The following is a 57,671-nucleotide window of genomic DNA, read 5'->3' as shown; positions in this document are numbered from 1 at the left end:
CATTGTTGGAGAACAGCCCGAAAGATAACAAATTGCAGGTATCTCAATCCCTTCTCTACGGGCTATTTGCAAGATGCTTTCACCCTCAACACAAGAGACATTTTGATGATTGATTGTGATAGTAATTTTGCTCATAATATTACCTCTACTTTTTTGTAAGGATAGCCTATATCTTGAGTTTTTGGCATATATAAAAGTGCGATTGTTCCTTTTAAGGTGCTATCATATTCACAGCTTGTAGGAATGTGTTGAGATTCAAATTTAAGCACAACTTTTTGTTGGTTATTAAGTTTGAGTGCAGGTGCAAAAAGTGGCGGTGTTTTGAGAATGGGCATTGATATATTTGAGGGAAGGATATAAATAAAATGTCCATTTGATTCTGGAAGCTCCTCACATACACTAAGTGTAGTATTTTCTATATGTGTGCTATGAGGCATAATGGGATTTTTAAGTTGAGGCATAATAAACTCTATTTTATTGCTTGTGCCAAGTATGCCTAAAACTAGAGCAATATCTTGCGTGTGTGGGTGCGTGGCTAATTCTTCTCCCAATACTATGCCAACAGAGCTAGAAGAACACAAAATTTCTCTTATTTGCTCTAATTCCTCTTCAGAGAGGTTGGTTTCTGAAGAGAGGAAGCCTACATCAAGATTTTTAAGTTTGTCTTTAAGCTTACTTATGTTGTCGCTTTGTTTTTTTAATAAGGGGGCAAGAATATAGGCTAAAAGCCATACTACACCAAATTCTGTGCCAATTTCATAACGCAATGTGTGAGATTGTGATGATGGATTGCAAGGTGCAAAGAGTGGATGCAAAATAAAAAGCGGTGTATTTGGGTTTTTAAGCGGTTTTTGCCATAGATAGCCAAAACTAATAAGTAATGCACAATTTGATACATCTGTTTGAATAGGTTTTTGAGCAATATTTGCGATAAGTTGAGCAAAAGCTGTCATTGCTTGCTCCTTCTTACCACAATGCTCCAATCTACTTCATTAAAACGCAAACTATTAAGAAGTTCATCGCCGCGATTTAAAATGCAATCAATAGCTTTTTGCACATTGTCAAATTTCCGCACTTCAAAGAGAAAAATTGCCACCTCTCCACAAGGGAGCTCCTCACATAACTCATTCATTCTTTGTTCAAAATTATCAGCAAGATGGCGTAAGTCATATCGTCTCATAACATTCCTTTACCTATCTACTTCACCAAAAACAACATTGGTTGAGCCAAGTATTGTTGGAATATCAGCAAGATAGTGTCCTACTAAAAGCTCTTGTAATGCGCCTGTATGATGAAAACTTGGAGTTCTAATTTTAAGACGATGAGGAGAAGGAGCACCTTGCGAATTAATAAAGAATCCAAGCTCACCTTTGGGAGATTCTGTTGGGACATAAACCTCTCCCACAGGAGGGCGCATACCTTGCGTTACAAGCACGAAGTGTTGCATAAGAGAATAATTTTGTGTCATAATATCTTCTTTGGGAGCAGAGATATAACGCGCATCTCTTGCCATAATATCCGTAGGTGTGTGAGGATACATTGCAATAAGTTGCTTGATGATTTTAATAGATTCATAAATTTCTTCAATATAAAGCTGATAGCGCGCATAACAATCACCCTCTGTTGCAATAGGCACTTCAAAATCAAGCTCTGAATAGAGTTCATAAGAATTGTGTTTGCGTATATCCCATTTAATGCCACTTCCTCTTGCCATAATCCCACTCAAACTCCATTGTTTAACAAAATCTTGTGAAATATAACCAACATTTTCAAGGCGAATACGCCAAATTCTATTTTTATCTAGTAATCCACGCACTAAATCAAGTGTTTTGGGCACACTATGTGTGAATTTTTCTACACTTTCAAGAAAGCTATGTGGTAAATCAAGCGGAACACCTCCAATGCGAATGGCATTATGCGTAAGTCTCGCTCCACAATAATCTTCCATTAAATCTAATCCATATTCGCGTTCAATAAAGCAATATAAAAAGATGGATAATGCACCCACGTCCATACCATGTACACCAAGAAAAAAGATATGGGAAATAATACGATTGATCTCTAAGAGCATAGTGCGTATGACTTGTGCGCGCAAAGGAATCTCAACGCCTATAAGCTTTTCTACTCCAAGCGCAAAAGCATAGTTATTGCTTGTTGCAGCAATATAATCAAGTCTATCAGTTGTTGGCATAAATTCATTATAAATCATATTTTCAGCCATTTTTTCTATACCGCGATGAAGGTAACCAATATCTGGTGTGGCTTTAATGATTTTTTCATTTTCTAATTCAAGAATCAGTCTTAATTGTCCGTGCGCCGAAGGGTGCTGTGGTCCAAAGTTAAGAATCATCTTGTCATTTTCTTGCTCAAAAAATATATTTTCAAAATTAGGTTTGAGTTTTGTGTAATTTTGTTTCATCTGCGTTTCTCAAGCTTTTTGGTAGTTTTAAAAGATTTAATCAGCATAGGAGCATTTTCTTCTTGATAGCGAGATTCAAAATTTACAGGAGAGAAATTTTTATCATCATCTTTGTCAATTCTAGCACTATCTCTTTGCTCCGCTCCGATAATTTCGCGATAAGATTTGCCAAAAATTTTATCTACTTCATACCACGCAGCATATTCATCACCTTGTAAGGGATAGGATTTGAGCAATGGGTGTCCTACCCAATCCTTTGGCATAATCAGTCTTTGGAGATAGGGGTGTCCATTGAAAATGATGCCAAACATATCATAGCATTCTCTCTCGCTCCAATTTGCGCTTTTAAAAAGTGGCGTAAGCGAAGAAATCCGCTGTCCTTTCTTAATTTTAGTCTTAATTTTAAGACGTTTAGAGATTGTATCTTCAAGCTTAAGCAAAAGGTAGAAAAGCTCAAATTCATTAGATTCTTCTAAATTATCAATAGCACTCATTTCAGTAAGAATCTCATAACCTAGAGAATGAAGTTCTTTCACAAGTGCAAAGATATGAGTAGATTCTACCCAAAGTGTAGCTAAATCATTTTGCATATAGCTTTGGACAATCGGAGTGGTAATGGTATTTAATTCAGATTCAAAGCCTACGAGCGTGGATTTTGGAGAAGTGGGTGCAACATCAAAACGATGAGTGTAATAAACACTTTTTTGAGCATTTGTTTTGGGAGGATTCTGTCGTATCATACTTTATCCTTTAAGTTGCTCATACAAGCCGCTTTGGCGTAAGATGAGGTAGGGCTTTTTGCCTACGAATCTTTTGCTGAAGCACCATTATGGCATATTGTAATGTCTCTGGGCGCGGCGCACAGCCGGGTAAATAAATATCCACAGGTATGATTCTATCTACACCTTGCACTGTGGCATAGGTATTAAACATTCCACCTGTATTTGCGCAGCTTCCCATAGAAATAACCCATTTGGGTTCTGGCATTTGGTCATAAAGACGGCGGACAAATTCAGCGTGTTTTTTTGTAACAGTGCCTGAAACAATCATTAAATCAGATTGACGAGGTGAGGCACGAAAAATTGAACCAAATCTATCAAGGTCAAAGCGACTGCCACCTGTTGCCATCATTTCAATGGCACAACACGCCAAACCATAAGTTACTCCCCAAAGCGAATTGCTTCTGCTCCAGTTAAGAAGTTTATCAACACTACTCAAAACAATAGGTAAGCCATTACTTTGAGTATAATTTACTTGATGCTCTGCCATGAAAATGCTCCTTTTTTCCACGCATAAATAAACCCTACAAGCAAAAAACCAATGAAACTGAGCATTTCAAAAAATACAAAATTTCCAAGTCCAATATGTGTAAAGAGTTTAAAATCAATCGCCCAAGGCACCATAAAAATCACTTCAATATCAAAGAGAACAAACAAAAGCGCGAAAATAAAAAAGTGTGTAGAAATTCTATTTTGCTGTTTAGTGGGGGTAGGACCACATTCATAAGTAGAAAGTTTGAGTTTTTCCCTATCTTTTTTAGCAAGTTTCCTTGAAATAATGCGTTGCAAACGAAGAGTGAGAGTAAAAGCAACACAGGTTAGCACAAACAATATAAACACACCAAAGTAAGGGTGCTCAAATGTAGAATGGCTCATTTTATTCCCTTTTTGTTGTAAAGCTTAAAATAACCAAATTATAATGTTAGATTCTAAAAAACACCACTTTTGGTAAAAAAATATTTTACAAATACACAAGTCAAGTTACTTTTTTACCCTTAATTTATTTATTCAATGTTTGTATAAACTGCTTGAACATCGTCATCATCTTCAATTTTATCAAGGAGTTTTTCAATCTCTTGCATTTGTGTTTCATTAAGGCTGATGGGCGAAGTTGGGATTCTCTGCAATGTAGCTTTTGAGATAGGAACATTTAAATGTTCAAATCCCTCATTCAAACGTCCAAAATCTTTATAATCTCCATAGGCAATATAATAGATGCCCTCTTCACTTTTTATACTTTCTAATTCCTCAAGTCCATAATCAATAAGTTCCAATTCTAGCTCTTCTATATTTCTATCTGTGCGAAATTCAAATGCACTCTTGCGTGCAAACATAAAATCAATAGAACCATTGGTAAGAATACTTGCATTGGGGGTTTTGTTGAAATAACTTTTAATATTTGCAATAGTTCGCGTGGGATTGTCTGTTGTGCATTCAATAAAAATCAGCACTCCATAAGCAGCCTTGCCTTCATAGGTGATTTCGCTAAAGATGCCATCTTTGCCACTAGCGCGTTTAATAGCTGCGTCAATATTATCTTTTGGCATATTTTGCGCTTTAGCATTGGCGATGGCTGTGCGCAGTTTAGCATTCATTGCTGGGTCTGCTCCCCCCTCTTTGGCTGCAACGGTGATAGCTTTTGCAAGTTTGGGAAAAACTTTGCTCATTTTGTCCCATCGTTTTTCTTTTGCTGCTCGGCGGTATTCAAATGCTCGTCCCATATTTACAAAATCCTTTGTTTAGAATCTAAAATTTGTATTATAGCCAAAGCGCGGCTTTATATGCAATGTTTTGCTTGGACAGTGCGGCAAGCCTAGATTCTATACGCTAGCCATAGAATCATTTTATTGGAATCTATGCAATATTTGCGCCACTTCTTTGGTATGATAGCTGATAATAATATCTGCACCTGCGCGTTTAAATCCTGTGAGTGTCTCAAATAATACTCTTTCATAATCAATAAGTCCTGCTTTTTGGGCATATTTGAGCATAGCATATTCGCCACTGACATTATATACAGCTAAAGGTAGTAGGGTGCGGTCGCGAATATCACGTACAATATCTAAATATGCGAGCGCAGGCTTTACCATAAGAATATCCGCTCCCTCCGCTTCATCTGTTAGACTTTCTAAAATTGCCTCTCTACGATTTGCAGGGTCTTGTTGATAAGAGTTTCTATCGCCAAAACTTGGGGCAGAATTTGCTGCATCACGAAAAGGTCCATAATAGCCACTTGCAAATTTTGTTGAATAGCTCATAATAGGTATGTGGCTAAAACCGCTTTTATCTAAATATATGCGGATTGTTTCTACCATACCATCCATCATCGCACTTGGTGCTATCATAGCTGCTCCGCAAGTAGCAAGCACTACGGCTTGTTGTCCGAGAATCTCAAGCGTTGCATCATTATTTACACTGCCAAGATTGTGGTCTAAAATACCACAATGTCCGTGGTCTGTATATTCGCAAAAGCATAAATCAAGTGTAACTATCATCTGCGGAAATTGTTTTTTAATGGCTTTTGTCGCTCGTGCAATGATACTTTTATCACTTAAAGCTTCGCTTCCGCAAGAATCTTTGTGTGTAGGCAAACCAAAGAGTATGATATGATAAATGCCTAATTTGAGTAGTTCTTCGCATTCTTTGAGGAGATTATCAATGCTAAACTGATACACTTGGGGCATAGAGGGAATCTCATTTTTAACATCTTTGCCCTCAATGACAAAAAGCGGGTAGATAAAATCTTCTTTATCAAGTCGTGTCTCCCTGACCAATGCTCGCATAGGTGCTTTTAATCGTGTGCGTTTTAATCGTCTAAACATAGATTCTCCTCTACTTTGGTTTTTTATCAACAAGGCAATAGTTTTCCACTACGCAATGATGAATAATAAAAATATTATAGCCATTTTCGTGTTTATAACTTAGATTAAAACCTTGATTATCAAGAGTATTTTTAATGATATACATACCAAGCCCGAAGCCTTGTGAAGAAGGGTTTTTGTGATTTTTGAAATAAGGTTTAAAATAGGTTTTAAGCTCGTATTGGAGTGGCTCACCTTGAGAGCTTGTATAAAGCCTATCGTTTTTTGTATATACTGATACTTTACCATCACTGCTGTATTTAATGGCATTATCAAGAAGATTTTTAAGCGCAATGACAAAGAGGTCAAAATCCGCCTTAATAAGCGCGTGAGGAGAATTGAGTGTGATAGGGCTAGATTCATCAATAAGGAGCATATCTTCTGTATGACTAATGAGGTCTTGGAGCAAAAATTCTTGTTTATTGGGTTGATAGTTTTTAGAAGTAATTTGTTCAAGCTTTGCGAATTCATTAATAAGCTCATTGAGACGCGTAAATGCCGAGCAAAGCTGTTGTTTTTGTGTAGAATCTTGCACCATTTCTGCAACAATGCGTCCTTTAGTAATAGGAGTTTTAAGCTCGTGCATAATTGAGCGTAAAAGGAGGCTGCGAGATTCATTCAGGGATTTAATCTTATTTGAAGCTTTATAAAATTCGTGATAAAGTTCCCCGATTTCATCTTTGGTATTTTGTTCATATTGAGTATTGAAATTACCTTCTGCAAATTGTTTGACTTGTCCTTTAAGAATCTTAAGAGGCATAAGGCTTTTAAGCACGATGAAAAATACAAAGGTAAGCAATATAATACCAATGAGGGTAATAATATAAAAATCTTCATAAAGCTTACGCGAATCATCTTTATAAAGGATAGTTTCATTCTGACTTTCAAGAAGAATATAGATACCATTTTGTGTATTGATTGCTTTTGCAAATACCCCGCTAAAGTCTTCTGGAAGTTTGCCTACTTCTTGGAGAACCTCTTTTATTTTTTCTTCTTCTGCTGGCACAAATTGCATACTTTGAAGATATTGTTTAATAATATTGATGTTTCCACCATATTGCATAATTTCATTAATTGTAGCTGTAAATTGTTTGTAGCGAAATTCAGAGAGGAGATTCTCATTTTCAATATGGTCTTGAATAAAATAATAAGAAATTGCAAAAAAACCAAATAAGGCACATAGAAATAAAATGACAATTTTAAAAAAAATTGAATGCCGAAATTGAAACATAGAATCTCACTATTTTATGTTTCAAGTTTATAGCCCACACCCCGCACAGAGATAATATATTGTGGGTTTTTTGGATTTTCTTCAATTTTGGAACGTAAGCGCCCAATGATGACATCAATACTTTTATTTGAGCTTTCTGGATTAATTGATTCAGATTCTATTGCAATGGCTTCGCGCGAGAATACGTGCCCCTTTTTGCTAATAAGTAATGTAAGAATCTCATATTCTGCACGCGTAAGTTCAAGTTTTTTCTCTTTGAAAAAAACTTGGCGACTGTATTTGTCAATTCTAAATACGCTATCTTTTTCCTTATCCTGTTCTTTAACGCTTTTTTTATTACAACGTCTAAGCAGAGTTTGGATTCTCACAACAAGTTCTTTTGGGTCATAAGGCTTTGAAATATAATCATCTGCTCCAGATTTGAGTGCTTCAACTTTATCATCAACATCACTTCGCGCAGAAGATACAATAATAGGAATACTATTTTGCTTTGCTACACGCTTACATACTTCTAAGCCATCAAGATTGGGCAAAGTCAAATCAAGAAGGAGAATGTCAAAATGTTTGGCATTAACTGCGCTCATACCTGTATAAGGTTCATCATAATTGGTAACATTCATATCATATTGCCCAAGATAACTTGTTATAATTTCTGCTAATTCCACATCATCTTCAATCATTAAAACTTCTAACATAGTCCAAACCTTTGTGTAATGTAGTCTATTAAGGTATTAAAAATGGGGATTGTATAATAAGAAACTTGTTAGATAGCTTAAGAGCTTTTATTGAGGCGAGATTCTATACATAAAGTAATATTCTTAAGAGGAAATATTGTAACTTATTTCAAAAACAAATGCGGAGGAGACGCCGCTAAAGTGGGGGACTTTAGCGGTATCAATAAAGGTTTGGTTATCGGTAAATGCCTTGAGGAAACAAGGAGGAAGTTGGAGGGGGATAACCTCCTTTTGAGACGGCATTTACATATGGGTTAATCCATCACCTCGCCCTATCTCATTCGGGTCAAAGGCTAAGAAGCATTGTAAAGGGCGATATTAAACAAAAAATTAACAATAGGGTAAAAATTTTACAGATTTTGTATAATTTTTACCTTTTAAGGTCATTTAATCGCTCTTGTATAACACTAAGTTGATATTCAAGGAAATTTATTGTGATATTGAGACGAGATTGTATATCTTTATTTTGCGGGGCATTCAAGCCTTCAAAAAGCACTAAAAGTCGTTCTTGGAGTAATTCTAAAAATTCATATTCTTCGTGTAGAGATTCGTTACTTTGATGAAGTCTTTGAATTGTAGAGAGCTGTGAGGGCATAATGGGCGTAATTTTACTTTCATTTGGATTTGTAATTTGAATCTGTGTGAGATTATGCTCTTGTGGTGCGTCATTTGTTGAAAATTCATTGAGTGTTTCAAGTATTAAATCTTTGAGTTCCATTGGAGTAGCCACCTTTGAAATTGGATTAAATCCTCCTCGGATTGAGGATTGATAAAAAGCTCTTTTTGAATCTGATTTGTCGGAGGAAAATGTTTTTGGACAAGCATTAAACGTTTGATTGCCATTTGGGCTTCTTTGTTTTCAGGGTGCTCTAAGAGGATTTCACGATAAATTTTAAGCGCATCTTCTTTAAGTCCTTGTATCTCATAGATTCTTGCAAGGGCGATTGATTTAATGCTTTCCATACATTTAACTCCTTAAGTTGAGTTTGGATTCTATAATGAATTTGTTTGTAAATACTTTAAAAAGTGTGTCATTTTGTAGTATCAAGATAGCGTTTGTCGCAAAAGCTTCCTGTGTGGATATTGCTAAAAGCATTTTTAAGAGATTTGAAAAACTCTGGATTTTGGGATTCTATATTTTTGAGAAATTGTTTTGTAGATTCCCTACTATGTGGTTTTTTATCAGAATCTAGCCAATGAATGGGGCAATTACAATCAGGTGCGATATAAATATGATTACTTGCAATAAAATCAATTATTTGTCGCTCTCGCACAAAAATGAGTGGGCGGATAACTTCTAAACCATTTTGCGCACGATATATCGGTGGCATAGAGCGCATTGCTCCATTATAAGTAAGATTCATAAAAAAACTCTCTGCTGCATCATCAAGATGATGTGCAAGAGCAAGTTTATTAAATCCTCCCTCTAGTGCTTTGCTATACAAAGCGCCGCGTCTCATACGAGAGCAAAAGCTACAATAAATTGTGCCCTCTCTTTTGTTTTCTTCTAATATTTTATAAATATCTGTGCGGTAGAGTTCATAGGTAATTCCTAATTTTTCACAATATTCAAAAATATATTCATACTCGCCACCTCTGCCATAATCAATCGTCATAGCTTTAAACTCAAATTGAAAGGGAGCGTGTTTTTGCATATGGGCTAATAATGTAGCAAGTAGGATAGAATCTTTACCTCCGCTTAGCCCTAAGAGCACCCTATCACCTTCTTTGATGAGTTGATATTGGGCGTTTGTTTTTCCAACGATACTCAGAATCTTTTTGCTTATCGTAGGCATTTGGCAGAGATTCTCTTTTTGAGTTTGGAGAGGATTATTTGTCATTTTGATTTTTGTCTTCTTTTGGGAATCTAATTTCTATATAATCTTTGCTTCCATCTTGTGTCTCTATTCTTCTTATTGTTTCATACTTGTCATTGTCTTCTTGTGTGTTATTTGCTTTATCGGTATGTGTATTCCCTCTGTTTATAATCGTCTCTCCATCGTCTAAAACCCAACTTCCACTCCTTAAATAATTGTCCTTTCGCGAACGCGTGAAGTAATCTCTATTTTGATAGATTAAAAACAATAAATACCCTCCCATTACAGAAGCAACAATGATTTTTTCGTATAGCTCCATTTTATTATCCTTTATGCAAGAGAGATAGAATCTGCTCTTTTTGTATCAGTGTATCATCGTATTTGATAATAGCAATATGCTCATTTTGATTGATATACCATTCAATCACACCTTCAAGTGTATCAAGATTTGTAAGTTGGTTGAGAGCATCTCCTTTTTCATCAAGAGGGAGATAAATATTTTTATGATTGCGTGGATTGCTCAAAAAAACTATGAGTAATACTACCCATATGATACATACCGCCGCAATAATAAGTGAAAGTTTAAAAAGCCCTATTTCTTCATAGAGCCAACCTCCACACATACCGCCAAGAGCCGAGCCAACATAACCAAGTGTGGTAAAGATACCAAGTGCTGCACCTTTTTGATGAGCCTTTGGATAACGACTTGCTAGAGATTGCATAATAGGTTCGTGAATAGCAAAACCTATAAAAAATATTAATACTCCCGATGCAAAGAGTATAAGGCTATTTTGTGGGATAGAAAAAGCCATTAAAAAATATGAAAACATAAAAGCACAAATGCCAAAAAGCATTACGGCTTTGAATTGTCCTTTTTTTTGCGCAAATACTGATGAGGGACCCATAGCAAAAACACCTATAAGTGCTGCGGGAGCGTAAATATACCATAGTTTTTCTTCAGGCATATCAAATTGATGAGTAAGTGCAAGACTGATACACACAAAAGCAAAAATCATTAAAAACTTTTGTAAAAATGCACTCAGATTCATAATAAGGAGATTTTTATCTTTGAGCAGGGCATTGAATGTATTGTCTTGAAAGTGGTATTTTACACTTGGTGTATTAGGCACTTTCCAATAAAGGATAATAAGAGAAATCACACAAAGTGCACTTGTGATAAAAAAGAGAGTATTGAGCCCATAATGGCTTGCGACAATAGGGCTTAAGAGCATAGCAAGGATAAAGCTAATAAAAATACCTGCACCCATAACTGCCATAGCTTTATTGCGCTCTTCTTCTTTGACTAAATCAGCAATTTGTGCGCTTACTACGCCTCCAATCGCTCCAACACCTTGTAAGAATCGCCCAATGATAAGCATAGTAATGTCGGTAGAAAATGCACATACAAGCGAGCCAAGCAAAAAGATAATTAAACCAATGCCGACAATATGTTTGCGATTGTATTTATCGCTCCATATACCAAAGGGTGTTTGAAAGATGATTTGTGTAAGCGCATATCCTCCAGCTGCTAATCCAGCAAGAAATGCACTCGTATGAAACTCATCAGTATAAAGCCCAATAATAGGCAGCACAATAAAAAGTCCAAAAAATCGCAAACTTGAAATAAGTGCAAGAGGAAAAATTTGTTTTATCATTGCTATTCTTTTTTTTAGTTTAATCTGTAATATCTTGAAGAGATTCATAAATTGTAATAGATTCTATAAGACAGCCTTCCTTAATTTTATCAAGCACTTCAAAGCTTTGAGAATCTTGTCTGTCAATGCCACCAAAAATTGTGTGTTCCCCATCAAGATGAGGTTGTGGTGTAAAGCAGATAAAAAACTGACTGCCACCTGTATCTCGCCCAGCGTGAGCCATAGAGAGCGCACCTCTAACGTGTCTATGTTTATTGTTGCTTAACTCACATTGAATGCGCCACCCCGGTCCTCCTGTTCCATTGCCCACAGGACAGCCACCTTGAGCAACAAAATTTGGAATAACGCGATGAAAGGTGAGTCCATTATAGAATCCACCTTGAGCCAAAGTGGCAAAATTAGTAACACTTTGCGGCGCAGCTTCGCTAAAAAGCTTTAGTTTTATTGCACCAATAGATTCACCATTTGGTGTAGCAACCTTGATAAGGGCATAACTGAGCTTTGCCAACTCTTCTTTTTTAATCTCGTATATTTTGAACTCTTCACGAAACATATATTCTCCTTAGGTTTAAAATGGTAGTTGCCATATAATTTATTTTGAAGCCAAGCAACAAAGAAAGCATTTGGCATAAATAAAAAAGTCTAGCTATTTTACCGATATTAATTTAATAATTTTCCAATAAAAAGGTAGGATAAGTGTTAAGACAGAGTGTGATTTTTATCGCTCTATGGGGCATTGTATGTGTAGGGTATGTAAGCGCACTGAATGCTTCAGAAGATTCTGTAAAAGAGGTAATGGAGGGTTATGAAAGCCCTCAAAAATTGTTTATGAATCTGGATAAAACTCAAAATGATGATAATAAAAAAAAATCCAAGAGTGTTCAAAAAATACGCCCACAAGATATGAAGTTGCCATTGCTTCCTCAATGGATTTATAGTACAGGGATTGTAGAAACTTCTTTTACCGATGGTTCTTTTAAGCGTGGATTGGGGACATTGCTAAAAAATGGTTTATACCTTACTTCATCAGAGATTATTTATAATGGCAAAATTATGCCTAAAAAAATATATGTCAAAATGCAAGATGATATAAGCACGAATATGATGTGTGTTTCGCAGCTAAGTATTAAAGCACTTGATTTAGATTTGGGACTTGCTCTTTTGAAGGTTTCTCAACCAGTAGATGGTTATTGTCAAGTGCGCACCAAAAGTTATTATCACGATAGAATCTATAAGCGATTTGGTGTAGATATATTTGCTTCATATCGTGCGATTACGCCACATACCAAAGCGTATTATCCTTATCTTGATAATATGTATGTTTTTACTCCTCAAAGTTTGATGCTTGAAAAACTTGCAACATATTATGATTTTGATAAAAGAAAAAAACGAATATATGGTTTTGAAATAGAGCGCGATGCTTATGAGGAATTTACTTATGGAAGAGCATTTTATGATGAAAAAGGCATATTTTTAGGCATTATGAGCAGAGTAGGGATAGGATATTTGCCTGTATTTGTGAATCGCAATGTAATACAGAATTTCATCTGTGATGTGCAAGATAAAGAAATGATTGATGATAGTTTTGTAAATCGCTCGTGCCAAAAGCTCAATAGACAACATTTTTTCGCAGATAGGGCGGATAGTATAAGTTTTTAAACAAAATCCATAATATTGCATACTAGATTCCATAAATGGAGTAGATTTTGCTTATTTTTGTTTTGTTGGAGATATATATATTTTTTATAGGTAGAATATATACTTTGTAATTACAACCTAAAAAAATATATCTACAGGAATTTTATATCACAAAGGCAGGGCAATGATGAATAAATCGCGTGTGGTTGTAGCAGGTATTATTGTTTCTTTGCTTGCGAGTTCGGCTTTATTTGTGGGATTATGGGCTGATGAATCTCACAAAGCCAAGCCGAAAGTGCAAGAAGTCAATAAGCTAGAATCTTTCAAGAAACTTCGCCGTATTATGGCGATAGTAGAAGAGTCTTATGTTGATGAATTGAGCCTTGATGAGATTGTCAATAAGGCAATAGATGGATTATTAAGCAATCTTGATGCACATTCAAATTACCTGAATAAAAAGAAATTTGATGATTTGCGCGCCAATATTGATGGTGAGTTTGGTGGCATTGGTATCACGGTGGGTTTAAAAGATGGTGCTTTAACAATCATTGCTCCTGTTGATGGTACACCCGGAGATAAAGCAGGGTTAAAAAGTGGCGATGTCATCGTGAAAGTGAATGATAAAAGCACTATTGATATGAGTATTGATGATGCAGTGAATCTTATGCGTGGCGCGCCACGTACCAAAGTGGAGCTCACTATTGTGCGTAAGGGCGAAGCAAAGCCTCTAAGTTTTAACATTGTCCGAGATATTATTAAAATGGATTTTGTAAAAGTGCGTAAGATTCAAGATACTGATTTTGCGTATGTACGTGTAGCATCATTTGATAAAAATGTAACGCGGAATGTATTAAACTCGCTCAAACAAATGGGTAAAGTAAAGGGTATTGTGCTTGATTTGCGTAATAATCCCGGTGGAGCACTTGATCAAGCAGTTGATTTGAGTAGATTATTTATTAAAAATGGTGTGATTGTTACTCAAAAAGGGCGCAATAAAAATGACAATATTGAATATAAAGCAACAAGCGCTCCTTATGCTTCTGTGCCCATTGTTGTGCTTATTAATGGTGGAAGTGCAAGTGCAAGTGAAATTGTCGCTGGTGCATTGCAAGACCATAAACGCGCAGTTCTTATTGGAGAGCAAACATTTGGTAAGGGAAGCGTGCAGACATTTATGCAGCTTGATCAAAATGAGGGCTTAAAACTCACGACTGCCAAATATTATTTGCCAAGTGGAAGGACGATTCAAGCAATAGGTGTAACGCCTGATATTATAGTGTATCCGGGTGCAGCACCAGAGAATGAAAATAGTTTTAGCATTAAAGAATCTGATTTAAAAAGACATCTTCAAGGTGAGCTTGAGAAAGTTAATGAACAAAATACAAAGACAGAAACCCCAAGTGATGATAAAAAAAATATTACTCAAGCAATGATTTATCAAGATATTCAGCTTAAAAGTGCGATTGATGTGCTTAAAGCGTGGGGTGTGATTGGTGCTTTGAAACTAAGTAAATGATAAGGAGTTGAGTAAATGGAAAAACAAGAAATGTTATATGAAGGCAAAGGTAAAAAACTCTTTGCCACCGATGATGAACATATTGTAATTGCAGAATTTAAAGATGATTTAACAGCTTTTAATGCAGAGAAAAAGGGTAAAGAATCAGGCAAAGGTGAGCTAAATTGCCAAATTAGTTCAGCTCTTTTTGAGCTTTTGGCACAGCATAATATCGCAACACATTATATCAAGCGCCTAAATATGCGTGATATGTTGTGTAAAAAAGTAACTATTATTCCTATTGAAGTGGTTGTGCGCAATATTGCTACTGGTTCTCTTACAAAACGTTTGGGAATAAGCGAAGGAAGCATTCTTCCACATACGCTTGTTGAATTTTATTATAAAGATGATGCGCTTGGCGACCCATTAATTAATGATGAGCATTGTAAGATTCTAGGCATTATTCAAGAGCAATCTCAACTAGAGCTACTCAAAGCTCAAGCCCGTCAAATCAATGAAGTATTAAAAGCATTTTTTGATAAAAAAGGTTTGCGGCTTGTTGATTTTAAGCTTGAATTTGGACACGATAATGCTGGGAATATTATACTTGCTGATGAAATCAGCCCCGATAGTTGCCGTCTATGGGATAAACAAACAAATCAGAAGCTTGATAAAGACAGATTCAGAGAGAATCTAGGTAGCGTAAAAGTTGCCTATGAAGAAGTGTTGCGGCGGATTTTAGCATAGAGGGTAAAAATGAAAGTAAAAGTTCTTGTCTCACTTAAAGAGGGAGTGCTTGACCCTCAAGCAAAGGCTATTGCTCACGCGTTATCTGCTCACGGATTTGAAAGTTTGCAGAGTGTGAAACTTGCTAAAGAAATTATTTTAGATTTACAAGAGGATAATGCGGATAAAGTATATCAGTTAGCACAAAGTATGTGTGAGGATTTGCTTGCTAATGTGGTTATTGAAGATTATTCCATTGAGATTCTTAAATGAGTGTAGCCATTATCAGGTTTCCGGGTACAAATTGTGAGTTTGATACACAATATGCTTTTTCTTCATTTGGGGGAACTACTCATATTGTATGGCATCAAGATAAGAGTTTGCCACAAGATTGTCATCTTGTTGTGATTCCCGGAGGATTTAGTTATGGAGATTATTTGCGTTGTGGAGCTATTGCGCAGTTTTCGCCCATTATGAGAGCAATAAAAGATTTTGCATTGCAAGGTGGATATGTGCTTGGTATTTGCAATGGTTTTCAGATTCTATGTGAGGCAGGATTATTGCCCGGTGCTTTAAAGCGCAATGTGAATTTGCATTTTATTTCAAAGATGCAATCTCTTAGAGTCGTAAGCAAAAACAATGTTTTTTTGCACTCTTATGCTCCAAATCAAAAAATTAAATTGCCTATTGCTCACGCTGACGGAAATTATTTTATTGAACACAGCGAATTATTAGAGCTTAGGGCAAATGAGCAAATTTTGCTTGAATATGTAGATAATCCCAATGGTTCGGTAGATGCTATTGCCGGAATATGTAATGAGAAAAAAAATGTTTTTGGCTTAATGCCCCACCCAGAAAGAGCTATTGAAGATATACTTGGCAGTTGCGATGGTAAAGCAATGCTTGATAATCTTTTATATATTCAGAGATAAAATAAGAGGTAAAAATAATGAAAATGTGCAAAATGATTTGTTCTATTTTGTTAATGGGTTTATGTGTGAATGCGTTGGCAGATACAACCAAACCCAAGATTGCTTATATAAATGTGAGTTTTCCAAGCACGGATACAGGTTTGTATGTTGGGCAGGATATAGAGGTAAAATACAGCCTCACTTTGCTCTCTAATGCAAAGCTTGCTTCTGCTGATTTTATAGATTTTTCTACAAAAAATAATGTAGAGCTAAAAAATAAAGGTGCAAGTTGGCAACAGGGCATAGATGGCGTATTAACTAATACATACATATATAAAATTACAGGTAAAGATGTTACAATTCCGCCTTTGCGTATTAAGGCGATTTCAAATGATAGGAGTTATGAAGAGGAAATAATTGCTAATGGGGCAAAGTTGCAAGCTATTGAACTTTCCCATAATGCCTCTTATGTTAATGTTATTGCCGATGCAATGGAGGTAGTTGATTATCGTGTAAAAGAATATGATGAAGCTAATAATATCATTATCTTTCAGATTGAAAGTAAGGGCGCAAATCTAAGCACAATGAAATTTGCGCAATATCAAAAACAAGGCTTGGAGAGTAGCAAAGTTGTTGATGGCATCACCTATGGGATTTACTATATAGTGCTTGACAAATCTATTCGTGCTCTTTCATTTGATTATTTTAATCTCACACAAAAGCAGTTTGTTAATATCACATTGCCTATTAATCTTACACGCAATAGTATTGATGAGAGTGGGGATATAAAACCACGCAATACTTTTTTGATATTTAAGAATCTTCTAGTAGGTGGATTGATTATTTTTGTTGGGATTGTTTGGATTGTGTTTAAAAAAGGGCGCAAAATAACACTGGGTATGCTTATCTTGCTGATACTCATTCTTTGCTATAATATGTTTTTTAGTGCAACTTCAGGCATAGCGCAGGCTGGAGCAAATATTAGCATTATTCCTACGCATAATTCTACAATTACTGAAGTGGTCAAAACACCTATGGAAGTAGCAATTATTGGTGAATATGGAGATTATTATAAAGTAATGATAGAAAATCGTGTAGGTTGGATAAGGAAAGAATATGTTAGCAAAAATTAGGGCACTCTTTGCTACTCTTTCCATCGCTGTTTATCTTCCTATTATTATTGTGCAAATCTATCTTACACGTGGTTGGCAAAATGGCAGATGGGCGAGAAAGCAATGTCGTTGGTTTTTTGGATTCAATAGATTGAATGTAGAGCGCATAGGCGAATACGATAAAGATGCGCAACTTTTGCTCATCAATCATCAAAGCGTAACAGATATTATTTACTTTGAAGCGTTTCACCCTGCAAATTTATGTTGGGTGGCTAAAAAGCAACTCGGAGAAATACCTTTGTATGGACACGCACTTAAAGCCCCAGATATGATACTTATTGATAGGGAGGATAAAAAAAGTATCGTTTTTTTACTCAAAGAAGCAAAAAGACAACTTGCCCAAAATCGCATTATTGCTATTTTTCCTGAAGGCACGCGGAGCAATGGTGGAGAAGAGTTTTTGCCTTTTAAATCAGGAGCAAAGATTCTCGCTTCAAAACTCAAACTTAGAATCCAGCCTGCGGTTCTCATCAATACGCGCAAACTTTATAATAGCTCATCTATGTCAATAGAGACAGATAAAGCACGAGTAGTGCTTATGGAAGCTTTTATGCCCAATTTTGATGATGAACAATGGTATGAAAAGCTCCAAAAGAGTATGCACGAGGTGTATTTGAAACATTATTATGAACTCAATCAGAAGCCTTTAAGCAACAACAAGGCAGAATCTCAACTTTGATTTGGGGTGTTAGCTCAGTTGGGAGAGCGCAACGCTGGCAGCGTTGAGGTCAGGGGTTCGAACCCCCTACGCTCCACCATTGCTTTACATAATTGGTTTCTTCAACCTGTATTTATCAATAATTTTTTGCTTTGAAAACTATAAATCTCTAATTGGGTGCTAAAATATTGTTATGCGTGAGTTTATTTTTTTTGCTACAATAGCACCTTAAGTTTGTTTAACTTGTAACTTGTTGAGGTGTCTTATGTCGTTGTATAAAATGCTTTCTCCTTATCTTTTTAAGCTTGATGCTGAAAAGGCTCATTATGTGGCAGAATTAGCACTGAAGCATATTGTGCCTTTACCTTTGGTGCAAGATTATGTAGCTGGAAAATATTGTGTTGTTGATGAGCGTTTAAATATGGAAGTTGCTGGTTTAAGATTCTATAATCCCGTAGGTTTAGCTGCTGGATTTGATAAAAACGCAACAATGGTGAGAGGGCTTTGTGCATTGGGATTTGGTTTTTTAGAGCTTGGCACGATTACTCAATCTCCTCAAGAAGGAAATCCAAAGCCTCGCCTTTTTCGTTATATAGAGGAAAAAAGTTTGCAAAATGAAATGGGTTTCAATAATCAGGGTTCGCTTAAAATAGCGCAACATCTTAAAAATGTTTATCCTTATAGTATCCCGCTTGGAATCAATGTGGGTAAAAATAAAATTATAGCACAGAGTGATTCTCTTAAAAATTACGAGAATGTTTTGCTTGATTGCTTGGCTGTGGGAGATTATTTTGTTTTTAATCTTTCCTCTCCAAATACACCACATTTGCGCGATTTACAAAATGTGCATTTTGTGCAGGAGCTTTTTGCTATGGCGCGTTCATATACTCAAAAACCGCTTTTTATAAAAATATCTCCCGATATGGATAAAGATGAAATGCTCAAAGTAGTTGAAATGAGTATCAAATCTGGTGCAAATGGTGTGATTGCAACAAATACTACTATTGATTATGCTGTACTTGCAAATGCAAGAGAGACAGGAGGCATTAGTGGTGAGGCATTAAAAGAAAAGTCAAAAGAGGTATTAAGAATCTTAAGTGAGGCATTTTTTGGCAAAACTGCACTTATTTCTGTGGGTGGTATCGATAGTGCCCTTGAAGCGTATGAGCGTATCAAGCTTGGTGCATCACTTGTGCAGGTGCTAAGTGGATTAATTTTTGAGGGTCCAAGATTATGCCAACAAATCAATGAGGGACTACTTCAATATTTAAAAGAAGATGGTTTTACATATTTGTATGAAGCAGTAGGGCAGGACAGAGTTTATAAAAAACAAGGAAGAAAGCTCAAAACCTTACAAGGTGTAGATTCTCATATAAATACAACAAAGATAGAATCTCAAAGCAAATCTACAACAAAAAAATCTAAAAGCACACAAAAGAGTGAAACAACTCAAAATGCTACAAAAACGGCTATCAAAAAATCAGTAGCCAAAACTGATACCAATACGCGAAAAGCAGATTCTCAAAGCACTGCCAAACCAAAGCGTAGATATACAAAAAGGGCTACAAAGGCAAATAATGAATCTTTGGTGCAAAAAGATAAGAAAGGTGCTTCATTGCCTACCAATGTAGCAGAACAAAATACAGCAGAGATTCCCAAAGAGTAAGCTGTGAAGTTTTTGATTTTAGGAGTATTGATGAGTATTTCTAATATGATGACGACATCATCATTTGCCCCAAGTTCCCTGCCAAAACATTATACAAAACATCTTGATAATGGGCTGCAAATTGTAGTTGTGCCGCTGAATAATGAGAGTGGCGTGATTGAGACAAATGTTTTTTATAAGGTTGGAAGTCGCAATGAAGTAATGGGTAAAAGTGGCATTGCCCATATGCTTGAGCATTTAAGCTTTAAATCCACACAAAAGCTCAAATCGGGTGAATTTGATGAGATTGTCAAAGGCTTTGGAGGTGTGAATAATGCTTCAACAAGCTTTGATTACACGCGTTATTTTATTAAATCAAGTGTTGAGAATCTAGATAAATCTTTAGAACTTTTTTCTGAGCTGATGAGCAATCTTTTGTTAAAAGAAGATGAGTTTGAGCCAGAACGCAATGTAGTAGCAGAGGAGCGATTGTGGCGAACAGATAATTCACCTATGGGATATTTATATTTTCGCTTCTTTAATACAGCTTTTGTCTATCACCCTTATCATTGGACACCTATTGGATTTATGGAGGATATTCAAAGTTGGAATATTGAGGATATTCGCTCATTTTATCACACTTATTATCAACCGCAAAATGCTATTGTATTGGTGAGTGGTGATATTGACCCCAATGTTGTTTTTCAAAGTGCCACCCAATATTTTGGCAAGCTTAAAAATACTTCTTCAAGTATTCCACAAGTTGCAGCAAAAGAGCCAAAACAAGATGGTATGAGGCGCAATATAGTCAAAAAAGATTCTCAAGTGGAGTTTCTTGCTATGGGATACAAGATTCCTAATTATTTGAGCGAAGACCAAGTGGCTTTAAGTGCGATAGGCGAGATTCTAAGTGCAGGTAAATCAAGTATTTTTCAGCGAGAACTGATTGATAAGCAACAAATTGCTACGAGTGCATACGCATATAATATGGATATGAGAGATGAGAGCGTATTTTTACTTATTGTCGCAGCAAAACAAGGTATCCGTGCTGAAAAGATTGAAGAAGAAGTGTATAAGATATTAGACAATATTAAAAAAGGTCATATCTCCCAAGAAGAGCTTGACAAGGTGAAAATCAATACGCGTGCAAGTTTTATTTATAGTCTTGAAAGTGCTTCAGAAGTTGCAGGACTTTTTGGGAGCTATCTTGTGCGGGGTGATATTAAACCATTGCTTTCTTATGAGAGAGATATAAATGCTCTTAGCTTAGAGAAGATTCAGCAAGTGGCAAATAAATATTTTGTAGAAGATACGCTAAGTGTTGTGATTTTAAAGGATAAGGATAAGGAGAAGTAGGATATGGTTTTTGGGGCAATGAGTGCATTAATCACGCCATTTGTAAATCATAAAGTAGATTTTCAAACATATGAAACACTCATCAAGCGGCAAATTGCCTATGGTATGGACGCTTGTGTGCCAGTAGGCACAACAGGGGAATCTGCTACACTCTCACATCAAGAGCATATGGAATGTATAGAGGCTGCTGTGGCGGTATGTAAAGGCAGTAAAGTAAAAGTACTCGCAGGTGCAGGGAGTAACTCCACAAGCGAGGCAAAAGAACTTGCACTTTTTGCTCAAAAATGTGGTGCAGATGCCCTATTGTGTGTTACGCCTTATTATAATAAACCTACACAAGAGGGTTTATTTGAGCATTATAAGGCTGTGGCTAATGCAGTGGAGATTCCTGTAATGCTCTATAATGTTCCCTCACGCACAGGGGTAAGTATAGAGATAGAGACTGCCAAACGTTTGCACGAAACTTGTAAGAATATTTATGCAATTAAGGAAGCAGCTGGGCTTATGGAAAGAGTCGTAGCTTTTGGTGCAGAAGTTCCTTCCCTTGCCCTTTTGAGTGGAGAAGACGCAATTAATTATCCCATACTTGCAAATAATGGTAAAGGTGTTATATCTGTAACCGGCAATCTTTTTCCGCAAGAGATTGCCGATTTAACACATTATGCCTTACAAGGTGATATGAAAAAAAGCTATGAGATGAATACAAGGCTTTATGAGATAAATAAGATACTCTTTTGCGAAAGTAATCCCGTGCCTATTAAAGCAGCAATGTTTTTGGCAGGATTATTAAAAAGCTTGGAATATCGTTTGCCATTAGTGCCACCTTCTAAGGAAAATATGGCTAAAATACAACAAATCTTAGAAAAATACGAGGTGAAAGAATGAAAAATGCTCAAGATTCTACAACACATTTTATGAAAGGCAAAACACTTGTTATTAGCGGTGCTACACGTGGTATTGGCAAGGCAATCTTATATAAATTTGCCCAAAATGGCGTGAATGTCGCTTTTACTTATAACAAAAATGAAGAGGAAGCGCAAAAGATTGCCAAAGATGTTGAGAGTAAATATGGCGTTAAGGCAAGATTCTATCCGCTCAATGTCCTTGAACCAGAACAATACATAGAATTATTTAAAAAGATTGATGAAGACTTTTCGCGTGTAGATTTTTTTGTGTCTAATGCGATTATTTATGGCAAAAGTGTAGCTGGAGGATTTGCACCATTTATGCGCCTTAAACCGCGTGGGCTTAATAATATTTATACAGCAACCGTGCTTGCCTTTGTCGTAGGAGCGCAAGAAGCGGCTAAACGTATGAAGGAAGTTGGTGGCGGTGCTATTGTTTCTTTAAGCTCAACAGGGAATCTTGTGTATATGCCAAATTATGCAGGACACGGAAACTCTAAAAATGCCGTAGAGACTATGGTAAAATATGCAGCAACAGAGCTTGGTGAGTGGGGCATACGCGTAAATGCAGTGAGTGGGGGACCTATTGATACTGATGCACTCAAAGCATTTCCTGATTATGCGCAAGTTAAAGCTAAAGTAGAGGAAGAATCCCCTCTTAATCGTATGGGAACACCTGAAGATTTGGCAGGGGCAGCATTTTTCCTTTGCGATGAGACACAAAGTGCGTGGCTCACAGGGCAAACAATCGTTATTGATGGTGGCACAACATTTAAATAATGCTTTCTTTATTTTTTTTGCACCTGAAGCGAATGATGGGGCGTATTCGCCATATGTTTTTTCACACCTCTTATATTCGTTTCTCGTGGCGTAATCCGCAGACTTACAAGCCAACACTTCTATGGCTTTTTATCTCCCTTATCTTTGCCTTTTTGTTTGTGTTGCCTTTTTATGTGCAATGGATTTTAGAAATTTATGAAAAGACAATACCACCATTATTGGCTTCATTACTTGGACTCTTAAGCATTGCAAGTATGCTGTTTGCCCCCAAAAATCGCCGCTTTAGTATTGGATTCTTTCTTGGGGTGCTATGGTTTTATTGGGTAAGTTTGGGACTTAGATATTTTGATATGAGCTTTCTTATTCCTTTGGTTGTGATAGCTTGTGGCATTTTTATGGGTTTTGTATTTTATATTGGTTTATGGTGTGAATGTTTGATGTTGCGATTCGCGTTTTTATTGCTTTTAAGCTATCTCACGCCTTTTGGCTTTGATTGGATTGTGCCAGAGAGTGTGTTTGCATATAGTTATATAGGTGTGGATAAATTAAGTTTTGCGCTTGTCATTCTCGCCTTATGGCTTTTATTTAAATACAAATCTTGGTGGAAGCTAGGAGGCGTGATTTGCCTTATTTTAGCACTTGATTTTGGATTGGTAGATTCACAAAGAGAGAATCTGCCGCAGTTTAAAATCAAACTTGCCCAAAGTGCTGTGAGTCAGGATTTTGATTATCGTATGAGAGAAGCAAAAAGCATATTTGACACACATATAAGCGATATACAAAAGGCAATTAATGAAAAGTATGATGTGATCATTTTACCTGAAAGTGCATTTTATGTGCCTTTAGATTCCCCATATTTTGTATATTTTGACACACTTTTGGAGATGAGTCATAAAATTATTATTATCGCGGGTGCATTACGCGAAGAAATACATACAGATGGAAGTGCCTCTTATTTTAATAGCACTTATAAATTTGATAAGGGCGAAGTTTCTTTTTACGATAAAGTTTTGCTCGTGCCTTTTGGAGAGACTTTACCTTCTTTTTTGCTACCACTTGCTCATACTTTTTTTCAAGGCATTGGCGGATTCAGTGCGGGGAGAGATTTTGGATATTTTGATATTAAGGGAATACAATTTAAAAATGCTATTTGCTATGAGGGGAGCAATCGTGGATTCTATTCAGATTATCCACAATATGTAATTGTAACAAGCAATAATGCGTGGTTTGTGCCAAGCATTGAGCCTATATTGCAAAAAAATTTGATGAAGTATTATGCTCGGCTTTATGGGAGTGTCATTTTCCACGCCACAAATCTATCTCCCGCTGCCATAATCACACCTTTTGTGAATGATAGATTATTAAGAGCAAATATAAAAAACTGATTTTAAGCCGATATTAGTTTATTATGGTATTATAGCCAATTTAAACCATACAATAAAGGAGTTCAAAATGGTTAAGAAATTGCTTTTAATGTCTGCATTGGCTGCGAGTGTGGTATTTGGTGCGCCATCAAATACAAATAGCAAACAACAATCGCTTGGCAATGCAAAAAAACAGCTTTTGGGGAATTTTGCAAGTGGTTCAATTCTGAATGGCTCTAATAAAGCCGGGAATGTAGCGCGTTGGTATCTTTTTAACGAGGGACATTTGGGATATTCATACTCAACTATTGGTGATATGAATTTACATTCTGCGGATATTGGCTATTCAATGTATATTACTGCGATTAAGTCTGCAAGTGGCTTGCGTCCTTATGTTGGGACAGAAATCACTTTACCTATTTATCTTAAATTTACAGGTAATTCAAACGCATTTAAAGATGGCAGTCCTAATGCTAATAATTTGCCAGGTGGTTCAAAAGTAATGCAAGATATAGGTTTTAATGGTTGGGGTGTGCAAGTGCCTGTAATTGTAGGTGTGCAAGCACGCTATTTTTATATTCAAGGTATGGTAGGCTATGCTTATCATAGTTTGACAGAACCTTATTTTGTAAGCGATACGCAAAATGATACTTCTTTAAAGCATACTTATCACGGGCTTACCTATGGTATTGGGGCAGGAGTTAAGGTGTCAAATGTCTTTAGTGTAGGTTTGCGCTATGTAATGGGGCAAATGACAAGTTCTTCACGTGAAGCAGGTGCTAGTATATCTACAGATTCAGTAAAAACAAAAGATTTTAAAGAGGATTATCAACGCATTTCTTTAATTTTTGGCGTAGTCTTTTAATTGCTTTTGTTTTTCTAAATGTTGCCACCTTTTGGGAAAATCTTAATATAATCCTAGAGGGTGGCATTTTTTTTGCTTAAAACCTTTGGAGGAAACTTCAAAAGGTAATATATGTCTCAACAAAGTTTTAATATTGATACAGCTATACAAATGGCATATCAGCTTTATGAATCAAAGTCTTATCATCAATGTGTGGATATATGTATTGAGATTCTAAGTATAGATTGCACAAGAGCAGATATATGGAATCTCGCTGGTATTGTTGCACTTGAACTTAAAATGTATGAAAGGGCGATAGAGTATTTTACTCAAGCTGGTAAATATGAGCCTACACAGGTTAATCACAAACTTAATCTTGCTGAAGCTTATCGCCGCAGTGGGAATCCTAAACATTGTATTGAGATGTTAGAAGCAAGTTTGTTGCAAGAGGACACTTTAGAGCATAATTCCACTTTTCATTTTAATCTCGCTAAAGCTTATTCAGATTTAGAAGATTCTCAAAATTCAATCAAACATTATGCCATTGCTATTAAACTTGACCCTAATGATTTGGGTGCTATGTTTAATCTTGCAAATGCACAAGTGAGCATTAAGCAATTTGGTGAGGCTATAGAATTATATTTAAGCGCGCTCAATAAGGGCTATCTTGATGCGGGTGTAAATCTTGCGAATACTTATGTGCAAATCGGGCTTTTTAGCAAGGCTCTTGAGGTGTATGCAGCGATTTATCAATATTATAAAGATGATGGAGATTTTTTGTTTAATTATGCTAATGCCCTTAATTACGCTAATACAGATATGCAGCTTGCCCAAACATTTTATCAACAAGCCATAGCACTTAATCCCACAAAGGTGGAATATTGTATTAATTATGCACACTTTTTGTTGCGTCATTTGCATTTTGAGCAAGGTTTTAGAATCTATGAAGAGCGTAAAAAATTACCACAAATGTTGCCACAAGGTATAAAGAATATATGGCAATACAGCTTAGAATCCAAAGGAGCACAGCAGTTTGAAGGCAAAAAGGTGCTTGTCTATCACGAGCAAGGACTTGGAGATTCTCTAATGTTTGCACGATTTTTGCCTTTGCTGCAAAAATATGTTCAAAGTGTATGCGTGCTTATCCAAGAACCGCTTTTGAGGTTTTTTCAAACAATGGGTATTTCAAGTATATCGCACATCAACGAAATGGAGGATTTTGATGTGGCGATTTCGCTTTTATCCTTGCCACTTGCACTTGGAGTGAGTAATGTGCAAGATTTACATTTTACACCTTTTATCTCTCAAAGCCAAGATAAACATCGGCTTGAGAGCAAGAGTGAAAAGGTAAGAAAAATTGGGATTTGTTTTAGCACAGATTCAGAGTTTCCTGAAGCAGCAAATAAAAACATACCGCTTGAGACACTTATGAGTGCTTTGGAAGGATATAAGAAAAATCATAATATAGAGATTTATTCGCTTAATAAAGCACAGCACGATATAGATAGATTGGGTGATTATGGCATTATGCAGCTACCTATGGAGGATTTTGTTGATACATTTCATATTATTAAAGATATGGATATGGTGATTAGCATTGATACGGCAGTAGCACATTTGAGTGCAAGTGTGGGTAAGCATACCATAGTGCTTTTAAATAAACGTTATGATTGGCGTTGGGGTAATGGTATCTTTACCCCGTGGTATGAAGATGTGGTGTGTATGACACAAAGCAAAATGAATGATTGGAGCGATGTTGCACACACTTTAAGAGCATATCTCAAAGCGTGGATTTAATACATAGAGATTCTAAGTTTATATAGAATCTACTTCCAACATTCAGTGTTATAAATACCTACATCAGCAGCTTTAAATGTTGGGTTCTTTCCCTCTTTGCGTTGTTTTTTATAATCTTTGAGTACGCTAATGGCTATATTGCTTAAAAGTAAAATGGCAATGATATTAACACTTGCCATAAATCCCATAAAAACATCAGCCAAATCCCACGCAAGTTGTAAATTGAGCTGTGCGCCAATAAAAACCATTGCCACAGCAGAGAAGCGAAAAATTTGCAATGCAAGTTTGTTTTCTGTAATAAATTTGAAGTTTGCTTCTGCATAGAAATAGTTTCCAATAAGTGAAGTAAAGGCAAATAGCACGACAGCAATACTTACAAAGATTAAGCCAAAAGTGCCAAAATAGCCTTGCATAACACTTTGCATTAATATCATACCTTTTAATTCGCTTGTATTGCTTAAATCAGAGCATAACACCATAAACGCACTTGCTGAACAAATAATAAGTGTATCAATAAAAACAGAGAGTGTTTGCACCATACCTTGTTTAGCAGGGTGGCTTGTATGCGCAGCCGCTGCTGCATTGGGTGCAGAGCCCATACCGGCTTCGTTAGAAAACAATCCACGTTTTATGCCAATAACAATCGCACTCCCTGCAAAACCGCTAAAAATGGCTTGAAAATTAAAGGCTTCTTGCAAGATATTGCTAAAAATTGTAGGGAGTTTTTCTAGATTCATACCAATAACAATGAGTGCTACCACAAGATAGCCAAAAGCCATAGTAGGAACAAGAATTGATGAGATTGTTGCAGAGCTTTTGCCTCCGCTAAAGAAAAAGAATGATACAAGAGCAGCAAGGATAAGTCCAACAAAAGTGGTAAATCCCCACTTTTCATTAAACACTTCATTGCCTACAAAAATCTCAAAGGCTGATGTGAGCGTATAGGATTGCAAACCATTGAATCCATAAGTAAAGCACAAGATAAGTGATATGGCAAAGATAATGCCAAGTGTGCGAGAATGTAGAGCTGTTTCAATATAATAAGCAGGTCCGCCTTTGTAGCGATGTTGCCCATCTTTGCGTTTATATACTTGAGCAAGAGTGGATTCTACAAATGCACTTGCTCCACCTACAAGAGCAGTTACCCACATCCAAAACAATGCACCTACACCACCGCTAACAATAGCGATTGACACTCCTACGATATTACCAATGCCCACACGAGAAGCAGTAGAAATCATTAATGCACCAAAAGGCGAAATATGTTTTTGATGACTGCGTTCATTAAGCACCATAAAAGCGTCTTTAAGAAAGCGCAACTGAATAAAACCTGTGCGGATAGTGAGATATAAGCCACAACCAATTAAAGCAAATACGAGCCAATAAGTATATAAAAACCCATTTGTGCTATTAACTATGCTGCGTAAAGTATCCAAAATATACATATACATTACAATCCTTTGAAAATACATCATATAAGGGCATTCTAGCAGATAATAAAATAAATTTTACCTATAAAAGTGAAAGGCAAGAGTAAGTTAAGAGCGGGGTTGTTACTATTTTATACTTTATGGCTGTGTATGTGTAATGATATGATGTGAAATATGGAATCTAAGTATATATTTTTACAGATAAAAGACCACATTCAAAACATAAAAGCCACCCAAAGCATACAAAAAGAACACCACAAAGTGTATCAATAATGCTAAAAATTTTTGCATTCATATACTTTTTGATGATACTTGCACAAATAATCACAAGCATAAAGGCGCTAAAAAGTGAGCACCAAAGTGCAATTAAACCTATTTTCATACCCTCCTCAATAAAAGGGGTTACTAAAAATATAAAAAACAAAATGGCTTTAGGGTTGGAAAGATTAAGAATTAATCCCTGTATAAAGCCATCTTTGCGGATATTATTGATTTCTTCTGTGTTTAAATTATAGGTATAAGAAGATGCGCTTAATGTAAGATAAGCCAAATAGAGGAGATAGAATCCTCCCACAAAGCTAAGAATAAGCTGCAAGATTGGCGTATTGAGCCAATGACTAAACCCTGCATAGATAAGAGCTAGATATAAACACCAACCACTTGCAATGCCAAGAAGCACTTTTAATCCTTGAAACATACCAAAACGCAAAGTTGTTTTAAGGACAAGGAGTATATCGGGTCCGGGTGTTATCGCACCAAAAAATCCCATAAGACATAAAAGGATAATTTTTTCTGTTGTTTCCATATTTAATGAACTTCTCACTTGTTGTATTAAGATAATATCTTTAAAGATTATATAATGCTTTTACTTAAGAAGTAAGCCTATTTTTAGTCAATTTTGGCTAAAATAAGCGGTTTTGAAAACTATATTGGGAGAGACAATGGAGAGCATAATAGATGAGAAGAGTATAGATGTAAAGATTGATGATTCTATTAAAGAGAGTTATCTTGATTATTCAATGAGTGTCATCGTAGGGAGAGCATTGCCCGATGCAAAAGATGGATTAAAGCCTGTGCATAGGAGAATTTTATATGCAATGAATGAGCTTAACCTCTCGCCTCGCCGCCCATACAAAAAAAGCGCAAGAATCGTAGGTGATGTAATTGGTAAATATCACCCACACGGCGATACAGCAGTATATGATGCACTTGTGCGTATGGCACAGGATTTTTCTATGAGACTTGAACTTGTTGATGGGCAAGGTAATTTTGGCTCTATTGATGGTGATGGTGCAGCAGCTATGCGTTATACAGAGGCGCGTATGACAAGCGCAAGTGAGGAGATGCTACGCGATATTGACAAAGACACAGTTGAATTTGTGCCAAATTATGATAATACGCTTTATGAACCAGATGTTTTGCCTACAAGATTCCCAAATTTACTTGTAAATGGCTCAAGTGGTATTGCAGTAGGTATGGCGACTTCTATCCCACCACATCGTATTGATGAGATTATAGATGCACTTATTGTAGTCATTGATAAAAATACACAAGATGTAGAGGATTTGCTTGATATTGTGCAGGGACCAGATTTTCCAACGGGTGGAATCATCTATGGCAAAGCAGGGATTTTAGAGGCTTATCGCACAGGACGAGGACGCATTCGTGTGCGTGCAAAAGTACATATTGAAAAGACAAAAACTAAAGATGTGATTGTCATTGATGAAGTGCCTTATCAAGTCAATAAGGCGAAGCTTGTTGAGCAAATTTCAGAGTTAGCAAAAGAGAAGGTTATTGATGGTATTTCCGAAGTGCGTGATGAAAGTGATAGAGAAGGGATTCGCGTTGTTATAGAGCTTAAACGCGATGCGATGAGCGAAATTGTGCTTAATCATCTTTTTAAATCTACAACAATGGAAAGCACATTTGGTATTATCCTGCTTGCCATTAATAATAAAGAACCAAAAATTTTTAATCTCCTTGAGCTTTTGCAAATTTTTATTGCTCATCGTAAGACAATTATCATTCGCAGGAGTATTTTTGAACTTGAGAAAGCAAAGGCACGAGCGCATATTTTAGAGGGTTTAATCATTGCATTAGATAATATTGATGAGGTTATTAGCACCATTCGTGCCTCAAAAGATACTGATGAGGCAAAAAATGCGCTTGTAGCTAAGTTCAAATTAAGCGAATTGCAAGCTAAAGCTATACTTGAAATGCGTTTGCAAAGACTTACAGGCTTAGAGAGAGATAAGATTAATGAAGAATATGCCCAACTCCAAGCGCAAATTGCATATTTAGAATCTATCCTTAAAAGCGAAGAGAAGCTTAAAAGCATTGTGAAAGAGGAACTTTTGGAGATTAAAGAGAAATTTAGCACCAAAAGACGCACACAAATTGAAGAAGATTATGATGCTATTGATGTAGAAGATTTAATCCCCAATGAGAAAGTAGTTGTTACAATGAGTCATAGAGGCTATGTCAAACGCGTGTTGCTTAAAACTTATGAAAAGCAAAATCGTGGTGGCAAGGGCAAAATCAGTGGCAATACACACGATGATGATTTTATAGAATCTTTTTTTGTGGCAAATACACACGATACAATTATGTTTGTTACTAATAGAGGGCAACTCTATTGGCTTAAGGTGTATAAGATTCCAGAAGCAGGACGCACAGCTATTGGCAAGGCAGTAGTAAATCTTATCAATCTCCAACCCGATGAGAAAATTATGGCAACGATTACCACCACAGATTTTAATGAAGATAAATCGCTTGTGTTTTTTACCAAAAATGGCATTGTCAAGCGCACAAATTTGAAAGAATATGGCAATATTCGTAGCATAGGCGTTAGGGCGATTAATCTTGATGAGAATGATGAGCTTGTAACAGCACATATTGTTGATTCTCATATTAAAGAACTATTCATTGCTACTTATCAAGGTATGTGTATCCGCTTTGGTGTTGAAGAATTGCGTGAAATTGGACGCGTAAGTCGCGGGGTAACAGGTATTAAATTTAAGGCAAGTGAAGATCGTGTTATCGCAGCTACGACTATTGCAAATGATACAGATAAGCTTTTAACGGTGAGCGAGCGTGGTATTGGCAAACAAACTTTGGCTGGAGAATATCGTTTGCAAAGCCGTGCAGGCAAAGGTGTCATTGTAATGAAGCTTACGCCCAAAACAGGTAAGCTCGTGAGTGTTGTAAATATCAATGATGAAAATATGGACCTTATGGTGCTTACAAGCTCGGGAAAAATGATTCGCGTAGATACAGAGGCGATACGTTCGGCTGGACGTAATACAAGTGGGGTAAAAATTGTCAATGTTAGCAATGATAAAGTGGCTTATGCTAATGTTTGTCCAAAAGAGCCAAAAGAAGAGGATATGAATGATGAAGAGGGAAGCGAGGGCTAATTAAGTAAGGATTGCAAGAATGGAGTGAGGAGATTCTTATGCGTGGGCGATTCTTGATATTCCTTTTGTGCATAGGCATACTTAATGGAGCAAATGAGCTTGATAATATTCCTTACGATGAATCTTTTGATGGTGTTGAAGTAGAGCTGCTTATCTCTTACAAAATGATAAGCAAAGATAATGTTGCATTAGGAGAACGTTATCGTGTATCTCACGCAATGAATTATCAGGGTGAAAAAGGCTATAAAGTCGCTGCACAATGTGAGATTGATGCAAGTAGGTATCCTATTATGGACGATATGCCTTATTTTATCACTTCTATTCTCAAACAAGAAAAAGAGCAAGTATTAGAGTGTTTTTACACCTATCAAGTATATGTTAGAGAATCTACAAAGGGTAGAAATAATGCTCTAAGTTCGCGTGTGAGCTTTGAAATTGCACCTACAAGAATTAAAGCAAAGCTAGTTGATAAAAGTATTATATTGCAAATCTTAGCAAAGGGGAGAGTATGAAAATCGCAATTATAGAAGATGATATTAATTATCGCAAGTCATTAGAAACTGCATTTGAAGATTATCCGCAATATGAGATTGTGAGTTTCAAGAATCCAAAAGACGCTCTAAAAAAGCTTGATGAGAGTTTTGAGCTTGTGATTACTGATATTAATATGCCTCAAATGGACGGATTAGCTTTCTTGCAAGAACTTAATGGGCGATATGAGGCGATTGTCATTACTGGCAATGCTTCTGTGCAAAATGCTATTAAATCTATTCGTTTGGGCGTGAAAGATTTTCTTGTTAAGGGATTTGAGATAGAAACATTGATTGAAGCTATAGAGCGAAGCTTTAAGGCTCATAAAATCACTCAAAATCCCTCAAAATCTCAAGATTCTCAAACCACACACAAATTGCAGAATCTTGTTAATGATTTTATTGCTACCTCTCCGAAGCTAGAAGAGGTAAAACATATTGCACTCAAAGTTGCCAAAACTGACGCAAGTGTGTTGCTTTTGGGGCAGAGTGGGGTAGGAAAAGATGTGTTTGCAAACTTTATCCATAAAAACTCTAATCGTGCCAATGCACCATTTATAGCCATCAATATGGCGGCAATTCCCGAGCATTTATTGGAATCTGAACTCTTTGGGTATGAAAAAGGTGCTTTTACAGATGCCACAAGTGCAAAACCGGGTATTTTAGAAGATGCTAATGGAGGCAGTGTATTTTTAGATGAGATTGGAGAAATGCCCCTAGCTCTTCAAGCAAAGCTTTTGCGTGTTTTGCAAGAAAAAAGTGTAACACGACTTGGTAGCTCAAAGCCTATTAAAATTGATGTGCGCTTTATCTCTGCGACAAATGCTAATATACAAGCTAAGATTGCAAAAAACGAGTTTAGAGAGGATTTGTTTTTTAGACTTCAAACGATACCTTTGTCCATTCCACCGCTTAAAGAGCGCAAGGAGGAGATTTTGCCATTAAGTGAATGGAAACTAGAATCTGTGTGTATGCAATATGGCTTAGGACAGAAGAGATTTTCTAAGGAGGCAAAAGAAGCGTTGCTTGCATATGAATGGTATGGGAATGTGCGAGAGCTGCTTTCGGTGATAGAAAGGGCTGGAATCTTAAGTGAGGGAGAGGAGATAAGTCCAAAAGATTTATTTTTAGAATCTCGCAATCAAGCTTTTGGTGCAAATACATCACACAAACAAGGCATTGGCGAGCTAGAAAAGGAGCTGATTATCCAAACACTTAAAGAAACTCATAATGATTTGCAAAAAGCAAGTGATATACTAGGTATGAATGTAGAGGTGCTACGACATAAAATTGCGCGTTATGAGATTTAGTTGTTTTTGAATTAATCCGTTGCTTTATGTATGGCGATAGCTTGGATTTGGGCGTGTGTTTTAGAATATAAAAAGTATGAAATCAATGAAACCAAAACGATATAAAATGATAGATTCTAAAACTCATCGTCTTTTTGGTGAGTGGAGAAATGATAAGGCTTTGCAAGGCACAAATGTGAATCTTGTAGATATATACCTCATAGCATATCCAAATGCGAGTATGGCGGATATGATGGAATTAATGGAATTTAGTCTTTACAATCAGTTATTGTATGAATGGCACGAGATTGATGAAGTATTGATGAGTGAATTTCTAGTATGTTATGAAAAAGAATATCTTAATGTTATAGAGAGTGCGTTTATAGCGGGGTATATAGAGTTTGGCTCAAGCTATGAAGAAAGTATAAATTCTATCTATAATCTTTCTACTTATAAGCAATCTTGCAATGAATCTTGGGAGCATTTTAAAACACATTTTATTGATAATGAGCAATATTTTGAATGGAATGCAAAATGTGATAAAAATCTCACAAAAGAAACTTTTTGGGATAATCCTAAGTGTTGGAGTAGATATAATGTGTGGATTGATATTACCCCCAAAGGCACACAATACTTCAATGAAATCCTAGCTCCTAGATTTTATAACAAATACAAAGACTTAGAAGTAGAAATAGATGAGAAAGGAAATATTCTAAGGTGGATAGGAGAGATAAATAGATGAATTCTCTCATAAGAACACAACAGAAAGAATGCTGCTACCATTACTCTCCTTTTCTTAGGGTAAGCTCTCCCCTTGCAAGTATAAGTTCAGGCTTGTATCATACTCCTAGAATTGGAGATGAAGTCATTGTGAGTTTCTTTGATGATGATATAGATAAACCTTATATTAGTGGCAGTCTGTATAACCAAAGCAATAAAGCCCTGCCCTCTTTACCTTTGAATGCTCATCAAATCAGTTTGAGTGCAAGAACTCTTAATATTCCACAAAGCAATACAGAGTATACACACTCTCATACAATAGAATCTGGATTGAATGAATTTACTCTTTCTAATATAAAAGAACAAGAACAGATTTATCTTCAGGCACAAAAAGATTATGAAGAACTCATTAAACATAATTTTACTCAAAGCATACAGAATAATAAAGATTCTCTAGTAGAGGGAACTTATACTGAAAGGATTAAAAAGATTCATACTCAAACCATAGACTTAGCAAAGATAGTCAGTGTAGGAGGAGAATACAATACCAATGTAGCTTTATCAAAAGATACCATAGTAGGATTAAGTCATACTTTAAATGTAGGAGTAGATAATAAAGTAAGGATTGCAAAGAAGAGTAATGAGTATGTAGGAGAGGATAAAGAAGTAGAGATAGAGGGAAGTCTTTATACAAGTATAAGACAAGATGAGAGGAGGAAGGTAGAAGGGAATAAGAGGGATGTGGTAGAGGGGACATTAGATATACAGAGTGTGAAAGAATGTAATCTCTCTACCCAATCTCAAATGAATTTTAATGCTAAAGACAATATCTTATTCTTTGGTAAAGAATCTGCTTCGTTTGAAACACAAAAAGAACTTTCTTTTATTGCAGATAATACCGATATGGAATCTAAGAGTAATCTTACTGCCACAGCAGGTAATCAAATCCTTCACCAAGTAGGAGACACTTCTATTACTGCTAAAGGAGAGAGTGTTATTATTAAAGCTGGTGGAGTAGAAGTAGTGATAGATTCTAAAGGACTTATAGTTAAAGGTGGGGAGATTAAGGCGGAGTGATGGGAGAGAATAAAGGATTTGATATAAAAGCTGGAGCGATAGATTCTAGTCCTAATGCTTCTTATAATGTAAATAATAATATTGATTCAAAAGATAAGATAGTCTTTGAGGTGAAACATAATCCTAGTTGGTGGGATTATCTCATACTTTGTTCTACCTTTATTTTTGCTCTTATTGGAAGTATTGGGCTTACACAAATCTTTTTCGACAACGAAATGAATTTAGTAATATTTATTTTTTTAGGCTTATTTTGGGGAGGTGTTGCTTTCAGCTCTTATTATTTATTTTATACAAGAAAAAATAAAATCTACATCACAAATCAAGGCATAGGCTTTGAGCGTAGAAATTGGTTTAGAATGCAAAAGGGATTCTTTAAGTTTGGGGAAGTGGGCATTGTAACACATTTTAAAAGCCTAGGATTATACCCTACCACACCACCTAGATTAATTACAATTTTCCCTCTAGGAGCTATCAAAAGTAAATATTTTTATTTTCTCTGGCGACTAAAACCTTATTGCATTATTCGCCTTATTGCTTGGGATTATTATCTCTCTCCCAAACTCTATGATGAAGTTTATATGATGTGTCTTATTTACACGAGTTTCTCATCAAAAAAACCAAAGAAGCCTTAGAGTTGCAAGGTGTAGATATAAATTCTTTGCCTTATGATTTACAAAAGCAATTTAGTCTTTATTAATTTAAGGAATAAACAATGAATAACGATGAAAGACAATCAAATTTAGGTTTCACTCTAAAATTTGGAAATCAACAAGGAACAAGTGCAGAGTTTGGTATGATTAATTCTAACCCTAATGCTCCTTATAGTCCAAATAATAGTGTTGTATTCTATAATCCTGAAACCAAACAAAAAGTTATGGCGATTGCTTGTATTGTAGATTGTCCTTTTGATATGATAAATAAAGAACAGCAAAATGAAAATGATATACTTAACTTTGGTAAGCAAACTGCAGAATCTACAAAGGATTCTATAAACATTACGGAATCTACTAAGCAATTAGAATCTACAAACCCAAACAATCCTACTCAACCTTTCACTTACCAAGATTCTAACATTACAGCTAAAGAAATTATTAATGATGATGATACTTCAACTTTAGTCATAGAATCTCATACAAACTTACTAGAATATCAAGGTAATCTTGCAGATACTTTAATGGCTGGAGTAAGTGGGGTGTTTGGATACATCACACTAGAATGAGCCTTTTAGGTTTAAAAAGGAAAAGAGTATGAAAGATTTTGACCCTTTGTTACTTAATAGCTTTGGCACTCAAAAAGAACGGATAACTCATCGCTATATATTTATTATTTTAAATTATGCTCCTCTTGTTTTAGGTATTGTAGGATTAATTCATAGCTTTAAATACCCATTTCCCCCTACTTTTTTGACACTTTTAAATATTTGCTTTGGATTATATTGTGTGATTTTTTTGTATGCTAATATACTTTTGTATCAAAATGGACACACTCAAAGAAAAAGAGATTCAACAAAGGCTTTACTTATCTGCAAAAAACGCATAAAATTTTATGATTATAGTGGGCTTGTATTTTTGACTTTATTTTATCTTGTTGGATTATTAATTAGCTTAAGCTTGTTTCTTGTTATTTTTAGTCTGTGGCTTTGGTATTTATATTTTGCTAAACCATTTTTACTTAAAGAGGTTTTATTATATGAGGATTGCCTCATAGTAAGATATAGAATCTATGGTGATATTACGCTTAATTTGCAAAATCTTGCTTTAGTTGGAGAGGGACTTGGGATAGGAGTTAATCAAACACTTGCGAGAGTAAAGTTTAATAAAAAAAAGAAAGCGATTGAAACTTATCAGATTTTAGGTAATATTGATAATGATATGCTGGGCAGATTGGAGAACAAAACACAGCTCAAAGAAGCACTTTATCAAAAACTTGGCTTTAATGTGGATAACATCTCTTATGCAAGTCAATTTGGATTAAATAGAACAATGAGAGAGGAATAATGAACACCAACGCTCCTTATACCACATTTCTTTTTAATGGATTAGGCACAACCAGTTTGAATGCAAAATGTGCAAGAATATACAATCGTTCTTTTATTGTGGTGCAATTCTTGGCGGTTGCGATATGTTTTATAGCGGCAGAATCTACTCTTAATGCTTTTGGAATTGGTTTATTTTTTAAACTCTATTGTGTGGATTTTGCAAATTTTATGTTTATGATAATATGTATATATCTTTTAGTCTATATGTTTATATTTTATAAAGCTGGACAAGAATATATCATACAAGATAAGTCATTATTTGTCTGTGAATGTGCATACCAACAAAAATGGTATCAGAGGATATTATTTCTCTATGGGGCAGTAGTTTCTTTTCTTTTTTGTGTATCTTTAATTCTTTTTGCCTATTTTTCACAAAATATAGGCATATTGGCTTTGCCACTTTATTGTTTTATAATGAGTAAGCCATATTTATTAAGAAAAATCCTTGTGTATAAGGACAAACTTGTTTTACAATATAGATTCTATGGCAATATATGTATTGATATGCAAAACATTGGCATTGCTTCAGGTTTGGGAATAGGACATAATATTTTTGCAGGGCTTTTTTATGTTATAAAACATACAGATTTTATATTATGTTATCATCTTGTTGGGCTTAATCTAGTTGGATTAACTCATAAAAAACTCCTTACAGAAACAATCAACGAGCAGAGCGGATTTGATATGGCACATCACACTAAAATGAGCCTTTTGGGTTTAAAAAGGAAAAGAGTATGAAAGAAAATGCAATAGAGTTTGATATTTCAATAACTTGTTTTATTGACAAACATACAGACGAAGCAGTTTGTTTGCAAGATACAGATATGGGCAAACAGCACAAAGGAGAAGAAGTTACTCTGCCCAGTATAGATACAACTACTATACTTGATAAAGAAAAATTAACAAATTACTTATTTCAAGCGTTAAATGCTATGGACATTATTATAACAAGTATCGCAACAAGAGGTATGGGAAACTCGGTTAAAATGTTGTTAAATATAAAAGATGGAACTAAAGGTATGGTTCTTAATATTAGCAATGACGACTTAAATGCAACAGAAAATATTATATTGGGGGGAGTTGCAATCACAATAAGTGTTATTGTAGGAGTAATTGCTGGAGAATGGATTTTAGCAGTATTTATATCTATATTAATAGGGGTTTACTCAATGCTATTCTTGCAAAAATTTATCAACATCATTATGATATTTTTTAGTTTTGGTATATTGTATGGTTTATATATGACGACTTCTCTAATGGAGTTGATTGAAGCTATCAAGAAAGAGTGGGCTACCATACTTTTTTTCATTTACAGCATTAATGATATGGGGATTTATTTTTTGTCTGAATGAGGTTATTTTCAACAATCAGCGTAAAATAGTTCTCTATAATGATTATTTTATTGTGCAAACCTATCAGTTTTTCTTCAAAAAGACAATGTATCTCTATTATGGAGAATATGGATTGGTGGTAAGATTTAGACCTCCTCTTTTTTTATGTGTTTATATTTTATGATATGAAAAAACAAAAATTACCTTTTGGTTGGTTTGACGCAAAGACAAGGAGCAATATGTATTATTCCTTCTTTCGTAAAAAAAGGCAGAAATAGATAAATTTCTTGAAATCTTTAAACAAAAAACTAGAGAAGCTTTAGAATCTCAAGGTATCAATCACTATAATTTAGATGAAAAAATTTTACTTACCCTTTGGAGATGACCCTATGAATCTCAACAATCCTAACAAGCCCAGCACAGCGGGTATTACAATAATAAAAGAACTATTTAAGTTTCCTAATATATTTTAAGCGATAGCCTTTTATCTTTTCTCTTGCAAGTTTTTGCATATCAGGGGTTTTGTCAAATTCATCAATGATTTCCTCACCTAAAAGTGTTTCAATCACATCTTCTAGTGTAACAATGCCAATAAGCTGTTCATAAGCATCTTGCACAGCAAAAAAACGCTCTTTTTTGTTCATAAAGAGATTGAGTAGGTTTAAAACAGAAATATCAAACGAGATGGTATGTACAGGACACATAAGCTCGTAAATTTTCTTATCTTTTTCTTTCTTAATACCTTCTTCTAAAATATCTACTGCGGAGACAATGCCGATGATATTATCTACGCTTTCTCCATAAACAGGAATATGAGAGTGCTGATAAATGCCCTCAAGTTCTAAAACCTCCTTGATTGTGATATTATGATGCAATGCAAATACAACACTTCTAGGTGTGAGTATGTTAAGGGTTTGGTAATTTTTTAACTCTAACAGATTTTCTATAATATTTTGCTCACGCGTGGTAATTGAACCACCTTTTTGCCCAATTTGGCTTGCAGCGAGAATCTCCTCGCGACTTATGGGGTTACTGCTTTTTTTGGGTTTAACAAAACGCGTGATGAGCTTAGCTACCCACACAAAAGGAAAGGTAATCTTAAGGAGATAGTGAATGCTTAGTGTTACGACAGGCACAAAACTTTTCCAATGAGTTGCCCCTAAAGTTTTGGGGAAGATTTCACAGGCATAAATAAGCACAATCGTAAGTAGCACCGCACTAAAACCTTGCCACTCTGCGCCAAAAATATGTGCCACTTCAATCCCCACACCTGTGGAAGTAGCTGTAACACCAAAGGTATTAAGCACTAAAATTGCCCCTTCAGCATCATCTACATTATTTTTGAGATGTCTTAAATACGCGCCGATTTTAGGATTACTCTTTTCATAGCTTGCAACAAATGAGGGTGTGATAGAGAGAAAGACAGATTCCATAATTGAACATACAAAACACACAACAATGGCTATTATGCAATATAAAATCAGTAATTCCATATTCTAGTCCTTTTGAATGTTGCCGACACTTAAGGTAGCACTGATTACATCATCAAGACTTACGATTCCTACAAGGTTACCTCTTTTATCTACAACCATAAATAAGTGTTCCTTTTTATTGATAAATTGTTCCAATAAATCAAGCAAACTCACATTTTCTTCTATTCGAGTAATGTCCTTGGCGAAATCTTTTAAACATTTTTTCTTTTTGCCATTGAGCATTGCGCGTAAAATATTTTTGCGATATACGACTGAACAAATATTGCTCGGTATCGCCACATAAAGCGGGATACGCGAATATTTATGTTCTTTTGTTGCTTTGATAGCTTCTTTAATGCTTGTTTGTTCATCAAGGGCGAATATGTGCTCCTTTGGCGTCATAATATCTTTAACTTTGAGTGATTTTTGTTCTATGAGATGCTCTAAAATATCGCCCTCTAGTTCGTTGATTGAACCGCTTTTCTCTCCTAGTTCCATAACTGCTAATATTTCATCGCGGCTCATTTGGTGAGTTTGATTATTCTTAAGTAATCGTGTGATAATGCGGGAAATATATACGAGTGGAAAAGTAATCCAATAAAGCACTAAAATGACATAACAAGCAGGCAAAATAAGAGATTTCCAATAAGTTGCCCCAATAGTTTTAGGCACAATCTCTGAAATATATAAAATACTCATAGTCATTACAAATGCTACTACGCCTTGCCAAGATTCGCCAAAAACTTCTACTGCTTGCGCACCTACGCCCGCTGCTCCCACGGTATTGGCAAAGAGATTCACAATGAGTATTGCCCCAATAGCATTATCAATATTTGTTTTAAGGTATTGCAAAATCTTGCCACTTTTTGGACGAACTTTAGGATAGCTTTCCATAAAAGGTGGCGTAACGCAAAATAATACAGCTTCCAATATTGAACACACAAAAGAAATACTAACTGCAAGTAAAAAATAAGTGATAAGTAAGCTCATAAAAACTTTATATCCTCTTTTAAGCTTTTATTTATAAGTTGAGATGCAATTACCGCAAACATTTTACTAAGGATTATAACATAATGTAAGAAAAAAATCTTTTAAATATAAAAATAAGCTAAAGTGGCATTAACTCTTGTTTTTTGGTTGCATCAAGAAAGGTGTATCCAAATGAAAGAGAGAATCCAACAAAAAGGTTATTTCCAGTTTGTGAGATATGACGCCCTTGCAGCGCATAATATTTTATAAAAGGCGCAATGGCAAGTTTTTTATAGAGTTTGGTATCTACTCGTGCTTCTATTTCAAGTTGATAGAGGGGATTATAGCTTTCTGGAGCAGAGCTATAAAGATAATGGCGAAAGTTAGTAAAATAATAAAATTTTGTGTCTTCGTTAAATTTATATTCAAGGCGAATACCACTTTCCCAGCCATAATTTTCAGATTCTACTTTAAGAGTAAAATTTTTTTCGCTAAAGGCATTTAAATGTAAATCCTTAATATATACCCCATCAAAGAGTTTCATTCCCATATTAAATCGTATGATTTGATGTCTATTTTCAAATCCACTTTGATAATTAAGCTTAAAAAATGGACCTACTTCAAAGCCTCCAACGAATGTAGGGACATACCAGATTCTATGTGTATAGTCAGTAGAGAGGAGAATTCTATCAAGTGTAGTGTTACTTATCCGTTGTTTGTTATCAACTACAAGAATTGTGCGTCCATACTCGGCAAGAACAGAATTAAATACAACATAACGTGGCGCATAAAAATCAAGCCCTAAGTCAAAGAAGCCTTGCGCGATAAGTTGAGAATCACCCTTTATACGACTATCTGAAAATTCAGCATATTCCTCTTGTCCTCGTATTGAAGTTGAACTTAGATTTGCTGCTATACGTTTGAGTTCAATATGCCAACCTCGTTTGTCAGGATTGACATCAATTTCTGCACTAAAGATTTGCATAGCCCCTAGACAAAGAAATATAATATAGATTTTTATTTGTATATGTTTAATCATTTCTCTCTCTTTTGTTTTTTATTTTATTCAGCCATTCATTAAGCGTTTTTTCAAAGCCTTTTGTTGTGGATTCTACAAATTCTAAAGGCTCTTTGACATCTTCTAAGTAACTTTGCTCTACCCAACCGCCAAAATCGTGTGGATAGAGATATTTTTGAGCCTCTGGCATAATGTGTTTTGGCACGGGAAGCACACAACCTTTTTTAATAGAATCTAAAGCTTTATTAATAGCATTATAAGCGGTATTGCTTTTGGGTGAGCAGGCAAGATAAATCACGCATTGAGAAAGAATAATACGAGATTCGGGATAACCAATCTTGCTCACTGCTGTCATTGTGCTTGTAGCGAGATTGAGTGCATTTGGATTAGCATTTCCAATATCTTCACTTGCTAAAATGACAAGTCGCCGCGCAATAAATTCTGGATTCTCACCTCCTGCAATAAGACGCGCAAGATAATAAATACTTGCATTGACATCACTTCCACGTATGGATTTAATCATCGCACTAATAAGGCTATAATGTGTTTGGGCTTCACTTGAGCCATCGTGGAGAGTGTAGGGGCGCAGAGATTGTAAAGTGTGATAAGTAATAAGAGATTCTTTTTCACTTAGACTATCACACGCAGCATCAAGGAGATTAAGCATAGCGCGCGCATCTCCTGCACTTGAAGTGATAAGATAGGTTTTTGTTTCCTCATCAAGTTCTATTTTTAAATGATGTTGTTCCCACAAATAAGCAATGGCATTTTTGAGAATCTGCTCTAAATGTGCAACGGAAAGAGCTTTGAGCTCAAAGATAAAGCTGCGTGAGCGAATAGCATTGGTAAGTGAATGAAATGGATTATAAGTGCTTGCGCCAAAGATAATGGCACTATGAGATTCCATAATTGGCAATAACACTTCTTGTTGTGATGTATTGAGGCGATGCACTTCGTCAATAAAAATCAGCGGTTGATACAAACTTCCTTCATAATTTTTGATATATTTGCGCAATTCTTCAATTTTAAAAGTCGTAGCATTAAAGTTTGCAAATGGTTTTTTAAGCTCTTTGGCAATGAGTTGAGCAAGTGTAGTTTTGCCACTGCCGGGTGGTCCATAAAAAAAGCAATGCGCAATTGAATTGTGTTGTAGCATTTTAAAAAGTGGTGTATGAGGAGCAATGATATGCTCTTGCCCAATAAAATCCTGCAAAGAAACAGGGCGGAGTAAATGCGCGAGATTTAGCAAGGAGACACTTTGTTTTTTTGAAATAAAATAATTTCATAAGAACTTTCATTTGTTTTAAGCACTCTGCTACTTCCTTTATGTTTAGCAAGGTCTTCTCGTAAGTCTTCAGCCATTTTATCAAGCTCATCAAGTCTTTCTTTAAGGCGGAGGATAATATCTACTCCAGCGAGATTTACACCCATATCACGCGTAAGCTTAAGAATCGTCTTAATTTTGTCAATATCGCGTTGAGAATATAAGCGCATTTTGCCATCAGTGCGCCCGGGCTGAATGAGTCCTTCTTTTTCGTATTGGCGCAAAGTTTGAGGGTGAATCTCTAAGATTCTCGCTACTACGCTGATAAGATAAACAGGTTCGTCATAACTATACATAATTCCTCCTTGATGATGTTATATATTTATGGAAGTTGCTCTTGGAGCATATTTTTAAGCTCATCACTTAAATGCTCTGTGTGAGGCAAAATAATATTTGCTTTGAGATATAAATCTCCCATAATGCTTGTTTTGCGATTTTTGATACCTTTACCTTTAATGCGGAATTTTTGGTTATTTTTGGTATTGGGTGGGATTGTTAGGGTAATGTCTTGATAAAGCGTTGGCAATGTGATTTTGCCACCAAAGAGTGCAGTTTTAAGAGGCACATCAAAGCTTTTACTCAAATCATCACCATCAAGTTCATATTCATTTGATTGTAAAACTTGCACTTTGAGGAGCAAATCACCGCTGCGTCCATTATGTGTGCTACCTTTGCCTTTGAGGCGGATAGTTTCACCATTTTTAATGCCCACAGGAATTTTAATATCAAAGCTCCCACTACGCCCACTATAATGATAGCTTCCACCAAGAGCTGCACTTTCAAATGGAATCTGAATATTCTCTTGTATATCAAGATTCGGAGCATTAAACCCACCAAAACCAAAGTCTCCGCCACTTCCAAAGCCAGCGCCTCTGTTAAAATTAAATCCACTTCCACTTCCTGCACTGAATCCACCGCCTTGTCCAAAAATGGAAGCAAGTATATCATCAAGATTGACATTACCCCCTTGTGCGCGAGAGAAATCGTGGAAGTTTTGCCCACCAAACATTGCATCGCCAAAGCGGTCGTATTGAGCTTTTTTGTTTTCATCACTTAGCACTTCATAGGCAGCGTTGATTTCTTTAAATTTTTCCTCTGCTCCTGTGTCTTTATTGATGTCAGGGTGATATTTGCGCGCAAGCCTACGATAAGCTTTTTTAATTTCATCATTTGAAGCATTTTCATTTACTTCAAGCGTATCATAAAGACTTTTTGACATTATAACTCCTTGGATTCTAAAAATAATATTTTGTGATAGATTTAAGTGCTATTGTATCATAAAAGTTTAGTAAAGTGTAATCAAGGTTAAAAATTTATAAAAAATTCATATCTTCTAGCTTATAATACGCATATAAATTAATGCAAAAGGATATTGGTGCGAAACATTAAAAAGGATTTTTTTGCCCTTAAGGCTTCAGCTGGTAGCGGGAAAACTTTTAATCTCTCTTTGCGTTTTATTTATCTTCTTTTTCAAGGAGCGAATCCTCATCAGATTCTCACCTTGACTTTCACTAAAAAAGCTTCTAAAGAAATGCACCAGAGAATTCACGATTACCTCAAATCTCTGTATGTTTTTATACAGGGCAAAGATACAAAAGGTATTGATATTTATAATGCGCTTCTCAAAGAGGGTTTAAGCGATGAGGTTTTGCGCGATAAAATTGAAAGTATTTATTATGAATTTATGCAAGCTAACCCACGCATTACGACTATTGATGCGTTTTTTCACGCTGTGTTAAAGAAATTTTGTTGGTATGTTGGCATTTCTTCGCATTTTGGAGTAGGTAATGTGAGTAAAGATAATATCAATGAACGTTTTTTGAGTGCGCTTTCTTTGGAGGATATGCGTGAGATTGTTATATTTTGTTTTCATCATCAGATAAAGATTACAAAGTTTTTGTCTATGCTTTATGATTTTTATATGTTTGCAAATGAGATTGTTCAAACCCTTTCTTCTACATCTACAACTGCACATTTGGAAGTAGAAGATATAGAAAAATTAATAGTAGAAAAAATGCACATTATTTATCAATTTCTTCTTACACAACCTCAAGTAAGCCAAAGTGCTAAAAATCTTTTTAACAAAAAAGATATTCAAAGCATATGTAAGAATCCTAAAATGCTTTTAGATTGGAATGAACATCACTATCTTAAAAAAATAGATTTAAGCCAATTTAATGATGTGCGTGAGGAAATACTCAAACTTTTGCAGCTTTATTTTATTCAAAGAGAGCACAAAATATTTGCGTGGATTAAATATTTTATTGATATATTTAAACAAGCAAAAGAGCAAGAAATAAGAACAAAAAACCTTTTGGGCTTTGATGATGTGATGCTTAAAAATTATGAATTGCTTTGCCAAAATATAGAACGTGATTTTTTCTATTTTCGCCTTGATGAAAAGATCACGCATATTTTACTTGATGAATTTCAAGATACAAGCCTTATGCAATATCAGATTCTGCAACCTATCATAAATGAAATAAAATCAGGAGAGGGGCGTATTAGCGATAGAAGTATTTTTATAGTGGGCGATGAGAAGCAAAGTATTTATATGTTTCGCGGAAGTTTTGCAGGGTTATTTGAGGAAGCGATAAAAGATTTTCATCAGGAAAACCTTGATTATAATTTTCGTTCAAGCCCGCGTGTAATTGCTTTTAATAATGATGTATTCCAATCGTGTTTTTCACATTATCTGCCGCAACGCTATCCACACACACAATCTCATACAAAGCCCAATGGTTATGTGAGGGTATTGCCTCAATGTATAGATGATGAGGAATTGGGACTGCATAAACAAATATGTGCTGAACTTGAAACCTTATTGCAAAATGGGGCAAACGAAGATGATATAGCTATTTTGACTTTTAAAAATGATGATGTTTTATCGCTCAAAGAATATATAAATACGCACATTCCTCATCTAGATATTATTACTGAAACAAACTCCTCACTTTTTCAACAAAAAGAGGTAAAAATTCTTATTTGTGCCCTTAAGTTTATTTTGCTGCATTCACAGATTCAAAATGGAGATGATAATGTGGATTTTTATAAGCAATTAATGAATGCAAAAAAACTCTATGAAAAAAAGATGATTAAACTTCTTGGCAAGCCCTATATGGGCTCTGATAGATTTATTGATGAGATTAAAGCACTTATGCTTCCTTCCACTACGTCACCTTCGGAGGCAATATTTTTACTTATTGAAGAGCTAGATATTGCTCAAGTAGCATCTATGAAATTTTTAGAACTTAGCTTTGATTATATGTGCATTGAAGAATTTTTAGATGCGTTGCCCCAAATGGTATGCGATGCACCAATACAGAATAATAAAGGTATAAAAATTATGACGATTCATAAATCAAAAGGTTTAGAGTTTGAATATGTCATTTTGTGTGATAGGCTAAGCGAGCCTAAACGTGGTGGAGAAGTATTTATATATGAGTATGAGAATACACAAATAAAGCAGGTGTATTATAAAATGCGCGAGCGAGAGAGCTTTGATAAAGATTATCAAAAAGCACTCCAAGCACACAATGTCCGCAAAAAACAAGAGGAGTATAATGTGCTTTATGTGGCTTTTACTCGTGCAAAGTATGGTTTAAGTGTGGTGCAAAAATATAAAAAAAGTGCTTTTGAGATTCTCAATCTTACTCCTTGTTATGATGAGATAACACATATTTCTACACAACAAAGCAAACAAGATATGTCTTCACTTCACAGCCCACGAGTGCTTATGCACAATATGCCATCTTTTGGGCGACAAAGTGCTTTTATTAAGCACGAAAAAGATGAGCATAAAGGTATTTTTGATGTGCAGCAGTGGCGCAATATTATGTTTGGATATGCTTTACATAGTGTGTTTGAATTATATTTAGGCTATAAGAATCCACAAGAAGACATACAAAGTATTTTGTATAATCGCTATGGGTTTGCACTTCCTCTCTCAAGCATTACTCAAGCGATACAATATGCGATAAATTGTATTCAAAGCAAAAAATTCATAGAGATACAAAAAGGCAAACATATCGCGTGTGAAGTAAGCTATATTGCCAAAGAACATTTATATCGTATAGATACACTTTTGTATGATGAAAAAGAGTGGATTGTTCTTGATTATAAAAGTAGCGCAACTAATATAGGTGCGCAAGAAGAACAAATCCGAGAGTATATGAGATTTTTATTTTCGCTTAATAAAAAAGAGAAACAGCACGCAAAAAGTGTCAGAGGTTTTATTGTATATCCACTTAAAAATGGTGATGAACAATTTTATGAAGTAAGCTTATAAAATTTTAAGAAAAAATATTTTACTTATTGACTAGCCTAGCACAAATAAAGTATAATGGCATTTTCATTATAGCGTGGCTATAACTCTAAACACATACATTTTATCTTATTCATTATTTTGTAGAGGGATTTTTATGTCAGAAGCAAAGATTACGCCGAGCAGACATTCATATGTAAAAGACAGACTTCAAGACAATCTCAATCGTTTTATCAAGCACGAATCTTTTGGGGGAGTTTTGCTTGCATTTTGTGTTGGAGCAGCTATGCTTGTGGCAAATTCATCATATGCAGATATGTATTTCACTTTTTTTCATAGTGAATTTGGTGCATTTTTTAGCGATTCACAATTTGAAGTAAGCTTGCAGGATTTTATCAATGATGTATTAATGTCATTTTTCTTTCTGCTTGTGGGTTTAGAAATGAAACGCGAAATGCTCTATGGCGAGCTTGCTGGGTTTAAAAAAGTAAGCTTCTCATTTCTTGCAGCATTTGGGGGTATCATATGTCCTGTAATGATATACTCATATTTTAATGTTGGCACAGCATATGAGAGTGGCTTTGGTGTGGCAATGAGCACAGATACAGCTTTTGCGCTTGGACTTATAATGCTTCTTGGGGATAGAGTGCCCAAGATTCTAAAGATTTTTCTTGTAACGCTTGCAGTAGCCGATGATTTGGGGGCAATTTCTGTAATTGCAATTTTTTACTCTGATAATATCAATATGCAATGGATTTATGCTTCTTTAATCCTTGTCGGAGTGCTTATCTATCTTAATTATCGTGATACAAAACATCTTTCACTTTATTTTTTGGTAGGTATTTTATTATGGATTTGTGTGCATCATAGCGGGATTCACGTAACAATCGCAGCAGTTATTTTGGCAATGGCAATTCCCGGGCGCACACGTGTTAATAAAAAATATTTTATTAATATGCTCAAAGAGTTTGAGAGAATGAAAGTAGCCACAAATGATTGGAATGATGTAGTCTATGCGCGCGAATCGGAGAAAGTGGGTTTTTGGAGAGGAAGTTTTAAAAATATTAGAAATTTTATATTTGGCAATCAAGATGTGGAAAAAAAGATTGATATGGCAAAAACTTCTCAACTTGTTCATATGCTAGATACCATAGGCACATATTCCCGCTATGCGCAAAATCCACTTATACGTCTTGAAATTGCTCTGCAACCTCTGTGCGCTTATTTTTTTGTGCCTCTTTTTGCTTTTGCTAATGCGGGTGTAACTCTTGATGGCAATATTGATGTGAGTTTAAATAGCGTTATGCTTGGGACAATTTTGGGTTTAGTGGTAGGCAAACCTGTTGGAGTATTGCTTTTTTGCTTTTTGGGGGAGAAATTAAATCTTGCTACGCGTCCAAAAGACTTGAATTATTTGCATATTTTATCTGTAGGTATGATTTCAGGTATTGGCTTTACAATGTCTATGTTTGTAGCAAATCTTGCCTATAAAGACGATATAATGAGTGTTGATATGTCTAAAATCTCCATTCTTGTAGCATCATCAATAGCAGCGGTTCTTGGGCTTTTAGTAGTTTATCTTAGCACAACTCAACAAGAGAATCGGGTTGAGAGTATGAATGAAGAAGATGAGATTCAAAAACTTAAGGAAACACAAAGTATCATTTGATTGAGCATTAAGGAGTAAAAGTGGCAGCAAAGCAAAATAGAATTTCAGAAGCATTGAGTAGTTTTATTCGCGCAGAATCTTTTAGTGGTATTTTTTTATTTTTCTGCGCAGTGAGTGCAATGGTTGTAGCAAATTCGCCTTTATCGGATATATATAAGGAGTTTTGGGAGCAACCTTTCGGTTTTAGCTTTGCGGGGGGGTTTTATGGATTTAGCATTCACGATTGGATTAATGATGTTCTAATGTCTATTTTTTTTCTTATGGTTGGGCTTGAAATTAAACGCGAATTGCTCTTTGGAGATTTATCAGGATTCCAAAAAGCAGCCTTTCCTGTTATAGGTGCGATAGGTGGTATGATTGTGCCGGGTGTTATTTATTATGCCTTTAATATGAATACTCCATCATATCACGGCTTTGGAATCCCTATGGCTACGGATATTGCCTTTGCGCTCGGGGTGATTTTGCTACTTGGCAAACGCGTGCCTTTAGCTCTTAAAGTGTTTCTTGTAACTCTTGCAGTAGCTGATGATTTAGGCGCGATTGTCGTTATTGCGGTATTTTATCCATCACCCGAAGGCTTACATTTTGTATATTTGGGTGCAGCGGTGGGGATTTTGCTATTCCTTACCTATATCAATCATTTAGGAGTGCGTCATTTGGGCGTGTATATAGGAATTGGTATTTTGCTGTGGTTTTGTGTGCATCATAGTGGGATTCACGCAACCATTGCGGCTGTGGCATTAGCATTTTGTATCCCTGTAAAGCCAAAAATTGAAAGCAAAGAGTTCATTCAGGTTGTTCAGCAGATGATAGAAATTTTTGAGAGTAAAGACAAAGAGCGCAAAAATATTTTGCTTGATACGCAGCAAATGAGCGCGATTGATGAAGCAGGGAGAGATTTTGTAAAAGTGCAAAATCCACTCTTGCGCTTAGAGCACGCTTTGCAACCTTTGTGTGCGTTTATTATTATGCCTCTTTTTGCTTTTGCTAATGCGGGCGTGGATATTCGTGCGGAAGTAAATTTTCATATTGACCATATTATGCTTGGGGTTATATTTGGACTTGTAGTGGGTAAGCCCTTGGGTATTTTAAGTTTAACTTTTTTATGTGAGAAATGCAAAATTGCTTCGCGTCCAGCAGGAGTATCTTGGAGTCATATTCTTGGTGCAGGAATGCTTGCAGGCATTGGTTTTACAATGTCTATGTTTGTTTCAAATCTTGCATTTGACGCACCTCAAGCAAGTGATGTATCAAAAATAGCAATTTTGCTTGCTTCAAGTATTGCAGGTATCTTGGGTTCATTGTATTTGATAATCAATCATAAAATCAACTCTCACACAAAAGTTAAATCTTAACTATTTTAAGATAGAATCCACGCTTTAAGTTTATTAAGAAAAGGATTGCTTATGCAAGGTGGAGCACAAGAGACATTAATGTCATTACTTCCTATCGTATTTTTTATTGCGATTTTTTATCTACTGCTTATTCGTCCAGCAAATGTAAAGCGCAAAAAGCATCAAGAAATGATTGATGCACTTGCAAAGGGTGATAAAATTATCACTACCGGTGGTCTTATATGTGAAATTGTGAAGCCTGAAAAAACATTTTTTAGTATCCGTTTAAATGATGATACAATCGTCAAGCTTTCTCGGGAATTTATCGCATATAAGCTTGATGAAAATGATGAGGCTAAAGATTAATATTTAATGGCAAAACAACACATTCATTCTGCACAAGGAACTCATAAAGGCTTAAATTATAGGTTATGGTCTTTTATTTTTGCGGCATTAGTTGGCATTGCTCTTTGTTTGCCTACATTTACAGATATAAATGGTCGTAAAATTGCGCTTGGACTTGATTTGCAAGGAGGATTAAATCTTCTTTTAGGCATCAAAACGCAAGAGGCGATTAAGGCACGATTTTCTTCTTTAGCTTCCCAGATTGTCTTTGATACAAAAAAAGAGAATATTCTTATTGACAATTTAAAAGTATTTGAAGATAAGATAAATTTTGAGCTTGTAGATACTGATGAAAAGCCAATGTTGGACAAGATTCTCTCCCAAATCAATGGCTTAGAAATAAATGAAAATAAAGGCACATATTCTATTGTTTTTAGTGCAGAATATGAAGAAGAGATTCAAAATAGTGCGCTCAAGCAGGCTATTGGCACAATTCGCAATCGCCTTGATGAATTTGGTTTGAGAGAGCCAAGTGTAACCCAGCAAGGCAAAGATAATATTCTTGTTCAACTGCCGGGCATTAAAACGATTGAAGAAGAGCAAAGAGCACGAGATTTGATAGCCAAGCCTGCTCATTTACAAATGATGGCTGTTGATGAGGAAAGAAATGCACGAGTAAGCACAATGAGTGAGCTTGAAGCGCAAAAGTATAATGATGTTATTTTGCCTTTTGTGCATTCATCTGAAGTTCAAGCCCTTGAAAATACTCTTGCTCATCTTCAAGAAAAACTCTCTATGCTTAAAGAGTCCTCACAAAATGCTGTATCCTCACAAGAGAAAACTAACGCTTTATTTGCAGAACGTATGAAAATTGAGGGAGAAATTGCAAAGATTCAACAAGAACTTGAGACAAAAAAAACAAAACCTAATCAAGTCATATTGCTTAAAGCTGTGCCAATCCTTGATGGTTCTATGCTTACAGATGCAAGGGCAGCTTTTGACCAAAATAATCAGCCTATTGTGAGCTTTAGTTTAGATTCTAAAGGAGCAAAGATTTTTGGAGATTTCTCTGGAGCAAATGTGGGCAAACGTATGGCAATCGTTCTTGATGGGAAAGTGTATTCTGCGCCTGTTATTCGTGAGCGTATAGGTGGTGGAAGTGGGCAAATTAGTGGCGGTTTTAGTGTGGCTGAAGCAAGTGATTTAGCAATCGCACTTAAAAGCGGAGCGTTACCAGCACCTATGGAAGTGCTTGAAAAACGTAGCGTGGGTCCAAGTTTGGGCGAAGATTCTATACGAGCTTCATTAATTGCACTTGTAAGCGGCTTTGCTTTAGTTGTTATTTTTATGATGTTTTATTATTCTCTTGCAGGAGTAATTGCTGTTGGGGCATTATTTGTTAATATTGTGCTTATTATTGCTGTTATGGCGTGTTTTGGTGCTTCATTGACATTGCCGGGTATGGCAGGGATAGTGCTCACCGTGGGTATGGCAGTAGATGCAAATATTATCATTAACGAAAGAATCCGAGAATCTTTGCGCGCAGGATTTAGCATAGCTAAATCTATTGAAATGGGCTATGCAAATGCTTCAAGGGCAATTTTTGATTCTAATCTCACAACACTTATTGCCGCTGTTTTGCTCTATGCCTTTGGCACAGGAGCTATTAAAGGTTTTGCAATTACAATGGGGATTGGCATTAGTGCTTCTATCCTTACTGCTATTGTTGGCACACACGGCATTTATCAGGCAATTATGCAGTGGATTATTAAAAGTGGTAATGTAAATTTATGGTTTGGTATTAAGCTGCCTGTAAATACCATAGAAACCGCAAAACAGCAAAATATCAAGCTTAACAAAGGATAATATTAATGGAAGTTTTTAAGAAAGTAAAAGTATATGATTTTGTTCAATATAGTTCTTATGGGCTTGTCATTTCTATGCTTTTGATTATTGCTTCATTTGTGCTTTTGGGTATAAAAGGCTTTAATTTGGGTATTGATTTTGCAGGTGGGAGTATAGTGCAGATTCAATACACTCAACCTGCACCGCTTGGAAAAATACGCGAACTTCTTTCACAAGATGAGAGGTTTAAAAATTCGCAAGTAAGTGAATTTGGTTCTAAAGAAGAAGTGTTGCTTAAGATTCCATATATTCCTACGGGTGTCAATGAAGATATATCACACGATATTGTTGCCCTTTTAGAATCAAGTGGGCATTTTGAGTTGCGCAGGGTGGATTCTGTAGGACCAAAGGTAGGTGATGAGCTCAAACAAAATGGTATTATTGCACTCATATTCGCACTTATAGCAATGATGATTTATATCTCTTTTCGTTATGAGTGGAGATTCTCTCTTGCTGGTGTGCTTGCACTTGTGCATGATGTTATTATTGTTTCTGGTGTGGTGATACTTGCAGGTGTAGATTTTAATCTTGATGTATTGGCAGCATTGCTTACAATTATTGGTTATTCAATCAATGATACGATTATTATTTTTGATAGAATCCGCGAACAAATGATGATAAAGCGTCAAAAAGATATGAAATATGTTATTAATGAGGCGGTTTCTTGCACACTTTCAAGGACTATTCTCACTTCTTTAACTGTATTTTTTGTCGTGCTGACACTTTATCTTTTTGGCGGGGAAATTATTGTTGGATTCTCACTTCCTATGCTTGCGGGGGTGATTATTGCTACTTGTAGTTCAATGTTTGTTGCACCGCGTTTGGCATTAATGTTTGGGTTTAATCTTGATGAGTATTATCAACGAGAGACAAATAAGCTCAAAAAAGAAGAGGAAAAAAAGAGATTGCGCGCAATGTATGAGCAAGGTCGTTTATAAGGAGTAAAGAATGGATTGGGGTAAGGTATTTTTTGTTTTTTTTAGTTTGATGAGCTTAACTTTTACGCTTGGATTTTTGTATGAGAGTAATATCGTGATACTTTTTATTGCCACGGCAATTAATTTTATTGCTACAACTTTTCGCATTGGCGTAAAAAATAGTCTTTCTGCTGAACTTTTTGCAAGTTCTTTGGTTGCAGATTTTCATCTTATACCTGCTTTTGTATTTTTGCAAGTTTATGGTGATATTGAAATTGCTACTGCACTTGTGGTGGGTGCAGTTGTGGCAAATTTATTTTCTGTCGTATTGCTCTGTATTGAAGGAGCAAAAGCAAGAGAAAGTGATTATTAGATTATTGAGCAAAGGCTTATGATTCTAGGCAAGGAGAGCTATGAAGTCAATCGCATATATAGTGTGTATTGCTTGTTGTTTTTGCTTATGGAAAGGTTGTGCTACCTATAAACTTGAGGTAGAGAATGTGAGCTTATATCACGAGGGTGTGCAAATTATAGATTCTATTAAACCTAAAAGCAAAGTGCGCCTTGAGGTAGGGCAAAGCCTTGTAGGAGGCTCAAGTGCGATACCTTTAGCACTTTTTATTTCTGTGCAAAATCTTGATTCTCAAAATGTGATTTTTGATAAGGATTGTGTGCAAATGTATCAAAATGACAAAGTAATTAATCCATTGAGTGATAATGAACTCAAAAGCACTTCCTTTAATTATGGCTTTATTATAGAATCTTATCATCTTTATATGCCGCCAAAGCCCATATCAGAGAATCAACTTGTGGGAATGCCCTTTATTTATCGGGGTTATATGGGTGGATTTTATGTGTATGATTATGCGATTGTTTCTGCCAGAGAGCGGCTTTGGCAGCAAATGCATCTTGATGATGAGAGGGCAAAAAAAGCACTTATCATATCAAGTATGATGCAAAAAAATACTCTTTTGCCACACAAAGCGCCACAAGGTGGTTTTATAATATATGCACCCGAGAAATTACAAAAGGGAGTGCTTGATATATATGTAAGAGTGGGTGAAGAGAAGCATCGCTTTGCATTGCAGCTTAGTAAAACAAAATAAAAAGGAGTATAGAATGAAAAAATACTGCATTTATATATTATTGGGAATGCTTATGGGCACATTTGTAGCTTGTAGTGATGAGCCTACAGATGCTATTTCCGAGCAAGCACCTCCGAAGAAACCAGCCCTTATGCTTGAGGGTAATGAGAGTCTTGAGAGAATAATGGATAAGATTTTTGAAAACAATGTTTATAACTCTACAACAGATGAGATAGTGCATTCTCTTTTACCCAAAGAAGTGCAAAAGAGCGTAGATAGGGATAAATTTATTCCCGTAGAATATAAACGTTATGAAATAGTCCAACTTTTTAGACAAGCATATTTTCAAAACAAAACACATCAGATTCAAAGCAAAACACTTGAAGAAGTATTTGCTTTAAAAAAAGAATGGAGTGTGTTATGCACTAGAGCACAACCTTATGAGAAGTTACCTATTCTTCAGCGACTTAATACGGAAATTGAGATTTCTTTAAGTCTTTTATTGCTTAATAATAAAGATGAGATAGATACTTTAGAGAATCTCCTTTTGCAGCAGTATCAAAAAGCCAAAGGCACAGGAGAGCTTAATACTATTATAGAATCTCAAATGCAAGTGCGACTTTTGATGCTTTTTGGTTTGTATCATTTGGATTTAATTAACCAAAGCAAAGAAGAGCATTCAGCGAGTGTGCAAGTGCGCTCAATACTTGGTGCAGATTTGGCGCAATATAAGGATTTTTTGCCAAGAGAGCATTATGAGGTATATCAGAGGGCTTTTATGCTTCTTAATCACGCAATTTTAAAGGAACAAGCCCCTTTAGATAGAATCTTAGTCAAACTCTTAGAGTTTTTACCGAGTTTGGAACAAAATACAGGAAATGAAGATTGGTATTTACATTTAGAACGTATAAAGAATGCTTATGAAATGGCAAAAATACAAGATTTTTCTAGCCCAAAAGCTCAAGAGTTAATACAAATTGCGCAAAATCCTCATAAAAATGTTTATGATAATGCGCTTATGGGAAATTATCTTTATGGGCTTGATTATTTGACTTTAGCTTTATTGAATAATGATGTTGCAAATAATCTTTCTTTGGCTTTAGATTCTTTGCAAAAAGATTTTAAACATTTTCAAATATTTCAACATCATTTTGAACCATATTCATTTCAAAATTATCTTTCATCAATGTTTATAGGAGCTTATGCTCTGTATAATGCGCGCGAAAATCAGGAGTATTTTAATGAATTGCTCCAGTTAATTAAATCGGAACTATCTCAATATAGCGATGTAATTTCTAGTGAGGATAAGGATTTGTATCAAGATGCACTTTTTGTTTTAGAACAAATGGATAAAACAAATTTCTTGGGCATCACATTTACAGAAGCTAAGCCTAAAGAAGAAGCTGGATATATTAAAATTCGTTTAAATCTTGCTCCTTTTGAGATGGAGAGGATTAAGAATATTGTTTCAAAGGAAAATAATGCTCTTAAGGAAAATCTCCCACTATGTCTTAGTCCGCAAGAAGCAGATTTTATGCTTTCTTTGGTATATCAAGCTTATAAAACACAAGGCGTGAGAGGTGTCGCACCTGAAATGTTTAAAATACGGCTAGAAGAAGTGCTTGGCATAGAGAATCTTGAACATCAAAAGCAGTTTAAAGATGCTCAAGGTAAAGAGTGGGGTAGGGAGTATTTGATTGATTTTGATAGATTTATATTGCTTGGCATAGCCGATAGAGCCTGTTATGTCCAAAATCTTATTCTTGATGAGAAGTTGAGCGTATTGCAAGAGAAGCAAGAAATTTGTGGATATAATTTGTATTTTGATAAAGAAAATGGTTTGATAACCAATGAGATTCTACCTTCGCAAATTCTTGAAATCATAGCAGATGGCAATGTATATTATCGTTTGGGGGAGGCTGATTTGAATCTGAATAAGTTTATTTTTTATAATGATGAGAATGCGCTTGGAGCTTTAAAAAATATGCAAGATTTGGGTGAAATTTTACCTGTATTGCTTACAACATTTCCATATATGAAAGACTATTTGAATAATCGTCTTTCACCCCAACAGGCACAAGCAATGATACTTAGAGCAAAACCCAAACCTTGTGCAAAATAGTATGATTTGTATTTAGGGCTTTATTTGGGTTCTAAATTCTTTACGTTTTTTAGCAGCTTCAAAACGGCGTTTTTCTTCCTCTGTGGTAGGTGTAAGTGGTGGAATTTTGACTTTTTTGCCACTAGGGTCAATGGCTACCATAGTAAAGTAGCAACTATTGGTGTGGGTAACAAAACGATTTTTAATATCTTCACTGATAACTTTTATGCCCACTTCGCAGCTTACGCTTCCTACATAATTTACTGATGCAAGAAAAATCACGAGCGAACCAATTGGGATAGGGTTTTTAAACACCATACCATCAACACCGATAGTTACTACACCGCAGCCACAATATCGCGTTGCACACGCATATGCCACTTGGTCAAGCAACTTCATAAGCTCACCTCCGTGCATAACGCCACTAAAATTTGCCATACTTGGTGAAGCAAGTACGCTCATTGTTAAGGATTTTGGGTCAAATACATCTTCCATAGTAACCTCCTAAAAGGACAAATTTATTTTAAACTTTACATCAAATTATGCACTTGCAAGCTTACAATTGCTATAAATTGAGGGATAAGATTCTATATTTATTTTTTGTATGTCTCTAAATGTAACCTCTTGTATTGATAAGCCTCTCAAAAATA

Annotated in this window: 58 protein-coding genes, 1 tRNA gene and 1 pseudogene (1 of these 60 running past the window's edge); 34 read left to right on the top strand and 26 right to left on the bottom strand. The window is 35.6% G+C overall.

Going from position 1 to position 57,671, the window contains the following annotated elements:
* The 17 genes from OQH61_RS06005 to OQH61_RS05925 form a co-directional block, all read right to left on the bottom strand.
* On the bottom strand, window positions 1–135 hold the 5' end (the start) of the coding sequence (locus tag OQH61_RS06005) for an NADH-quinone oxidoreductase subunit G (protein ID WP_266026451.1). The gene continues 2,334 nt to the left of window position 1, outside the view; the window shows 135 of its 2,469 coding nt (coding positions 1–135); its start codon is at window positions 133–135; the stop codon falls past the left edge of the window.
* On the bottom strand, window positions 132–953 hold the full coding sequence (locus tag OQH61_RS06000; RefSeq protein ID WP_266026449.1) for a hypothetical protein: 822 nt from the start codon (window positions 951–953) through the stop codon (window positions 132–134). Before OQH61_RS06000 ends, OQH61_RS06005 begins: the two co-directional genes overlap by 4 nt.
* Complete coding sequence (locus OQH61_RS05995; protein ID WP_266026448.1) at window positions 950–1,180, bottom strand: NADH-ubiquinone oxidoreductase subunit E family protein; 231 nt, start codon at window positions 1,178–1,180, stop codon at window positions 950–952. The genes OQH61_RS06000 and OQH61_RS05995 overlap by 4 nt, the downstream gene beginning before the upstream one ends.
* Window positions 1,181–1,189: 9 nt before the next feature.
* A complete protein-coding gene (nuoD, locus tag OQH61_RS05990; protein WP_266026446.1) occupies window positions 1,190–2,419 on the bottom strand; it encodes an NADH dehydrogenase (quinone) subunit D in 1,230 nt (409 codons plus the stop codon).
* The gene (locus tag OQH61_RS05985) at window positions 2,416–3,159 is read right to left on the bottom strand and encodes an NADH-quinone oxidoreductase subunit C (RefSeq protein WP_266026445.1); all 744 of its coding nucleotides are present in this window, start codon (window positions 3,157–3,159) and stop codon (window positions 2,416–2,418) included. Before OQH61_RS05985 ends, nuoD begins: the two co-directional genes overlap by 4 nt.
* A gap of 19 nt (window positions 3,160–3,178) precedes the next feature.
* Entirely contained in the window at window positions 3,179–3,688 is a 510-nt protein-coding gene (locus tag OQH61_RS05980; protein WP_266026444.1) for a NuoB/complex I 20 kDa subunit family protein, read from the bottom strand.
* The gene (locus tag OQH61_RS05975; protein ID WP_266026443.1) at window positions 3,670–4,074 is read right to left on the bottom strand and encodes an NAD(P)H-quinone oxidoreductase subunit 3; all 405 of its coding nucleotides are present in this window, start codon (window positions 4,072–4,074) and stop codon (window positions 3,670–3,672) included. The genes OQH61_RS05980 and OQH61_RS05975 overlap by 19 nt, the downstream gene beginning before the upstream one ends.
* A 128-nt stretch (window positions 4,075–4,202) precedes the next feature.
* Entirely contained in the window at window positions 4,203–4,919 is a 717-nt protein-coding gene (locus tag OQH61_RS05970) for a YebC/PmpR family DNA-binding transcriptional regulator (RefSeq protein ID WP_266026442.1), read from the bottom strand.
* A 123-nt stretch (window positions 4,920–5,042) separates the two neighbouring features.
* A complete protein-coding gene (gene hemB, locus OQH61_RS05965; protein ID WP_266026441.1) occupies window positions 5,043–6,020 on the bottom strand; it encodes a porphobilinogen synthase in 978 nt (325 codons plus the stop codon).
* Between the two features lie 10 nt (window positions 6,021–6,030).
* On the bottom strand, window positions 6,031–7,290 hold the full coding sequence (locus tag OQH61_RS05960; RefSeq protein WP_266026440.1) for an ArsS family sensor histidine kinase: 1,260 nt from the start codon (window positions 7,288–7,290) through the stop codon (window positions 6,031–6,033).
* A gap of 14 nt (window positions 7,291–7,304) precedes the next feature.
* Window positions 7,305–7,985, bottom strand: coding sequence for a response regulator transcription factor (locus OQH61_RS05955; RefSeq protein WP_041309139.1), 681 nt, complete (start codon window positions 7,983–7,985; stop codon window positions 7,305–7,307).
* 409 nt (window positions 7,986–8,394) lie between these two features.
* Window positions 8,395–8,742 (bottom strand): CiaD-like domain-containing protein, encoded by a 348-nt coding sequence (locus tag OQH61_RS05950; protein ID WP_266026438.1) that lies wholly within the window; start codon window positions 8,740–8,742, stop codon window positions 8,395–8,397.
* A complete protein-coding gene (locus tag OQH61_RS05945) occupies window positions 8,724–8,987 on the bottom strand; it encodes a tetratricopeptide repeat protein (protein ID WP_266026435.1) in 264 nt (87 codons plus the stop codon). The genes OQH61_RS05950 and OQH61_RS05945 overlap by 19 nt, the downstream gene beginning before the upstream one ends.
* A gap of 68 nt (window positions 8,988–9,055) precedes the next feature.
* Window positions 9,056–9,865, bottom strand: coding sequence for a tRNA 2-thiocytidine biosynthesis TtcA family protein (locus OQH61_RS05940; RefSeq protein WP_266026433.1), 810 nt, complete (start codon window positions 9,863–9,865; stop codon window positions 9,056–9,058).
* Window positions 9,855–10,160: a hypothetical protein gene (locus tag OQH61_RS05935; protein WP_266026432.1), complete on the bottom strand. Its 306-nt coding sequence runs from the start codon at window positions 10,158–10,160 to the stop codon at window positions 9,855–9,857. The genes OQH61_RS05940 and OQH61_RS05935 overlap by 11 nt, the downstream gene beginning before the upstream one ends.
* Window positions 10,161–10,164: 4 nt before the next feature.
* Complete coding sequence (locus OQH61_RS05930; protein ID WP_266026430.1) at window positions 10,165–11,496, bottom strand: MFS transporter; 1,332 nt, start codon at window positions 11,494–11,496, stop codon at window positions 10,165–10,167.
* A gap of 19 nt (window positions 11,497–11,515) precedes the next feature.
* On the bottom strand, window positions 11,516–12,049 hold the full coding sequence (locus OQH61_RS05925; protein ID WP_266026428.1) for a peptidylprolyl isomerase: 534 nt from the start codon (window positions 12,047–12,049) through the stop codon (window positions 11,516–11,518).
* 143 nt (window positions 12,050–12,192) lie between these two features.
* Between OQH61_RS05925 and OQH61_RS05920 the strand changes: the two genes are divergently transcribed.
* The 15 genes and pseudogenes from OQH61_RS05920 (at window position 12,193) to OQH61_RS05850 (ending at window position 26,787) form a co-directional block, all read left to right on the top strand.
* Window positions 12,193–13,155, top strand: coding sequence for a hypothetical protein (locus OQH61_RS05920; protein WP_266026427.1), 963 nt, complete (start codon window positions 12,193–12,195; stop codon window positions 13,153–13,155).
* 163 nt (window positions 13,156–13,318) lie between these two features.
* Entirely contained in the window at window positions 13,319–14,650 is a 1,332-nt protein-coding gene (locus OQH61_RS05915) for a S41 family peptidase (RefSeq protein WP_266026426.1), read from the top strand.
* Window positions 14,651–14,665: 15 nt separating this feature from the next.
* On the top strand, window positions 14,666–15,376 hold the full coding sequence (gene purC / locus OQH61_RS05910) for a phosphoribosylaminoimidazolesuccinocarboxamide synthase (protein WP_266026425.1): 711 nt from the start codon (window positions 14,666–14,668) through the stop codon (window positions 15,374–15,376).
* 9 nt (window positions 15,377–15,385) lie between these two features.
* Window positions 15,386–15,628, top strand: coding sequence for a phosphoribosylformylglycinamidine synthase subunit PurS (gene purS, locus OQH61_RS05905; RefSeq protein WP_266026423.1), 243 nt, complete (start codon window positions 15,386–15,388; stop codon window positions 15,626–15,628).
* Window positions 15,625–16,287 carry a phosphoribosylformylglycinamidine synthase subunit PurQ gene (gene purQ / locus OQH61_RS05900; RefSeq protein ID WP_266026421.1) on the top strand — a complete coding sequence of 221 codons (663 nt, stop codon included), beginning with the start codon at window positions 15,625–15,627 and terminating at the stop codon, window positions 16,285–16,287. Before purS ends, purQ begins: the two co-directional genes overlap by 4 nt.
* Before the next feature lie 17 nt (window positions 16,288–16,304).
* The gene (locus OQH61_RS05895) at window positions 16,305–17,399 is read left to right on the top strand and encodes a hypothetical protein (RefSeq protein WP_266026420.1); all 1,095 of its coding nucleotides are present in this window, start codon (window positions 16,305–16,307) and stop codon (window positions 17,397–17,399) included.
* The gene (locus OQH61_RS05890) at window positions 17,383–18,117 is read left to right on the top strand and encodes a lysophospholipid acyltransferase family protein (RefSeq protein ID WP_266026419.1); all 735 of its coding nucleotides are present in this window, start codon (window positions 17,383–17,385) and stop codon (window positions 18,115–18,117) included. The genes OQH61_RS05895 and OQH61_RS05890 overlap by 17 nt, the downstream gene beginning before the upstream one ends.
* 3 nt (window positions 18,118–18,120) lie before the next feature.
* A tRNA-Ala gene (locus OQH61_RS05885) sits at window positions 18,121–18,196 on the top strand.
* 165 nt (window positions 18,197–18,361) lie between these two features.
* Window positions 18,362–19,411: pseudogene (locus OQH61_RS05880) on the top strand (quinone-dependent dihydroorotate dehydrogenase); the annotation flags it as partial.
* 354 nt (window positions 19,412–19,765) lie between these two features.
* The gene (locus OQH61_RS05875; protein WP_416232493.1) at window positions 19,766–21,097 is read left to right on the top strand and encodes a M16 family metallopeptidase; all 1,332 of its coding nucleotides are present in this window, start codon (window positions 19,766–19,768) and stop codon (window positions 21,095–21,097) included.
* Window positions 21,098–21,100: 3 nt separating this feature from the next.
* Window positions 21,101–21,982 (top strand): 4-hydroxy-tetrahydrodipicolinate synthase, encoded by an 882-nt coding sequence (dapA, locus tag OQH61_RS05870; protein ID WP_266026416.1) that lies wholly within the window; start codon window positions 21,101–21,103, stop codon window positions 21,980–21,982.
* Window positions 21,979–22,782, top strand: coding sequence for an enoyl-ACP reductase (locus tag OQH61_RS05865; protein ID WP_266026414.1), 804 nt, complete (start codon window positions 21,979–21,981; stop codon window positions 22,780–22,782). Before dapA ends, OQH61_RS05865 begins: the two co-directional genes overlap by 4 nt.
* A 53-nt stretch (window positions 22,783–22,835) precedes the next feature.
* The gene (locus OQH61_RS05860) at window positions 22,836–24,167 is read left to right on the top strand and encodes an apolipoprotein N-acyltransferase (protein ID WP_266026412.1); all 1,332 of its coding nucleotides are present in this window, start codon (window positions 22,836–22,838) and stop codon (window positions 24,165–24,167) included.
* A 67-nt stretch (window positions 24,168–24,234) separates the two neighbouring features.
* Window positions 24,235–25,011 (top strand): hypothetical protein, encoded by a 777-nt coding sequence (locus OQH61_RS05855; protein WP_266026411.1) that lies wholly within the window; start codon window positions 24,235–24,237, stop codon window positions 25,009–25,011.
* A gap of 111 nt (window positions 25,012–25,122) precedes the next feature.
* Window positions 25,123–26,787, top strand: coding sequence for a tetratricopeptide repeat protein (locus tag OQH61_RS05850; RefSeq protein WP_266026410.1), 1,665 nt, complete (start codon window positions 25,123–25,125; stop codon window positions 26,785–26,787).
* Window positions 26,788–26,816: 29 nt separating this feature from the next.
* Here the strand turns inward: OQH61_RS05850 and OQH61_RS05845 are convergent, their stop codons facing one another.
* Together OQH61_RS05845 and OQH61_RS05840 are read right to left on the bottom strand one after the other, a co-directional pair.
* Window positions 26,817–28,238 carry an alanine/glycine:cation symporter family protein gene (locus OQH61_RS05845; RefSeq protein ID WP_266026409.1) on the bottom strand — a complete coding sequence of 474 codons (1,422 nt, stop codon included), beginning with the start codon at window positions 28,236–28,238 and terminating at the stop codon, window positions 26,817–26,819.
* Between the two features lie 160 nt (window positions 28,239–28,398).
* Complete coding sequence (locus OQH61_RS05840; RefSeq protein ID WP_266026408.1) at window positions 28,399–29,022, bottom strand: LysE family translocator; 624 nt, start codon at window positions 29,020–29,022, stop codon at window positions 28,399–28,401.
* A gap of 136 nt (window positions 29,023–29,158) precedes the next feature.
* Between OQH61_RS05840 and gyrA the strand changes: the two genes are divergently transcribed.
* From gyrA to OQH61_RS05790, 10 genes are all read left to right on the top strand, one after another.
* A complete protein-coding gene (gene gyrA, locus OQH61_RS05835; protein WP_266026406.1) occupies window positions 29,159–31,633 on the top strand; it encodes a DNA topoisomerase (ATP-hydrolyzing) subunit A in 2,475 nt (824 codons plus the stop codon).
* A gap of 38 nt (window positions 31,634–31,671) precedes the next feature.
* A complete protein-coding gene (locus OQH61_RS05830) occupies window positions 31,672–32,145 on the top strand; it encodes a hypothetical protein (protein ID WP_266026404.1) in 474 nt (157 codons plus the stop codon).
* Window positions 32,142–33,473, top strand: a complete 1,332-nt coding sequence (locus tag OQH61_RS05825) for a sigma-54-dependent transcriptional regulator (RefSeq protein WP_266026402.1) — start codon at window positions 32,142–32,144, stop codon at window positions 33,471–33,473. Before OQH61_RS05830 ends, OQH61_RS05825 begins: the two co-directional genes overlap by 4 nt.
* Window positions 33,474–33,558: 85 nt before the next feature.
* Entirely contained in the window at window positions 33,559–34,194 is a 636-nt protein-coding gene (locus OQH61_RS05820; protein WP_266026400.1) for a hypothetical protein, read from the top strand.
* Window positions 34,191–35,249: a bacteriophage T4 gp5 trimerisation domain-containing protein gene (locus OQH61_RS05815; RefSeq protein WP_266026399.1), complete on the top strand. Its 1,059-nt coding sequence runs from the start codon at window positions 34,191–34,193 to the stop codon at window positions 35,247–35,249. Before OQH61_RS05820 ends, OQH61_RS05815 begins: the two co-directional genes overlap by 4 nt.
* On the top strand, window positions 35,249–35,881 hold the full coding sequence (locus OQH61_RS05810; RefSeq protein ID WP_266026397.1) for a hypothetical protein: 633 nt from the start codon (window positions 35,249–35,251) through the stop codon (window positions 35,879–35,881). Before OQH61_RS05815 ends, OQH61_RS05810 begins: the two co-directional genes overlap by 1 nt.
* Before the next feature lie 80 nt (window positions 35,882–35,961).
* Window positions 35,962–36,468 carry a hypothetical protein gene (locus tag OQH61_RS05805; RefSeq protein WP_266026396.1) on the top strand — a complete coding sequence of 169 codons (507 nt, stop codon included), beginning with the start codon at window positions 35,962–35,964 and terminating at the stop codon, window positions 36,466–36,468.
* A 28-nt stretch (window positions 36,469–36,496) separates the two neighbouring features.
* On the top strand, window positions 36,497–37,246 hold the full coding sequence (locus OQH61_RS05800) for a hypothetical protein (RefSeq protein ID WP_266026395.1): 750 nt from the start codon (window positions 36,497–36,499) through the stop codon (window positions 37,244–37,246).
* Window positions 37,246–38,025, top strand: coding sequence for a hypothetical protein (locus tag OQH61_RS05795; RefSeq protein WP_266026394.1), 780 nt, complete (start codon window positions 37,246–37,248; stop codon window positions 38,023–38,025). The genes OQH61_RS05800 and OQH61_RS05795 overlap by 1 nt, the downstream gene beginning before the upstream one ends.
* On the top strand, window positions 38,022–38,639 hold the full coding sequence (locus tag OQH61_RS05790) for a hypothetical protein (protein ID WP_266026393.1): 618 nt from the start codon (window positions 38,022–38,024) through the stop codon (window positions 38,637–38,639). The genes OQH61_RS05795 and OQH61_RS05790 overlap by 4 nt, the downstream gene beginning before the upstream one ends.
* A 425-nt stretch (window positions 38,640–39,064) precedes the next feature.
* Here the strand turns inward: OQH61_RS05790 and OQH61_RS05785 are convergent, their stop codons facing one another.
* The 6 genes from OQH61_RS05785 to OQH61_RS05760 form a co-directional block, all read right to left on the bottom strand.
* On the bottom strand, window positions 39,065–40,111 hold the full coding sequence (locus OQH61_RS05785; protein ID WP_266026391.1) for a CNNM domain-containing protein: 1,047 nt from the start codon (window positions 40,109–40,111) through the stop codon (window positions 39,065–39,067).
* A 3-nt stretch (window positions 40,112–40,114) separates the two neighbouring features.
* Window positions 40,115–41,080, bottom strand: a complete 966-nt coding sequence (locus OQH61_RS05780; RefSeq protein ID WP_266026389.1) for a CNNM domain-containing protein — start codon at window positions 41,078–41,080, stop codon at window positions 40,115–40,117.
* Window positions 41,081–41,198: 118 nt separating this feature from the next.
* Window positions 41,199–42,098: a hypothetical protein gene (locus OQH61_RS05775; RefSeq protein WP_266026387.1), complete on the bottom strand. Its 900-nt coding sequence runs from the start codon at window positions 42,096–42,098 to the stop codon at window positions 41,199–41,201.
* Window positions 42,091–43,326, bottom strand: a complete 1,236-nt coding sequence (locus tag OQH61_RS05770; protein WP_266026386.1) for a replication-associated recombination protein A — start codon at window positions 43,324–43,326, stop codon at window positions 42,091–42,093. Before OQH61_RS05770 ends, OQH61_RS05775 begins: the two co-directional genes overlap by 8 nt.
* Window positions 43,320–43,697, bottom strand: a complete 378-nt coding sequence (locus OQH61_RS05765) for a heat shock protein transcriptional repressor HspR (RefSeq protein ID WP_266026385.1) — start codon at window positions 43,695–43,697, stop codon at window positions 43,320–43,322. Before OQH61_RS05765 ends, OQH61_RS05770 begins: the two co-directional genes overlap by 7 nt.
* A 26-nt stretch (window positions 43,698–43,723) precedes the next feature.
* On the bottom strand, window positions 43,724–44,620 hold the full coding sequence (locus tag OQH61_RS05760) for a J domain-containing protein (RefSeq protein WP_266026384.1): 897 nt from the start codon (window positions 44,618–44,620) through the stop codon (window positions 43,724–43,726).
* Window positions 44,621–44,776: 156 nt separating this feature from the next.
* Here OQH61_RS05760 and OQH61_RS05755 point away from each other — a divergent pair, with 156 nt between their 5' ends.
* The 9 genes from OQH61_RS05755 to OQH61_RS05715 all read left to right on the top strand — a co-directional run bounded on the left by OQH61_RS05755 (window position 44,777) and on the right by OQH61_RS05715 (window position 57,042).
* Window positions 44,777–47,689: a RecB-like helicase gene (locus OQH61_RS05755; RefSeq protein WP_266026383.1), complete on the top strand. Its 2,913-nt coding sequence runs from the start codon at window positions 44,777–44,779 to the stop codon at window positions 47,687–47,689.
* Window positions 47,690–47,822: 133 nt separating this feature from the next.
* Window positions 47,823–49,334 (top strand): Na+/H+ antiporter NhaA, encoded by a 1,512-nt coding sequence (gene nhaA / locus OQH61_RS05750; protein ID WP_266026382.1) that lies wholly within the window; start codon window positions 47,823–47,825, stop codon window positions 49,332–49,334.
* A 20-nt stretch (window positions 49,335–49,354) separates the two neighbouring features.
* On the top strand, window positions 49,355–50,689 hold the full coding sequence (nhaA, locus tag OQH61_RS05745) for a sodium/proton antiporter NhaA (protein ID WP_266026381.1): 1,335 nt from the start codon (window positions 49,355–49,357) through the stop codon (window positions 50,687–50,689).
* Window positions 50,690–50,740: 51 nt separating this feature from the next.
* Window positions 50,741–51,034, top strand: coding sequence for a preprotein translocase subunit YajC (gene yajC / locus OQH61_RS05740; RefSeq protein ID WP_266026380.1), 294 nt, complete (start codon window positions 50,741–50,743; stop codon window positions 51,032–51,034).
* Window positions 51,035–51,040: 6 nt separating this feature from the next.
* Window positions 51,041–52,879, top strand: a complete 1,839-nt coding sequence (secD, locus tag OQH61_RS05735; protein WP_266026379.1) for a protein translocase subunit SecD — start codon at window positions 51,041–51,043, stop codon at window positions 52,877–52,879.
* Window positions 52,880–52,884: 5 nt separating this feature from the next.
* The gene (secF, locus tag OQH61_RS05730) at window positions 52,885–53,856 is read left to right on the top strand and encodes a protein translocase subunit SecF (protein WP_266026378.1); all 972 of its coding nucleotides are present in this window, start codon (window positions 52,885–52,887) and stop codon (window positions 53,854–53,856) included.
* 10 nt (window positions 53,857–53,866) lie between these two features.
* Window positions 53,867–54,208: a DUF6394 family protein gene (locus OQH61_RS05725; protein WP_266026377.1), complete on the top strand. Its 342-nt coding sequence runs from the start codon at window positions 53,867–53,869 to the stop codon at window positions 54,206–54,208.
* Window positions 54,209–54,248: 40 nt separating this feature from the next.
* Complete coding sequence (locus tag OQH61_RS05720) at window positions 54,249–54,941, top strand: hypothetical protein (protein ID WP_266026376.1); 693 nt, start codon at window positions 54,249–54,251, stop codon at window positions 54,939–54,941.
* A 13-nt stretch (window positions 54,942–54,954) separates the two neighbouring features.
* Window positions 54,955–57,042 (top strand): hypothetical protein, encoded by a 2,088-nt coding sequence (locus tag OQH61_RS05715; RefSeq protein ID WP_266026375.1) that lies wholly within the window; start codon window positions 54,955–54,957, stop codon window positions 57,040–57,042.
* A 12-nt stretch (window positions 57,043–57,054) separates the two neighbouring features.
* Here OQH61_RS05715 and OQH61_RS05710 read toward each other — a convergent pair whose 3' ends face one another.
* The gene (locus tag OQH61_RS05710) at window positions 57,055–57,516 is read right to left on the bottom strand and encodes an acyl-CoA thioesterase (protein ID WP_266026374.1); all 462 of its coding nucleotides are present in this window, start codon (window positions 57,514–57,516) and stop codon (window positions 57,055–57,057) included.
* Window positions 57,517–57,671 lie beyond the last annotated feature (155 nt).

Source organism: Helicobacter sp. MIT 21-1697, assembly GCF_026241255.1.
GTDB lineage: Bacteria > Campylobacterota > Campylobacteria > Campylobacterales > Helicobacteraceae > Helicobacter_C.
The sequence above is the reverse complement of the archived record's forward strand: the minus strand, read 5'-3'. Positions and strand labels throughout refer to the sequence as shown.

Bases quoted from the DNA above. Each gene is read 5' to 3' on its own strand.
- OQH61_RS05915 (WP_266026426.1), top strand. From the start codon at position 13,319: ATGATGAATAAATCGCGTGTGGTTGTAGCAGGTATTATTGTTTCTTTG.
- OQH61_RS05970 (WP_266026442.1), bottom strand. From the start codon at position 4,919: ATGGGACGAGCATTTGAATACCGCCGAGCAGCAAAAGAAAAACGATGG.
- gyrA (WP_266026406.1), top strand. From the start codon at position 29,159: ATGGAGAGCATAATAGATGAGAAGAGTATAGATGTAAAGATTGATGAT.
- OQH61_RS05845 (WP_266026409.1), bottom strand. From the start codon at position 28,238: ATGTATATGTATATTTTGGATACTTTACGCAGCATAGTTAATAGCACA.
- OQH61_RS05860 (WP_266026412.1), top strand. From the start codon at position 22,836: ATGTTTTTTCACACCTCTTATATTCGTTTCTCGTGGCGTAATCCGCAG.
- OQH61_RS05975 (WP_266026443.1), bottom strand. From the start codon at position 4,074: ATGAGCCATTCTACATTTGAGCACCCTTACTTTGGTGTGTTTATATTG.
- secF (WP_266026378.1), top strand. From the start codon at position 52,885: ATGGAAGTTTTTAAGAAAGTAAAAGTATATGATTTTGTTCAATATAGT.
- OQH61_RS05810 (WP_266026397.1), top strand. From the start codon at position 35,249: ATGGGAGAGAATAAAGGATTTGATATAAAAGCTGGAGCGATAGATTCT.
- OQH61_RS05820 (WP_266026400.1), top strand. From the start codon at position 33,559: ATGAAACCAAAACGATATAAAATGATAGATTCTAAAACTCATCGTCTT.
- OQH61_RS05805 (WP_266026396.1), top strand. From the start codon at position 35,962: ATGAATAACGATGAAAGACAATCAAATTTAGGTTTCACTCTAAAATTT.
- dapA (WP_266026416.1), top strand. From the start codon at position 21,101: ATGGTTTTTGGGGCAATGAGTGCATTAATCACGCCATTTGTAAATCAT.
- purC (WP_266026425.1), top strand. From the start codon at position 14,666: ATGGAAAAACAAGAAATGTTATATGAAGGCAAAGGTAAAAAACTCTTT.
- OQH61_RS05715 (WP_266026375.1), top strand. From the start codon at position 54,955: ATGAAAAAATACTGCATTTATATATTATTGGGAATGCTTATGGGCACA.
- OQH61_RS05960 (WP_266026440.1), bottom strand. From the start codon at position 7,290: ATGTTTCAATTTCGGCATTCAATTTTTTTTAAAATTGTCATTTTATTT.
- OQH61_RS05815 (WP_266026399.1), top strand. From the start codon at position 34,191: ATGAATTCTCTCATAAGAACACAACAGAAAGAATGCTGCTACCATTAC.
- purQ (WP_266026421.1), top strand. From the start codon at position 15,625: ATGAGTGTAGCCATTATCAGGTTTCCGGGTACAAATTGTGAGTTTGAT.
- OQH61_RS05780 (WP_266026389.1), bottom strand. From the start codon at position 41,080: ATGAGCTTACTTATCACTTATTTTTTACTTGCAGTTAGTATTTCTTTT.
- OQH61_RS05955 (WP_041309139.1), bottom strand. From the start codon at position 7,985: ATGTTAGAAGTTTTAATGATTGAAGATGATGTGGAATTAGCAGAAATT.
- OQH61_RS05890 (WP_266026419.1), top strand. From the start codon at position 17,383: ATGTTAGCAAAAATTAGGGCACTCTTTGCTACTCTTTCCATCGCTGTT.
- OQH61_RS05850 (WP_266026410.1), top strand. From the start codon at position 25,123: ATGTCTCAACAAAGTTTTAATATTGATACAGCTATACAAATGGCATAT.
- OQH61_RS05800 (WP_266026395.1), top strand. From the start codon at position 36,497: ATGAAAGATTTTGACCCTTTGTTACTTAATAGCTTTGGCACTCAAAAA.
- secD (WP_266026379.1), top strand. From the start codon at position 51,041: ATGGCAAAACAACACATTCATTCTGCACAAGGAACTCATAAAGGCTTA.
- nuoD (WP_266026446.1), bottom strand. From the start codon at position 2,419: ATGAAACAAAATTACACAAAACTCAAACCTAATTTTGAAAATATATTT.
- OQH61_RS05865 (WP_266026414.1), top strand. From the start codon at position 21,979: ATGAAAAATGCTCAAGATTCTACAACACATTTTATGAAAGGCAAAACA.
- OQH61_RS05840 (WP_266026408.1), bottom strand. From the start codon at position 29,022: ATGGAAACAACAGAAAAAATTATCCTTTTATGTCTTATGGGATTTTTT.
- OQH61_RS05785 (WP_266026391.1), bottom strand. From the start codon at position 40,111: ATGGAATTACTGATTTTATATTGCATAATAGCCATTGTTGTGTGTTTT.
- OQH61_RS05945 (WP_266026435.1), bottom strand. From the start codon at position 8,987: ATGGAAAGCATTAAATCAATCGCCCTTGCAAGAATCTATGAGATACAA.
- OQH61_RS05940 (WP_266026433.1), bottom strand. From the start codon at position 9,865: ATGACAAATAATCCTCTCCAAACTCAAAAAGAGAATCTCTGCCAAATG.
- OQH61_RS05985 (WP_266026445.1), bottom strand. From the start codon at position 3,159: ATGATACGACAGAATCCTCCCAAAACAAATGCTCAAAAAAGTGTTTAT.
- OQH61_RS05950 (WP_266026438.1), bottom strand. From the start codon at position 8,742: ATGGAACTCAAAGATTTAATACTTGAAACACTCAATGAATTTTCAACA.
- OQH61_RS05775 (WP_266026387.1), bottom strand. From the start codon at position 42,098: ATGATTAAACATATACAAATAAAAATCTATATTATATTTCTTTGTCTA.
- OQH61_RS05825 (WP_266026402.1), top strand. From the start codon at position 32,142: ATGAAAATCGCAATTATAGAAGATGATATTAATTATCGCAAGTCATTA.
- OQH61_RS05760 (WP_266026384.1), bottom strand. From the start codon at position 44,620: ATGTCAAAAAGTCTTTATGATACGCTTGAAGTAAATGAAAATGCTTCA.
- purS (WP_266026423.1), top strand. From the start codon at position 15,386: ATGAAAGTAAAAGTTCTTGTCTCACTTAAAGAGGGAGTGCTTGACCCT.
- OQH61_RS05925 (WP_266026428.1), bottom strand. From the start codon at position 12,049: ATGTTTCGTGAAGAGTTCAAAATATACGAGATTAAAAAAGAAGAGTTG.
- OQH61_RS05790 (WP_266026393.1), top strand. From the start codon at position 38,022: ATGAAAGAAAATGCAATAGAGTTTGATATTTCAATAACTTGTTTTATT.
- nhaA (WP_266026382.1), top strand. From the start codon at position 47,823: ATGTCAGAAGCAAAGATTACGCCGAGCAGACATTCATATGTAAAAGAC.
- OQH61_RS05725 (WP_266026377.1), top strand. From the start codon at position 53,867: ATGGATTGGGGTAAGGTATTTTTTGTTTTTTTTAGTTTGATGAGCTTA.
- OQH61_RS05855 (WP_266026411.1), top strand. From the start codon at position 24,235: ATGGTTAAGAAATTGCTTTTAATGTCTGCATTGGCTGCGAGTGTGGTA.
- OQH61_RS05710 (WP_266026374.1), bottom strand. From the start codon at position 57,516: ATGGAAGATGTATTTGACCCAAAATCCTTAACAATGAGCGTACTTGCT.
- hemB (WP_266026441.1), bottom strand. From the start codon at position 6,020: ATGTTTAGACGATTAAAACGCACACGATTAAAAGCACCTATGCGAGCA.
- yajC (WP_266026380.1), top strand. From the start codon at position 50,741: ATGCAAGGTGGAGCACAAGAGACATTAATGTCATTACTTCCTATCGTA.
- OQH61_RS05935 (WP_266026432.1), bottom strand. From the start codon at position 10,160: ATGGAGCTATACGAAAAAATCATTGTTGCTTCTGTAATGGGAGGGTAT.
- OQH61_RS05765 (WP_266026385.1), bottom strand. From the start codon at position 43,697: ATGTATAGTTATGACGAACCTGTTTATCTTATCAGCGTAGTAGCGAGA.
- OQH61_RS05980 (WP_266026444.1), bottom strand. From the start codon at position 3,688: ATGGCAGAGCATCAAGTAAATTATACTCAAAGTAATGGCTTACCTATT.
- OQH61_RS05720 (WP_266026376.1), top strand. From the start codon at position 54,249: ATGAAGTCAATCGCATATATAGTGTGTATTGCTTGTTGTTTTTGCTTA.
- OQH61_RS05995 (WP_266026448.1), bottom strand. From the start codon at position 1,180: ATGAGACGATATGACTTACGCCATCTTGCTGATAATTTTGAACAAAGA.
- OQH61_RS05930 (WP_266026430.1), bottom strand. From the start codon at position 11,496: ATGATAAAACAAATTTTTCCTCTTGCACTTATTTCAAGTTTGCGATTT.
- OQH61_RS05830 (WP_266026404.1), top strand. From the start codon at position 31,672: ATGCGTGGGCGATTCTTGATATTCCTTTTGTGCATAGGCATACTTAAT.
- OQH61_RS05795 (WP_266026394.1), top strand. From the start codon at position 37,246: ATGAACACCAACGCTCCTTATACCACATTTCTTTTTAATGGATTAGGC.
- OQH61_RS05895 (WP_266026420.1), top strand. From the start codon at position 16,305: ATGAAAATGTGCAAAATGATTTGTTCTATTTTGTTAATGGGTTTATGT.
- OQH61_RS06000 (WP_266026449.1), bottom strand. From the start codon at position 953: ATGACAGCTTTTGCTCAACTTATCGCAAATATTGCTCAAAAACCTATT.